Consider the following 43188-nt stretch of genomic DNA (forward strand, 5'->3'; position numbering starts at 1 on the left):
TTATATCATACACAAAAGAAAGGGGGGAACGCGCATTCCTCTCCCACTTACTCCCTTTGGTCGTTGAAGTGGGAGTCTCCTGCGCGAAATAGGATGAAAGTCGATTTGTTTGATTTTCATTTGCCGGAAGAGTTGATTGCGCAAACGCCGCTTCCGGACCGGGCGGCGTCAAGGCTTATGGTGCTCGATAAACGAACGGGCGCCATCCGCCATGAAACATTTCGCAACATTATTTCGTACTTGAATCCGGGCGATTGCCTCGTGTTAAACGATACGCGCGTCATGCCGGCGCGTCTTTACGGCGAAAAAGCGGAAACGGGCGGGACGGTGGAAGTGCTGCTTTTAAAGCAGCTTGACGGCGACCGTTGGGAGACGCTCGTTAAGCCGGGCAAACGGGTCAAGCCGGGGACGAAGCTCACCTTTGGCGGTGGGAAGCTTCAAGCCGTCTGCCTCGATACGCTGGAACACGGCGGGCGAGTGCTTGAGTTTTCGTATGACGGCTTGTTTTATGAAGTGTTGGCCGAGCTTGGCGAGATGCCGCTGCCGCCGTACATTAAAGAAAAGCTCGACGACCCGGAGCGGTATCAGACCGTTTATGCCCGTGAAATCGGCTCGGCGGCAGCGCCGACCGCCGGCTTGCATTTCACCGAAGAGCTGCTTGAGGACATTCGCCAAAAAGGGGTGCATATCGTCTTCATCACCCTTCATGTCGGGCTTGGCACGTTTCGGCCAGTGCAAGTGGACGAAGTCGAGAAGCACGATATGCACGCCGAGTTTTACCAAATGAGCGAGGAAACGGCTGAAACGTTAAACCGTGTCCGGAATCAAGGCGGCCGCATCATCGCCGTCGGCACGACGTCGACACGGACGCTCGAGACGATCGCCGGCAAACATAACGGCCGATTTGTCGCCGAAAGCGGCTGGACCGACATTTTCATCTATCCCGGCTATGAGTTCAAAGGGATTGATGGGCTGGTCACGAATTTCCATTTACCGAAGTCGACGCTCATTATGCTCGTGAGTGCGCTGGCCGGACGCGAGCACATTTTGCATGCCTATGAGGTAGCGGTGAAGGAACGGTATCGCTTTTTCAGCTTCGGTGATGCCATGCTCATCATTTGAGAAAGGAGAACAGCACGTTGACGACACCGATTCGCTTTGAACTGATCAAAACGTGCCGGCAGACTGGGGCGCGCCTTGGCATTCTCCATACGCCGCACGGGTCGTTTGAAACGCCGATGTTTATGCCGGTCGGGACGCTCGCGACGGTCAAGACGCTGTCGCCGGAAGAGTTGAAGGAAATGGGTGCAGGCGTCATTTTGAGCAACACGTACCATTTATGGCTTCGGCCGGGCCATGACATCGTCGAGGAGGCGGGCGGCCTGCACGCGTTTATGAACTGGGACCGCGGCATTTTGACCGATTCCGGAGGCTTCCAGGTGTTTAGTTTGAGCGAATTCCGCCGCATCGAGGAAGAAGGCGTCCATTTCCGCAACCATTTAAACGGCGATAAGCTGTTTTTATCGCCGGAAAAAGCGATGGAAATTCAAAATGCGCTCGGTGCGGACATTATCATGGCGTTTGACGAATGTCCGCCGTATCCCGCGACGTACGACTATATGAAACGGTCGGTTGAGCGGACGAGCCGCTGGGCCGAGCGCTGCCTGAAAGCGCACCGCCGGCCGGACGAGCAAGGGCTGTTTGGCATCGTCCAGGGCGGCGAGTATGAGGAATTGCGCCGCCAAAGCGCCCGCGATTTAGTGTCGCTCGATTTTCCCGGCTATGCGGTCGGCGGATTGTCGGTCGGCGAGCCGAAAGACGTGATGAATCGGGTGCTTGAGTTTACGACGCCGCTTTTGCCAGCGGACAAGCCCCGCTATTTAATGGGCGTCGGGTCGCCCGATTCGCTGATTGACGGGGCGATCCGCGGCATCGACATGTTTGATTGCGTGCTGCCGACGCGCATCGGCCGCAACGGCACCGTGATGACGAGCGAAGGTCGGGTCGTCATTAAAAATGCCCAGTACGCCCGCGACTTTTCGCCGCTTGATCCGAACTGCGACTGCTACACGTGCCGGAACTATACGCGCGCCTACATTCGCCATCTCATCAAATGCGATGAAACATTTGGCATCCGCCTCACGTCTTACCATAACGTCTATTTTTTGATAAAATTAATGGAGCAGGTGAGACAAGCGATCCGTGAAGATCGGCTTGCCGATTTTCGTGAGGAATTTTTCGAACGCTACGGCTTCAACAAGCCGAACGCGAAAAACTTTTAGCTGCCCAGAAAGGAGGGGATCGCATGAACGCGGCGATTGCCAACATCTTGCCGATCGTGCTGTTTTTCGTCATTTTTTATTTCCTGCTCATCCGTCCGCAGCAAAAGCGGCAGCGCGCCATCCAGCAAATGCAGGCGAACTTGAAAAAAGGTGACAAAATCGTCACGATTGGCGGCTTGCATGGCATTATCGACTCGGTCGATGAAGACAAAATCATCGTCCGCGCCGGCGACGGCACGCGGTTGACGTTCGACCGCTCTGCGGTAAGAGAAGTGGTGGCGGAAAGCAAGGCATAGTGGAAGCTCAGAGGGCGGCGCCTAAGCCAGGCTGCCGTCAAAAAAAAGCGGCTGTTTCCCAATGAAACAGCCGCTTTCGCATCGATGCGCCCGCTTACGCCCGCTCGCGGCGCGCCGGCGACAAGTTGACGCCGACGATGCCGCCGAGGGAGGCGGCAATCAAAAAGCCGAGATGGTATAGCCATTGTTCGACCGTAAACGGTTTTTCGATGCCGAGAAACTGAAACAAAAAGATAATCACCGTAAACGAAAGGCCGGTCAACCCGCCGGCAAGCCACCCTTTTTCCTGGCTTTTCCCGCCGGCGACGATCCCTCCGATGAACATCGAGATGACTGAGACGGCAAAAATGATCCATGTGAGCGACGATTCATGAATATCCGTCCATTTGAGCAGCAACGAAAAAACGAAGCTGACGAATGCCGCCAAAACGAAAATGGTGGCGACGCCGTAGACGAGTGCGCTGCCAAGCCGTGACACCGTGCTCCCCCCCTTGCCCACAATCGTTTTACCACAATATATTCGCCGTTGGACACGTTTAGAAGTTCATTTTCTTCCGTTTTTCCCGGCCAGCCAGTGCAGTCCGGGCAGGTAGACGAGTTCCTCCCGTTTGATCAGCCGGAAGACGAGAAGGGAAGCGGTATACAAAGCGATGGTTGCCGTCATCGCAAACAGCGTCCATGACGATGAAGGCGCTGCCGCCGGCGGATGATGGTAGAGCGCGTAGCCGGCCGCGCCGGCTATGGTGATGGCGATGAGCGCTTTCCCATACTCGCGCACATGAATGGAAAACGACACCGCTTTGGCGACGGTGGCAAAATGGAGAAGCGTCACAAGCACCGTGCCGACCGATGTCGCCAGCGCTGCCCCCATAATGCCTAAACCCGGCCGCGAGGCAAGAACGAAAATGCAGGCGAGCTTCACCACCGCGCCGATCAAGCTGTTCGTCATGGCGGCGTTCGCCAAATCAAGCCCTTGCAGCACGGCTTGCAGCGGGCCTTGGAAATAGTAAAACAAGAAAAATGGCGCCATCACCTGAATAAAGATGGCCGCTTCGCTTGTGCCATACATCCACCGCATTAACGGTTCGGCAAAAATGTACAGGACGACGGCGGAAAGGCCGCCGGTGACGAGCGACAGCCGCATCGCCTGGGCGATCCGGTATTCGACCAACACCGGCTTGTTTTGCGCCATCGCCTCGCTGATGGCAGGAACGAGCGCGGTTGAGAGCGCGTACGTAATGAATGACGGCAGCGTGAGCAACGGGATCGCATAGCCGACCAGCTGGCCGTATTGCCTGGTGGCCATCGATGTGGCTACACCGGCTAACGCCAAGCTATTGGCGACGACAATCGGCTCGAAAAACCAGGAAAGCGAGCCGATCAGGCGGCCGCCGGTCGTTGGCAGGGCGATCCGCATGAGGCGGACGAACGTTTCTTTACCGGCATGTACGTAGCGAAAAAAGTTCGTCCGCAGGCGGATGGACTTTTTGAACTTAAATAAAAACAACAAGTACAGTAAGGCGGCCAGTTCGCCAAGGACGGAAGATGCCATGGCGCCGGCGGCGGCGTATTCGACGCCGTACGGCAAAAGAGGCCTTGTGCATAAGGCGATCAAGCTGATGCGGACGATTTGTTCAATCAAAAGCGAGTAGGCGTATGGCTTCATTTGCTGGCGCCCTTGAAAATAGCCGCGCAACACCGAAGAAATCGCCACGATTGGCACGACTGGGGCGATGGCCATTAACGGGTAGTACGTGCGCGGGTCGGTGAACATCGTCCGCGAAAGCCACGGCGCTGCAACAATGAGCGCCGGCAGGAATACGAGACTCATCACCCCGGTCGTCGTGAGCGACACGACAAGAATTTTTTTCACCCGTTGCCGGTCGCCGGCCGCTTCCGCCTCAGCGACAAGCTTCGCGATGGCGACCGGCAGCCCGATTTGCGTCGCGGTGATCGCCAGCACGAGCGTCGGCACCGCCATCATGTACAGCCCGACCCCTTCATCGCCGATCATCCGGGCGACGACGATGCGGTTGATGAAGCCAAGAATTTTTGTAATAAAGCCGGCGGCGATTAAAATGACCGTCCCTTGCAAAAATTTGGACATTTTCGTTCCCTGCCTTCTCAAATGCCTTAATCTTTTATACAATATATGCGAGACATATGGCCAAGCATGACAAGGATCATGGCTGGCATGGCGCGGGAGGGTGGGGAATGGATCACGAGCAAAAGCTGCGCGAACAGCTTATGCCGGCGCTCGAGTGCAAATATGATGAATTTCGCCTGCTCGGCTATACGCAAGTGACGCTTGACGGGCTGTGGGAATGTTTGCGGACGCGCAGGTGGAAACATGGAGCGGCGGAAAAAAAGCTGCATGAACTAGTGAGCGACATTTTGTCGCTTTCGCCGGGGGAATATATGGCCTTTTTGACGATGCGGTCGTACGAGCAGCAGCGGTTGACTGGAGGGGATGAGCTGGAGCGCATTCTTCACGATTTGTTATAGCGGAAAAATTGACACTAGCCGTCCGCTGTCCCATAATGAAAGTCGAAGCGGATCCGTTTCACGATGACGCTGCGGCGGCTAGGCCGACAAGATGAGCCAAAGGAGGATTTCAAAACGGATGGTAAAGCGAAGCCGCATCGTCGCCTTTTTTCTCCTCTTGTTGTTGTTTGCAGGAGTGATGGGGCCGACGATTCAAGGAATTGTACATAACATAAAGCTGGGCCTTGATTTGCAAGGCGGATTTGAAGTGCTGTATGAAGTGAAGCCGGCGAAAAAAGGCGACAAAATTGACCATGAAACGCTCCAAAGCACGGTCAGCGCCTTAAACCGGCGGATCAACGTCCTCGGCGTCAGCGAGCCGCGCGTCGACATTGAAGGGAACGATCGCATCCGCGTCCAGCTCGCCGGAGTGAAAGATCAAAACGAAGCGCGCCAAATTTTGGCGACGCAGGCGAAGCTCACGTTCCGCGATGTGAATGACAACGTGCTGATGGACGGAAGCGACCTCGTCCAAGGCGGGGCAAAACTGTCGTTTGATGAAAACGGCCGGCCGAGCGTGGCGATTAAACTAAAAGATGCTGACAAGTTCCGCCAGGTGACGGAAAAAGTGTATAAGATGGGGCCGCCGAACAACATTTTGGTCATCTGGCTCGATTTTCAAGAAGGAGTCGATTCGTACCGAAAAGAAGCAGGCAAGGCGGATCCAAAATTTATTTCTGCCGCGTCTGTCAACCAAGTGTTCAACCAGACCGACGTGTCGATCGTCGGCAACTTTACGGTGAAAGAAGCGCAGCAGCTCGCCGATTTGTTGAACGCGGGCGCGCTTCCTGTCGAGTTGCATGAAATTTACTCGACGTCTGTCGGCGCCCAATTCGGGAAAAACGCCTTGCAAAAAACGATGTTGGCCGGCATCATCGGTATCGCTGCCATCTTCGTGTTTATGATTTGGTTTTACCGGCTGCCGGGAGTCATTGCCGTCATTACGTTGTCCGTCTATATTTATTTGATTTTGCTGTTGTTTGATTGGATGAACGGCGTCTTGACGCTGCCGGGCATCGCCGCTCTCATTTTAGGGGTCGGGATGGCGGTCGATGCCAACATTATTACGTACGAGCGAATCAAGGAAGAAATTAAGCTCGGCAAGTCGATGCTGTCGGCGTTTCGCGCCGGCAACCGCGGCTCGTTTGCGACGATTTTTGATGCCAACCTTACCACGATCATCGCCGGCGCGGTCTTGTTCATTTACGGGACAAGCTCGGTCAAAGGGTTTGCGACGATGCTCATCATCAGCATTGTCGTCACCTTCGTCACGGCGGTTTACGGCACGCGTCTGCTGCTCGGACTGCTTGTCTCGAGCCGCTGGTTGGATAAAAAGCCGGAATGGTTCGGGGTGAAACGGTCGGAGATCTTAAACATCGCTGAAACGACCGATGAAACGGAAGTGCCGACGAAGTTTGACCGCTGGGATTTTGTCAAACATAGCAAAAAGTTTTTCCTGTTCTCCGGCGCCTTGACGCTTGCCGGCGTCATTTCGCTGGCAGCGCTCGGGTTGAATCTCGGCATTGATTTTACAAGCGGGACGCGCATTGAGGTGGCGAGTAGCCGCCCGATCGATGCCGATGAGCTGCGCGGCTATTTCAAGGAGCTCGGTCATGAACCCAAGGAGGTCATCCTTTCCGGCGCGGATGGGAAAACAGGCGTCGTTCGCTTAATTGGCGTGCTTGATAAAAACGAAATTGCGAAGCTGAAAAGCGAGTTGAAAGAAGCGTATGGATTTGAGCCGAACGTAAGCACCGTCTCGCCGATCGTCGGCAAGCAGCTCGCCCGCAATGCGCTCATCGCTGTGCTCATTTCGTCGATCGGGATCATCCTTTATGTGACCGTCCGTTTTGAATGGCGGATGGCGCTGGCGGCGATTATCGCCTTATTGCATGATGCGTTCTTCATCGTGACCGTGTTCAGCTTAACGCGTCTGGAAGTCGACTTGACGTTTATCGCCGCCGTGTTGACCATCATCGGCTACTCGATCAACGATACGATCGTCACATTTGACCGCATCCGCGATCTTATGAAAAGGCGGAAGCCGAAAACGGTCAGCGACTTGCAGCATATCGTCAACCGGGCGTTGCAGCAAACGTTTACGCGTTCGATCAACACCGTCTTGACCGTCTTGTTTACCGTCGTCGCCTTGCTTTTGGTCGGCAGCGAAGCAATCCGCAACTTCAACCTCGCCTTGCTTGTCGGGCTTGTTTGCGGCGTATACTCATCGCTTTGCATCGCCTCGCAGCTCTGGGTCGTCTGGAAAGGCCGGGAGCTCAAAAAAGGCAAAGGGGCAAAAAAAGCGGCGCCGGAAGCCGAACCGAACTTATAATGACCGCACCGGAAACAGCGCTTGCTTTTTCCGGTGCTTTTTCTTTCGCAACGATGAGGGAAAAATGGGTTACACTAATGGCCAGATGCAAAGCAGGCGAAACGCAAAAGATGGGGGACAAAGGATATGGAAAACGAACAGCGATTCAAGCAGGCGAAAACAGCAGCGGCTGTCGGCATCGTCGGCAACATGGCGCTCGCTGTCGTCAAGGCGGCCGTCGGCATATGGAGCCAAAGCCAGGCGTTAATTGCTGACGCCGCTCATTCGGCGTCCGATGTCGCCGGCTCGTTTGCTGTTTGGGTCGGGCTGCGCGCCGCGGCGTGCCCGCCGGATGAAGACCATCCGTACGGGCACGGAAAGGCGGAATCCATCGCCGCCATTATTGTGGCGGTTCTTCTGTTTCTCGTCGGGCTCGAGATCGGGCGTTCCGCGCTTGAATCCTTTTTTGCCCCACTGTCGCCGCCGGGGGTCGCGGCCATTTATGTTCTGTTGTTGTCGATTGCTGTCAAAGAAGCGATGTTCCGCTACAAATACCGGCTCGGAAAAAAACTGCAAAGCGATGCATTAATCGTCAACGCTTACGAGCACCGCTCCGACGTTTTCTCTTCACTCGCCGCGCTCGCCGGCGTCGGCGCCGCCATTCTCGGCGGAAAATGGGGGATCGGCTGGCTTGTGTACGCTGATCCGCTTGCCGGGCTGTTCGTGGCGATTCTTGTGTTGAAAATGGCATGGGAGCTTGGACGCCATTCGATCCATACGGCGATTGACCATGTGCTGCACGAGGAAGAGGCCGGCTATTTGCGCGAGGCGGTCTTGTCCATTCCCGATGTGCGGCAAATTAACGAGTTGTATGCACGCGAGCATGGCCACTATGTCATTGTGGATTTAAAGATTGCAGTTGATCCACGGTTGACCGTTGAGGAGGGGCACCGGATCGGGAAAAAAGTGAAAGAAAAGCTGCTCACTTTGCCGCGCGTCCGCGACGTGATGGTGCATATCAATCCGTACGACCCGGAAAAAAACACGTAACGTCGTTGCCTGCCCTTTTCTTCTTTTTGTATAATAAGAAGAGTTGAGGTGGGGGACATGTTGCAAGCGAAAACGCGTTGGGAAGTGGGTCGCCCCGACGAACAGATTGTACAGCGGCTGGCTGAAGAAGCCAGCCTTGCGCCGCTGTTGGCGCGGTTGCTCGTCTGCCGCGGCGTGCGAACGGCGGCGGAAGCAGCTGCGTTTCTTCATCCGCTTCGGCAGCCGTTTCATGATCCGTTTCTGCTTGATGGGATGGAGCGGGCCATCCAGCGCCTCAGGCGGGCGATTGAGGCGGGCGAGCGCATTCTTGTGTACGGCGATTACGATGCCGATGGCGTCTGCAGCACGTCCGTCATGATGAGCGCGCTCAAGGAGGCGGGAGCGTCAGTCGAGTTCTACATTCCCAATCGCTTTACGGAAGGATACGGCCCGAATATGGCGGCATTCCGCGCCGCCAAAGAGCGGGGCGTTTCCGTGATTGTGACCGTCGACAACGGAATTGCGGCGGTCAATGAAATCGCCGCCGCTAACGAGTGGGGGCTTGACGTCATTGTGACCGACCATCACGAACCAGGGCCGGTGCTGCCGAAGGCGTATGCGATCATTCATCCGAAAAAGCAAGGAAGTACATACCCGTTTCGCGACTTGGCTGGTGTCGGCGTCGCCTTCAAAGTCGCGCATGCTCTGCTTGGGCGAGTGCCGCACCATTTGCTTGATTTGGTGGCGATTGGAACGATTGCCGATTTAGTGCCGCTCGTTGGGGAAAACCGGATTCTCGCCGCCCAAGGACTTGAAGCGCTGCGAGAAACGAAGCGCGCCGGTCTGCGCGCCCTTTGGCGGCAATGCCGCATTGATGCCGCCGCTTTAAATGAACAAACGGTCGGCTTTGTCATTGCGCCGCGGTTGAATGCGGCCGGGCGCCTCGGCGGCGCCGACCCGGCGGTGGCGCTCTTAATGACGGACGATGAGGACGAAGCGGCGCAACTGGCGGCGGAGATGGACGAGTTAAACCGCGAACGCCAGCAGTTGGTGGCGCAAATTGCGGACGAGGCAGCCGAGATGGTGCGCCGTCAGTTTCCCCCTGAAGAACACCGCGTGCTTGTTGTCGCCGGCGAAGGGTGGAATGCCGGGGTCGTCGGCATTGTCGCCTCCAAGCTCGTCGAGCAGTTTTACCGCCCGGCGGTGGTGCTGGCGGTTGACCGGGAAAAAGGGATCGCCAAAGGGTCGGCACGCAGCATCCACGGGTTCGACTTGTTCGCCAGTTTGTCGCGGTGCCGCGACCTGTTGCCGCATTTCGGCGGCCATCCGATGGCCGCAGGAATGACGTTGGCGCTTGACGATGTAGAACCATTGCGGCGGCGGCTGAACGCCATCGCCGCGGAAACGCTGTCCGATGACGACTTGACGCCGCTGACGTTTATTGACGCCTCTTGTTCGGTCGCTGAGCTGACGCTCGACGCCGCCCGCGGGCTCGAACGGCTCGCTCCGTTTGGCGTCGGCAATCCGCGGCCGCTTGTTCTCATTGAAGGGGCGTCCGTTGAAACGATGCGGCGCGTCGGAGCGAACGGCGCCCATATGAAGGCGGTGTTTGCGCAGGAGGGCGCCTCAGTCGACGCCATTGGTTTTGGCCTCGGACCGCTGTGTGAGGAAATCGCCCCGGGGGCGCGCGTTTCGGCAGTCGGGGAGCTTTCCGTGAATGAATGGAACGGGCTGGCGAAGGCGCAGCTGTCGCTGTGTGATCTGGCGGTCAGCCACTGCCAGCTGTTTGACATCCGCGGCTGCCGCGACGTCCGTCCCTTTCTTGAGCGGTTGCCAAAAGAAAAGCGGCTGCTTGTCATGTTTCGCCAAGGAACGGGCGCGCGCCCTGATTTAGCCTCGTTTCGCGGGGAACTTCGCTGCGTGCTGACGGACGAAGAGGCGGGTGCGCTGGAGATTAGCGGCCGTTACGTTGTTCTGCTTGATTTGCCGCCGACGCTCGGAAGGCTTGCCGCCTTGCTTGGGGGCAAGGAGCCGGCGCGCATTTATGCGCTGTTCGCCCAGCCGGAAGCCCGATTTTTCCGTACGTTCCCGACGCGCGATCATTTTAAATGGTTTTATGCGCTGTTGCACAAATACCGTTCGTTCCCGCTTGCCGAGCGGGGCGGGCAATTGGCGCGCGCCCGCGGTTGGACGGAAGAGACCGTTCATTTTATGGCGAAAGTGTTTTTGGAGTTGGAGTTTATTACGGAGCAAAACGGCGTCATTTCGCTCGTCCGCGCGCCGGCGAAGCGCGATTTGCACGAATCGCCGACGTACCGCCGCTGGCGGGACGAGCTTGAGGTGGAGCAACAGTTATTATATTCTACTTATGAGCAGCTTAACCGCTGTTTGTTGGACATGACACGTTCGCAAACGCACGAGGAGGCAAACGTACAATGGATTTAAAACAATATATTACGATCGTGCCGGACTTTCCGAAACCGGGCATTTTGTTTAAAGATATTACGACGTTGATGGATAATGGAAAAGCGTATAAATACGCGACCGATCAAATCGTTCAATATGCGCGCGAAAAGCAGATCGATATCGTCGTCGGTCCGGAAGCGCGCGGCTTTATTATCGGCTGCCCGGTCGCCTACGCGCTCGGCGTCGGGTTTGCCCCGGTGCGCAAGGAAGGAAAATTGCCGCGCGAAGTCGTCCGCGTCGAGTACGGGCTCGAGTATGGGACAGACGTGCTGACAATGCATAAAGACGCCATTAAACCAGGCCAACGTGTGTTGATTACGGATGACTTGCTGGCGACGGGCGGCACGATGCGGGCGACGATCGATTTGGTCGAGCAGCTCGGCGGAGTGGTGGCTGGCTTGGCGTTTTTGATTGAACTCACGGAGCTTGGCGGCCGCAAAAAATTGGAAGGCTACGATATTTTGGCGCTCATGCAGTTTTAAATGGTCGACATGATTCGCTTCTTCGGATACAATAGTAAAAAAGGGGCACTCGCACGAGTGCTCTTTCTTATTAACGTGACGGTGCTTTTGTCTTATCGCATGGATTTTATTTTACGGAAATCAAAGGTGATCCAACCATATGGCGAATGAACAAGTGTTGACAGCGGAGCAAGTGTTTGAACAGGCGAGCTGTTATTTGTCGGAACAGGACGTTGCCTTTTTGAAAAAGGCGTATGAGTTTGCCAAGCACGCCCATCGCGACCAATTCCGGAAATCGGGCGAACCATACATCATCCACCCCATTCAAGTCGCGGGCATTTTGGTGGACTTAAAGATGGATGCCACAACAGTCGCCGCCGGGTTTTTGCATGATGTCATCGAAGACACCGAGGCGACAAAAGAAGACCTTGAGCGCGAGTTCGGCGCGGAAGTGGCGATGCTTGTCGACGGGGTGACGAAGCTCGGCAAAATTAAATATAAGTCGCAGGAAGAGCAGCAGGCGGAAAACCATCGAAAAATGTTTTTGGCCATGGCGCAAGATATCCGCGTCATTTTAATCAAGCTGGCCGACCGTCTGCACAACATGCGGACATTGAAACATTTGCCGGCCGAAAAACAGCGGCGCATTGCCAATGAGACGCTTGAAATTTTCGCCCCGCTTGCCCATCGGCTCGGCATTTCGAAAATTAAGTGGGAGCTTGAGGATACGGCGCTTCGCTATTTAAATCCGCAGCAGTACTACCGCATCGTCAATTTGATGAAGAAAAAGCGCGCCGAGCGCGAGCAATATTTGGAAGAGGTCATTCAAGAGGTGCGCGAACGACTTAATGAAGTGCACATCCCGTGCGAAATTTCCGGACGCCCGAAGCATATTTACAGCATTTACCGAAAAATGGTAATGCAAAACAAACAGTTTAATGAAATTTACGATTTGCTTGCCGTCCGCATCATTGTCAACAGCATTAAAGACTGCTACGCGGTGCTCGGCATCATCCATACATGCTGGAAGCCGATGCCAGGACGCTTCAAAGACTACATCGCCATGCCGAAGCCGAACATGTACCAGTCGCTCCACACGACGGTGATCGGCCCCAAGGGCGAGCCGCTCGAGGTGCAAATCCGCACATTCGAAATGCATCAAATCGCCGAGTTCGGAATTGCCGCCCATTGGGCGTACAAAGAAGGAAAGACGATCAAACCTAATTCATTTGAAGAAAAGCTGTCTTGGTTTCGGGAAATTTTGGAGTGGCAAAACGACGCGAGCAATGCCGAAGAGTTCATGGAATCGCTCAAGATGGACTTGTTTTCCGATATGGTGTTCGTTTTCACGCCAAAGGGCGACGTCATCGAGCTGCCAGCCGGGTCGGTGCCGATCGATTTCGCCTATCGCATCCATTCGGAAATCGGCAATAAAACGATCGGCGCCAAAGTGAACGGCAAAATGGTGCCGCTTGACTATAAGCTTCAGACGGGCGACATCGTGGAAATTTTGACGTCGAAACATTCGTACGGTCCAAGCCAGGACTGGCTGAAGCTCGCCAAGACGTCGCAGGCGCGCAACAAAATCCGACAGTTTTTCAAAAAACAGCGGCGTGAAGAAAATATCGAAAAAGGAAAAGAAATGGTCGAAAAAGAAGTGCGCAGCCTCGGTTTTGAACCGAAAGAAGTGATGACGGCGGACAACGTCAAGCGCGTTGCGGAAAAATTTAATTTTTCGAATGAAGACGATATGTATGCGGCAGTCGGCTACCACGGGATTACGGCGGCGCAAATCGCCCATCGGTTGACGGAAAAATGGCGGAAGCAGCGCGATTTGGAAGAGCAGGAGCGGAAGCTGGCCGAAGCCGTTTTTGAAGCGAAGCTGCCGACTGGAAAAAAGCGCGACTGCGGCATTCGCGTCCAGGGGGTCGACAACTTGCTCATCCGCCTGTCGCGTTGCTGCAACCCGGTGCCGGGCGATGAGATTATCGGCTTTATCACCCGCGGCCGCGGCATTTCCGTCCACCGCGCCGACTGCCCGAACGTCAAGACCGAAGAAGCGGCCGACCGGCTCATTGCGGTCGAATGGGAAAGCGGCACAGGCGGCGAGCGCGAGTATAACGTCGACATTGAAATCACCGGGTTTGACCGCCGCGGCTTGCTCAATGAAGTGCTGCAGGCGGTGAACGAAACGCGCACCGATATTTCCGCCGTCTCCGGCCGCTCGGATCATCGCCATAAAATTGCGACGATCCATATGACGATCGCCATTCATAATATCAGCCATTTGCAAAAAGTGGTGGAACGCATTAAGCAAATTCCCGACATTTATTCGGTTCAGCGCCTCATGAACAATTAGAGGCGGCGAAAGGAGGAAGACGATGAGAGCGGTCATTCAGCGGGCAAAGCAGGCCAAAGTCACCGTCGACGGCGAGGTCGTCGGGGCGATCGCCGCCGGGCTTGTGGTGCTTCTTGGCGTCACGCACGACGACACGGAAGCCGACGCCGCCTATTTGGCAGAGAAAATCGCCCATTTGCGCATTTTTGAAGACGAACAGGGGAAAATGAACCGCTCGCTGCTTGAGGTCGGCGGGGCAGTGTTGTCCGTGTCGCAGTTCACCCTTTATGGCGACTGCCGGAAAGGGCGGCGGCCGAACTTTATGGCGGCGGCCAAGCCTGATCATGCCCTGCCGCTGTATGAGGCGTTCAACACTTTCTTGCGCGAAAAAGGCGTCCGCGTGGAAACCGGCGTGTTCGGTGCGATGATGGACGTCTCGCTGACGAACGATGGGCCGGTCACGCTGATCATCGATAGTGCGGACAAACCGGGAAACGGATGACGTTTCCCGGTTTCTTTTTTATTTTCGGCGAAAAATGGGAAAGATGAAAACAGTGGCATAGCAGAGAAAGGAGGAGGGCGATGCGGCAGACGAGAAAAAGTGAACAGGTGCACCAGGCAAGCGATGTGCTTTCTGCCGATTTCCATGAATGGATGCGTGTGGAAGCTGACTATAGCGCCTTTGAGCTGGCTTCGGAGTTCGGCGTGACGCTGCGGGATGTGCAAATGTTGAAGCAGCAGCGCTTCCGCCCGTAAACAAAAGCCGGCCGGGAATTTGTTGTGCGTTTTTACAGGCGCGCGCCGTGGTGTGTGAAAATGACAGAGGGGAATGGAAAGAAATTTAAGCATATGTGTTGACAAATGCGGACGCCCATATGATAATGAATATCGTATTAAAATTATTATAATCTAATCAGCAGTCACAGGAGGTAGATGAAGAATGTCACTCGTAGGAAAAAAAGTGCAACCATTCCGAGCACAAGCGTATCACAACGGCGAATTCATCGAAGTGACAGAGCAAGACTTCATGGGGAAATGGAGCATCGTTTGCTTCTATCCAGCGGACTTTACGTTCGTCTGCCCGACGGAGCTCGAAGACTTGCAAGATCATTACGCAACGTTTAAAGAACTTGGCGTGGAAGTGTACTCGGTTTCGACCGACACCCACTTTACTCATAAAGCATGGCACGATACATCGCCAGCTATCGGCAAAATCGAATACGTGATGATCGGCGACCCGTCGCATCAACTGTCGCGCATGTTTGATGTGCTCGATGAAGAACAAGGATTGGCGCAACGCGGCACGTTCATCATTGACCCAGACGGCGTCATTCAAGCGGTGGAAATCAATGCGGACGGCATCGGCCGCAACGCCAGCACGCTGATTGATAAAATTAAAGCGGCCCAATACGTGCGCAACCACCCGGGTGAAGTCTGCCCGGCGAAATGGAAAGAAGGAGCGGAAACGCTGAAGCCAAGCCTAGACCTCGTCGGCAAAATTTAAGGGGGGCTTAGGCGATGCTGCTGGATGCTGACATCAAGGCGCAACTAGCCCAGTATTTGCAATTGCTTGAAAATGATATTGTCTTGACGGTAAGCGCGGGAGACGATCCAGTTTCCCGCGATCTCCTTGCCTTGATCGATGAACTGACGGCCATGTCGCCAAAAATCAAGGTGGAGAAAGCAAAACTGGAACGAACACCGAGCTTCAGCGTCAACCGGGTCGGCGAAAACACCGGCATCACCTTCGCCGGCGTGCCGCTCGGCCATGAATTTACGTCCCTCGTTTTGGCGCTGCTTCAAGCGAGCGGGCGGCCGCCGAAAGTCAGCCAAGACGTCGTGGACCGCATTCAACAAATCAGAGGCAAACATCATTTTGAAACGTACGTCAGCTTGACCTGCCACAACTGCCCGGACGTCGTCCAAGCGCTCAACATTATGAGCGTGTTGAACCCAGACATTTCGCATACGATGATCGACGGGGCGGCGTTTAAAGAAGAAGCGGAGCAAAAAGGGATCATGGCTGTGCCGACGGTCTTTTTAAATGGCAAACTGTTCGCGAGCGGCCGCATGTCGATTGAAGATATTCTTGCCAAATTAGGAAGCGCACCAGATGCTTCCGATTTTGCCAATAAGGATCCGTTTGATGTACTCGTTGTCGGCGGTGGACCGGCTGGAGCGGCAGCGGCGATTTATGCAGCGCGCAAAGGCATCCGCACCGGCATTGTCGCGGAGCGTTTCGGCGGGCAAATTTTGGACACGCTCGCTATCGAGAACTTTATTAGCGTCAAATATACGGAAGGGCCGAAACTGGCGGCCAGCCTAGAAGAGCATGTAAAGCAGTACGACGTCGACGTCATGAGTTCACAGCGCGCAAAACGGCTCGAGAAAAAAGACTTGATTGAAGTCGAGCTAGAAAACGGCGCTGTGCTGAAAAGCAAGACGGTCATTATCGCCACCGGCGCTCGCTGGCGTAATCTCGGTGTGCCGGGCGAGGACGAGTTCAAAAACAAAGGCGTCGCCTACTGCCCGCACTGCGACGGTCCGCTGTTTGAAGGCAAGCATGTGGCGGTCATCGGCGGCGGCAACTCCGGCGTCGAAGCGGCGATTGACCTCGCCGGCATTGCCAGCCATGTGACGCTGCTGGAGTTCGCCCCTGAACTCAAGGCGGATGCTGTGCTGCAAAACCGGTTGTACAGCCTGCCGAACGTAACGGTGATAAAAAACGCGCAAACGACGGAAATCACCGGCACGGACAAAGTCAACGGCTTGACGTACATTGACCGGGAAACAGGAGAAGAACATCATATCGAATTGCAAGGCGTGTTCGTGCAAATCGGCCTTGTGCCGAACACCGAATGGTTGGAAGGAACGGTGGAACGGAATCGCTTCGGTGAAATCATCGTCGACAAACGCGGCGCGACGAGCCTTGAAGGTGTCTTTGCCGCCGGCGACTGCACGGACAGCGCCTATAAGCAAATCATTATCTCGATGGGCTCGGGTGCAACCGCGGCGTTAAGCGCGTTTGATTATTTGATTCGCCATTAAAGAGGGCCGAAGGTGGACCGCCTCTTCGATCCCATGGAGGGGCGGTTCAACGAATTGGCTCTCTTTTTTTAAACTAAGATCAAAAATACGATGAGACATCAAGGTTTTTCTCTTTGCGAAAAACCATGGATCACAGCCGCTAGGACAACTTGACAAACGGCCGAGATTATCCGTAATATAAAATTACATCTTTCTCATACGGAACAACCGATGATGGAGAAAAGTAGTTAAGGCCCACATGGCCAGAGAGGAAGCGCCCAAGGCTGCGAGCGCTTCTCCATGATGGCTTAACGAAAGACACTCCGTAGGTTTCTCTTTGAACGCGCTTTGCGCCAGTAAAGGGGAACGTGTGCCATGCGTTAATGGCGACAAGCGGAAGCCGATCGGCTTCAATTAGGGTGGCACCGCGGGAATGACGCTCTCGTCCCTATGGTCATGGGGACAAGGGCGTTTTTATTTTGGGCAAAGGAGGATTGAACATGCCGTTTCAAATTCCAAGAGGGACGCAGGATGTGCTGCCGGGTGAAACGGAAAAATGGCAGCATGTCGAGCAAGTCGTCCGCAACCTTTGCGGACGGTATGGCTATGAGGAAATCCGCACACCGATTTTTGAACATACGGAGCTGTTTTTGCGCGGGGTCGGCGATACGACCGACATCGTGCAAAAAGAAATGTACACGTTTGAAGACAAAGGCGGCCGCGCGTTGACGCTCCGCCCGGAAGGAACAGCGCCGGTTGCCAGAGCGTTTGTCGAGCATAAGCTGTACGGCAGCCCGAACCAGCCGGTCAAGCTCTATTACACTGGACCGATGTTCCGCTATGAACGGCCTGAATCGGGGCGGTTCCGCCAGTTTGTGCAGTTTGGCGTCGAAGTGCTTGGCAGCAGCGATCCAGCGGTCGATGCGGAAGTGATCGCACTGGCGATGCACATTTATAACGAACTCGGGCTGCAGCATATCCGGCTGGTGATCAACAGCCTAGGCGACCTTGACAGCCGCCGGGCGCACCGCGAGGCGCTTGTTCGCCATTTTGAAAGCCGCATTCATGAGCTGTGCGAAGATTGCCAAGCACGTCTTCAGACGAATCCGCTTCGCATTCTCGACTGCAAAAAGGACCGCGGCCATGAACTGATGGCGACGGCGCCGTCGATTTTGGACTATTTGAACGATGAATCGCGCGCTTACTTTGAAAAAGTGAAGCACTATTTGGCGGTGCTCGACATTCCGTTTGTCATCGACTCCCGGCTCGTGCGCGGGCTCGACTACTACAACCATACGACATTTGAAATTATGAGCGATCTCGAAGGATTCGGGGCGGGGGCGACGCTGTGCGGCGGCGGTCGTTACAACGGGCTCGTCCAAGAAATCGGCGGTCCGGAAACGCCGGGCATCGGCTTTGCGCTCAGCATTGAGCGCCTCCTGGCGGCTCTCGAGGCGGAAGGGGGAGAGCTGCCGGTCCGCCGCGGGCTCGATTGCTACGTCGTCGCCGTCGGCGAGCAGGCGAAAACGGAAGCGGTCCGCCTCGTCTATGAATTGCGCCGCGCCGGACTGCGCGTTGATCAAGACTATTTGGGGCGGAAAATGAAAGCCCAGCTGAAAGCGGCCGACCGGCTTGGTGCGTCGTTTGTCGCCATGATCGGCGACGAAGAGCTGGAAAGCGGGGCGGCAACCGTTAAAGACATGGCCAGCGGCGAGCAGATGAAAGTGCCGTTTGGCGAACTGGCGCATGTTTTGGCAAAACGGACAGGACGGGAGGAGTAACACGATGCAGCGGACGTATTATTGTGGGGAAGTGCCGGAAACAGCGGTTGGCGAGCGCGTCATATTGAAAGGGTGGGTGCAAAAACGCCGCGACTTAGGCGGGCTCATTTTCATTGATTTGCGCGACCGGACCGGCATTGTCCAAGTCGTCGCCAGCCCCGACGTCTCGGCCGAGGCGTTGGCGGCAGCGGAACGCGTGCGGAGCGAATACGTTTTAAGCGTCGAAGGAACGGTCGTCGCCCGCGCACCGGAGACGGTCAATCCGAACATTGCGACCGGCCGCATTGAAATCCAAGCCGAGCGAATTGACATTATCAACGAAGCGAAAACGCCGCCGTTTGCCATTTCCGACGATACGGACGCGGCGGAAGATGTGCGCTTAAAGTATCGGTATTTGGATTTGCGCCGCCCGGTCATGTTTCAGACGCTTGCGCTTCGCCATAAAGTGACGAAAGCGGTGCGCGACTTTTTGGATGGCGAGCGCTTTTTGGAAATCGAGACGCCGATGTTGACGAAAAGCACGCCGGAGGGGGCGCGCGACTATTTAGTGCCAAGCCGCGTCCACCCTGGCGAGTTTTACGCTTTGCCGCAGTCGCCGCAAATTTTTAAGCAGCTGCTGATGGTCGGCGGCTTTGAGCGCTATTACCAGATCGCCCGCTGCTTCCGCGATGAAGACTTGCGCGCCGACCGCCAGCCGGAGTTTACGCAAATCGATATTGAAATGTCGTTTATCAGCCAGGAAGATATTATCGATTTAACGGAGCGGATGATGGCGGCGGTCGTCAAAGCGGCCAAAGGCATCGATATCCCGCGCCCGTTCCCGCGCATGACGTATGCCGAAGCGATGAACCGCTACGGTTCCGATAAACCGGATGTGCGCTTTGGCCTTGAGCTCGTCGATGTATCTGAAGCCGTCCGGGATTCGGCGTTTCAAGTGTTCGCCCGCACGGTCAAGGAAGGCGGGCAAGTGAAGGCGATCAACGTCAAAGGCGCTGCAAGCCGCTATTCGCGCAAAGACATCGACGCGTTAGGCGAATTTGCGGCCCGCTACGGGGCGAAAGGGCTCGCCTGGCTGAAAGCGGAAGGAGATGAGCTGAAAGGGCCGATCGCCAAATTTTTCACCGCCGACGAACAGACGGCATTGCGGCAGCTGCTCGCTGTCGACGACGGAGACTTGCTTCTGTTTGTCGCTGACCGGCCTGCGGTCGTCGCCGCTGCGCTTGGGGCGCTCCGGCTGAAGCTTGGCAAAGAGCTCGGTTTGATCGATGAAACGAGACTGGCGTTTTTATGGGTCACCGACTGGCCGCTGTTGGAGTACGACGAAGAAGAAGGACGCTACTACGCCGCCCACCATCCGTTTACGATGCCGGTGCGCGACGACATTCCGCTGCTTGAGACAAACCCGGGCGCCGTTCGCGCACAGGCGTACGATTTAGTGTTAAACGGGTACGAGCTCGGCGGCGGTTCGCTCCGCATTTTCGAGCGCGACGTGCAAGAAAAAATGTTCCAGGCTTTAGGGTTCAGCAAAGAAGAAGCGCGCCGCCAATTCGGCTTCCTGCTTGAGGCGTTTGAATACGGCACCCCGCCGCATGGCGGCATCGCCCTCGGCCTCGACCGGCTCGTCATGCTGCTTGCGGGGCGCACGAACTTGCGCGACACGATCGCCTTCCCGAAAACGGCGAGTGCGAGCTGCCTATTGACGGAAGCGCCGGGCCCGGTCAGCGAAAAGCAGCTCGAGGAGCTGCATTTGGCCGTTGTGCTTCCTCGTGAGGAATAATGGCGCCGTTGGAAGGAGAAACATTGGCGGCAGAGGTTCACAAACGCGAAAAAATATGATACAATCAAAGCAACACACCGTCCTAATGTGTTCGTCGAGTCACCCATCGTTTTGACCGAACAGTAGATGATCCGGGAGCCCGGGGTTTCCAAGCGGCGTGCACGCCCCTTCGTCACAGGGGAAGCGCAAACCTTGGAACAGGGCACCCACCTATGGGAGAGCGGGTTCAAAACGAAGGCATCGACGGCACGATTGGGACTGGCGACATTAAGGAATCAACAGCATTTCCCCTATGCGGATGGCCGCATAGGGGTTTTGTTTTGCCAGCAAAATGCCGTTGCCTCTTTTGCTGTCTTGATGGTAGGATAAAAAGCGGCATAAACATCAATTTTGAAGCAAACGGAGAGGAGAACGATGCTGCACCAATTTTCCCGCAATGAACTCGCGATTGGCAAAGAAGGGCTGGAACGCTTAAAAAACGCCACCGTGGCGGTGCTTGGCGTCGGCGGTGTCGGGTCGTTTGCCGTCGAGGCACTTGCCCGCTCCGGCGTCGGCCGGTTGGTGCTGGTGGACCGCGACAATGTTGATATTACGAACATTAACCGGCAAATCCACGCCTTATTGTCAACGATCGGCCGCCCGAAAGTCGAGCTGATGAAAGAACGCATCGCCGACATTAACCCGGAGTGCGAGGTCATCGCTTTGCAAATGTTTTATACGGAAGAGACGTATGAGCAGTTTTTTGCCTATGACTTGGATTTTGTCATCGATGCGTCCGACACGATCGTGTATAAAGTGCATTTAATGAAACAATGCCTTAAGCGCGGCATTCCGATCATCTCGAGCATGGGGGCGGCAAACAAAATGGATCCGACCCGCTTTCGCATTGTCGACATTTCAAAAACGCACACCGATCCGATTGCGAAAGTCATCCGCGCCAAGCTGCGCAAAGAAGGGATTCGCCGCGGCATACCGGTCGTCTTTTCCGACGAAAAACCGGTGAAAATCCGCGAAGACGTCCGCCAAGTCGTCGGCAACGATGCTTCGCCGATCCGCAAAGCGAAAATGCCGCCGTCATCGAATGCGTTTGTTCCGTCGGTTGCCGGGCTCATTATGGCGTCTTACGTCATCAATGAATTGTTAAAAGACATCCCCATCGCCCGCGTCGGCGAATGAGGAAACGATGGGCAGACAAGGGGCGATGCATGCCATTGCCTCTTGTTTCGTTATGAATGGGCCATCGGTTCGACTTGTCCGCCCGTTTCGGAGAGAAGAAGCTGGGCGAGGGAAAAGCGGTCGCCTTCTTCGGAGGCAAGCTGACGGGCGCGGGCCATAATTTTGACGAGCGCCTCGTAATCTTCGCGCACCGTCGTCTGGCGCGCTTCCAAGCGTTCGGCCTTTTTGGCCAACTGTTCATTGCGAGCCTGCCACTCCGCCCGTTCCCGTTTCAGTCGCTCGTTTTCCCGGCGGGCGGCTTCCAGCTGCTCAACGTCGTTCCGCAGCCTTTGCAAAAAGGAAATGCACTCGTCAAGCGTCAACGTGGTAGCCGGGAGAAACGGGGACGATCCCTCGGCAAGCTTCGGATTGTCAGGGGCGCCGAACGATACGGCGGCCGCCTCCTTTTGCCATTTTTTCATCATTTCCAATGCCCGTTTCCGTTCTTTTCGCTGTTTTTTTGCCTGTTCAATGGCTTCAAGGTGCCGTTTCCGCACCTCGGCGTTCCAGCGAAACCCGCATGCCGCCGCCGTCCGCCGCAACTGTTTTCCGACCTTTTCGAAGGCGGCGAGCTGCGTTTTGCCTTCGCGTATGTATTGCAGTACCGTTTCTGCAAGCAGTACATCCTCTTCATGCGACCATGCATCTTGTCTCGTCTTCATGCTGTCCACCCCGCAAATGTAATGTTGATATGATAATAGTTTTTCCGTCCTTTTTCCACTTTAAACTCCAGGTTGTCGATTTTCGGCATATCCTTTCCGCCGGCGAGGCCGGTAAAGGCGCAAAGCGGAAGATTCGATTTGGCGAAACCGCCGCCGCCGCTGTACAATGAAACGCAGGAGGGATTCGCATGCGAAATACGACAGAGCCGCTGGCGGTGCGGATGCGCCCGCGGACGATCGATGAGATTGTCGGACAAGCGCATTTGATCGGGCCGGGGACGCCGCTTTATAAAATGGTAAAAAAAGGATGGGTGCCGTCGCTTTTGCTGTATGGGGAACCGGGAACGGGAAAGACGTCGCTCGCTTATGCCATCGCCCGCACGGCCGGACGGGAGCTGGTGGCTTTAAACGCAACGGCCGCCGGAAAAAAGGAGATCGAAGAGGCGGCTGAGGCGGCGCGTTGGTCGGGCAATGTCCTTTTGTTTATCGATGAAATCCACCGGCTAAATAAAGCCCAGCAAGATGTGCTTCTCCCCCATATGGAATCAGGGCTCATCACGCTCATTGGGGCGACGACGGAAAACCCGTTTCACGAAGTGAACCCAGCCATTCGCAGCCGGTGCGGGCAAATTCAGCAGTTGAAACGGCTTGAGCCCGAGGATTTAATCGTAATTTTGAAACGGGCGCTCGCCGATTCGGAACGCGGTTTTGGAGAGATGTCGATCATGATCGAGGAGGCGCTTCTATGGCGCTTGGCCGCGGCGGCCGGCGGGGATGCGCGCGCCGCGCTTTCGCTTCTTGAGGCGGCGGTGGCGGCGGCTGATGAGCGCGACGGCCGCCTGTATATCGATGAAACGGTTGTCGCTTCATGCACGGCGAATCGCGGCTTTGTCCATGACAAATATGGCGATCACTATTACTCGCTGCTGTCGGCTTTTCAAAAAAGCGTGCGCGGCAGCGATGTCGATGCCGCCCTTCATTACTTGGCACGCTTGCTTGAAGGCGGTGACTTGGCGGCCGTTTGCCGGCGGCTGCTTGTGATCGCCTATGAGGATATTGGGCTTGCCAATCCGATGATGGGCGTGAAGGTGCAGGCGGCGGTGGCGGCAGCGGAGCGGATCGGGCTGCCGGAAGCGCGCATCCCGCTTTCGGTTGTGACGATCGAACTTTGCTTGAGCCCGAAATCCAACAGCGCCTACAAGGCGCTCGATGCCGCGCTGGCCGATGTGCGCGCCGGCAAACTTGGCGACATTCCCGATCATTTGAAAGATGCCCATTACAAAGGAGCGGCTTTGCTTGGGCACGGACAAGGCTATTTATATCCGCACGATTATCCGAACGGCTGGGTGGCGCAAGCGTATTTGCCCTCCGCTCTAGAAGGCGTCCGCTATTATGAACCGAAAGAGCATGGCGAGGAAAAACATTACGCCAAGGTGTACCGGCGGCTTGAGCAGTTAAAGCATGGCGGCAAGGCTAGTCCGTGAACGTGCGGGGCATTTATGGTATAATAACACAGGCGATTTTCCAAGAGGGGGAACATGACGATCATGGTTCATCGATATATGCCATGGCTGCGCGGAAGTTTGTATTTTGCCGGCCTCTTCATGATGTCGTTTCTTTAGGGGGGATATGATGAAAATTTCAACGAAAGGCCGGTATGGGCTGACGATTATGATTGAATTGGCGAAAAAATATGGCGACCGTCCGATTTCGCTTCGTTCGATTGCCAAAGCCAACAATTTATCAGAACATTACCTCGAGCAGCTTGTGACGCCGCTGCGCAACGCCGGGCTTGTCAAAAGCATCCGCGGGGCGTATGGCGGCTATGTGCTTGCCGAGCATCCGGCGAAAATTACCGCCGGCGACATTTTGCGCGTGCTGGAAGGACCGTTGACCCCGGTTGAGGAGCTGGAAGAGGAGGAGCCGGCGAAGCGCGAGCTATGGATTCGCATCCGCGATGCGGTCGAGGAAGTGCTTGACAGCACGACGCTTGAAGATTTGGCGAAGTATAGCGATGGAGACGAAGGGGCATATATGTTTTATATTTAAGCAACAGAAAGGGGAATGACCGGTGCAACGGATTTACTTGGATCATGCCGCCACCTCTCCCGTTCACCCGGAAGTGGCAGCCGGCATGGTCCATTGGATGACCGAACAGTTCGGCAACCCGTCTAGCATCCATTACTTTGGCCGGCAAAGCCGCCGGGGCGTTGATGAGGCGCGGGCTGTCATCGCCCGCTCGATCGGGGCGAAAGAGACGGAAATCGTGTTCACAAGCGGGGGAACGGAAGCCGACAACTTCGCGCTCATCGGGACGGCGATGGCCAACCGCAGCCGCGGCCGTCATATTATTACGACTGCCATTGAGCACCACGCCGTGCTGCGCGCCTGTGAATATTTAGAGACGCAAGGGTTTGAGGTGACGTATTTGCCGGTCAATGAACAAGGGATGGTCTCGGCGGATGACGTGAAAGCCGCGCTGCGCGACGAGACGATTGTCGTATCGGTCATGTTCGCCAACAATGAAGTGGGCACGATTCAGCCGATCCGCGAAATTGGCGCGCTTTTGCGCGACCATCCGGCTTATTTCCATACCGATGCCGTCCAAGCATACGGCCTCATTCCGATCGATGTCAATGAGTACGGGATTGATTTGCTGTCGCTCTCAAGCCATAAAATTAACGGTCCAAAAGGAATTGGGGCGCTTTATGTGCGCGAAACGGTGAAAATCGCTCCGCTCCTTTTCGGCGGGGAGCAAGAGCGGAAGCGGCGCGCCGGAACGGAAAATGTGCCGGGCATTATCGGTTTGGCGCAGGCGGCGGAGATCGCCGAGCGGACGAGGGGCGACAAACGCAAGCAATATGCGGCTTGGCGTGAAGCGATGATCGATATTTTCCGCTCTTCGGGCATCGACTATGTGGTCAACGGCAGTCCGGACGGCTTGCCGCACATTTTAAATGTCGCCTTCCCGGGAACGAACGTGGAATCGCTGCTTGTCAATCTCGATTTGGCGGGCATTGCCGCCTCAAGCGGCTCAGCATGCACGGCCGGGTCGATCGATCCGTCGCATGTGCTCGTGGCCATGTGCGGAAAAGAATCGGAGCGCATTCGCTCGTCCGTCCGCTTCAGCTTTGGGCTCGGCAATACAAAGGAACAAATTGAGCAAGCCGCGGAAGAAACGGTCAACATCGTCAAGCGGCTGACCAATCGGTAAGGAGGCGAAGCATCATGAACAAAGCCCCGCACGAAACGCGCGTCGTCGTCGGCATGTCAGGCGGGGTCGACTCGTCGGTTGCTGCTTTGTTGCTGAAAGAACAAGGGTACGATGTGATCGGCATTTTCATGAAAAACTGGGACGACACCGATGAAAACGGCGTTTGCACGGCGACCGAAGATTATGAAGATGTCGTGCGCGTCTGCAATCAAATCGGCATTCCGTATTATGCGGTCAATTTTGAAAAACAGTATTGGGACAAAGTGTTTACGTACTTTTTGAATGAATACAAAGCCGGTCGCACCCCGAACCCGGACGTGATGTGCAACAAAGAGATCAAATTCAAGGCGTTTTTGGACCACGCCATGTCGATCGGCGCCGACTACGTGGCGACCGGCCATTACGCCCGCGTCGAATTTCGCGATGGCGAGTATAAAATGCTGCGCGGCGCTGATCCGAACAAAGATCAGACGTACTTTTTGAACCAGCTCGGCCAAGCCCAGCTGTCAAAAGTGATGTTCCCAATCGGCCATTTGCACAAGGCGGACGTCCGCCGCCTTGCGAAAGAAGCAGGGCTTGCCACCGCCGGGAAAAAGGACAGCACCGGCATTTGCTTTATCGGCGAGCGGGACTTCAAAGAATTTTTAAGCCAGTATTTGCCGGCTCAGCCAGGGGTAATGAAAACGCTTGACGGCGAAGTGAAAGGGCGGCATGACGGGGTGATGTATTACACGATCGGCCAGCGCCACGGCCTTGGCATCGGCGGCGGCGGCGAGCCGTGGTTTGTCGTCGGCAAGGATGTGCGCGAAAACGTGTTGTATGTCGCCCAAGGGTTTGAAAACGATTATTTGTACTCCACATCATTAAAAGCGATCGATGTCAACTGGGTGTCTGACCGCAAACCGGAAGCGCCGTTCCGCTGTACGGCGAAATTCCGCTATCGCCAGCCGGATGTCGGCGTCGAAGTTCGACCGCTTCCAGACGGCAAAGCCGAAGTCGTGTTCGATGAGCCGGCGCGGGCGGTGACGCCGGGGCAGGCGGTTGTGTTCTACAACGGCGAGGAGTGTCTTGGCGGCGGCATCATCGATGAAGTGTTCCGCAACGGCGAAAAGCTTTGGTATGTCGGCTGATCTCTGTTTTGTGCGCCGCTGCAGCGCGGATCAGACATGCAGGCAAAACGAACGGCAGGAAATGGGGGATGAGCGGTGGCCAATTGGAACGAACAAGGGCTTTTGCATATGCGCGCCGGGGAGCATGAAGAGGCGCTCCGTTGCTTTTCAAAAGCGGTCCAGGAACAGCCCGAAGACCCGGCCGGCTACATTAACATCGGCACCGTTTTGGCTGCGGCCGGCGAGGAAGAGAAAGCGCTCGACTGCTTCCGACAGGCGCTGGCGCTCGATGAGCGGGCGGCGGCCGCGTATTACGGCATCGGCACAGTGCATTACAAACGCGAGCAGTTCGCCCAGGCGAAAGACATGTTTGAGCGGGCGCTTCAGCTCGGGCTGAATGATGCGGATACACATTTTATGCTCGGCATGTCGCTGTTGCGGCTGGAGATGCCGCGCCTGGCGCTGCCGTATTTGCAACGGGCGGCCGAACTGAATGAAACGGATGCTGAAGCGCTCTTTCAACTTGGTCTTTGCCTTGCCCACCTCGAATATGTGGAAGAGGCGAAACGGTATTTTGAAAAAACGATTGCGCTCCAGCCGGGCCACGCTGATGCGTATTACAATTTAGGCGTCATTTATGCGTATCAAGACGACTGGGCAGCCGCCCGCGATTGGTTTGCGGCCGCGCTGGACGCCAAGCCGGATCATCTGCTCGCCGGGTACGGGAAAAAACTGATGGAAAAGCGGCTTGCGCCGTAAAAAGGCGGGGGATCGTTCTTGCAAGAGCAGCAAACGCTTGCCTTGGACGGACGCACGTTCATTAAGGGAGCATGTTTGTCAGTCATCTTCCACAATGAGGAAACGCTTTATACCGTCGCCCGCATTCGCGTTGAAGAGACGAATGAGGAGCCGGTCGAGGAGGAAGTCATCGTCACCGGCTATTTTCCACGCTTGCATGAAGGAGACGTATATGTCTTTTACGGCCAGTTCCGCCAACACCCGCGCTTTGGCCGACAGTATGCGGCCGAACAGTTCCGCAAACAGCTTCCCAACACGAAAGAAGGGGTCATCCATTATTTGTCGAGCGGCTTGTTTAAAGGGATCGGCAAAAAAACAGCGGCGGCGATTGTCGAGGCGCTTGGCGAAAACGCGATCGCTGCGATTTTGCGCGACCCGGATGCGCTTTTGAAAGTGCCGAAGCTGACGAAGCAAAAAGCGAAACGATTGTACGAATCGCTCCGCGCTCACGAAGGATTGGAACAAACGATGATTGCCCTTGCCCAGTTTGGGTTCGGCCCGCAGCTGGCCATGAAAATTTACCAAGCGTATGGCGAAGAGGCGATTGACATCATCCACGAGAACCCGTATCAACTCGTCGAGGACATTGAAGGAATCGGTTTTGGACGCGCCGATGAGCTCGGCCGCCAGCTCGGCATTTCCGGCAGCCATCCGGCCCGGCTGCGCGCTGCTTCGCTGTTTGTTCTCGAACAGGCGTGCTTGCAGGAAGGGCACGTGTATTTGCGCGAGGAAGAGCTGATGGAGCGCATCGGGGAGCTGCTTGATGGAAGGCAAAGCGGTGCGGTGGATGAACAAGCGATCGGCCAAACGCTTCTGATGTTAAGCGAGGAAGGGAAGCTGATCGCCGAGCAAGGGCGTTATTATCTCCCCTCCCTTTACTTCGCCGAGAAAGGGATCGTCTCCAACATTAAGCGGCTGCTCGGGCAGCCGCCTCCGGCCGCGTTTGCCGAGTCGGAGTTTTTATTGGCGCTCGGGGCGCTTGAGGAGCGGCTTGGCATGCAATACGCCCCCCAGCAAAAAGAGGCCATCGAGCGCGCCCTTTCCTCGCCGCTTTTTATTTTGACCGGCGGTCCGGGCACGGGGAAGACGACGGTCATTCGAGGCATTGTCGAGCTGTTTGCCGCGCTCAACGGCATCTCGCTTGATCCCGCTGATTATAAACATGACGAGCCGTTTCCCGTGCTGCTTGCCGCACCGACCGGCCGGGCGGCGAAACGGATGAGCGAGGCGACCGGGCTGCCAGCCGCGACGATTCACCGGCTGCTCGGCTGGAACGGGGCGGAAGGGTTCAGCCGCGATGAAGATGAGCCGATCGCCGGCCGGCTGCTGATTGTGGACGAAATGTCAATGGTCGACACATGGCTGGCCAATCAGCTGCTCAAAGCGGTGCCAAACGGCATGCAAGTCGTTTTCGTCGGCGACGAAGACCAATTGCCTTCTGTGGGGCCTGGACAAGTGCTGAAAGATTTGCTTCAATCAGGCGTTATTCCGTCCGTGCGGCTGACTGACGTGTACCGCCAGGCGGAAGGGTCGTCGATCATTGAGCTCGCCCATGAGATGAAGCGCGGGATGGTGCCGGCCGACTTGACCGCTCCCAAGGCGGATCGTTCCTTCATCCGCTGCCGCGCCGGACAAGTGGCGGACGTCGTCCGGCAAATCGCCGACAACGCCCGCAAAAAAGGGTTTTCCGTCAAAGATATTCAAGTGCTCGCCCCGATGTACCGCGGCCCGGCCGGCATCGACCAGTTGAACAAAGTGCTGCAGGAGCTGTTCAACCCTCCGGCTGCCGGAAAGCGGGAGCTGGCGGTCGGCGAGGTCGTATACCGGGTCGGCGACAAAGTGCTGCAGCTTGTCAATCAACCGGAAGACAATGTATTTAACGGCGACATCGGCGAAATCGTTGCCATTTTTTACGCCAAGGAAAATATTGAAAAGCAAGATTTGCTCGTTGTCTCATTCGATGGCATTGAGGTCACATACACAAGGCAAGACTTGGCGCAAATTACGCATGCGTATTGCTGCTCGGTCCATAAAGCACAAGGGAGCGAATTTCCGATTGTCATCTTGCCCGTCGTAAAAAGCTACTACCGGATGTTGAAACGAAACTTGCTCTATACGGCGGTGACGCGAAGCAAACAATTTCTCATCTTGTGCGGCGAAGAGGAAGCGTTTCGGCTTGGCGTCGCCCAGCGGAGCGACAGCGGCCGCCAGACGGCGCTCGCCGAAAAGCTGACGGCCGCGGCGGCGCCGTTGGGTGAAAGGGAGCTGCCGTTTGAGGATGCGAACATCGGGATGGAAAACGTTACGCCGTATGACTTTATGGATGATGAGACAAGCTAAAGGTGGCTGGAAAGGTGGGAGAATGATGCGGACGTTTTCCGACGTCAAAGGGCTTCCCATTTATGAGCAAACGACAGGGAAAGCGGTCGGGACGATCGCGGACATTTGGTTTACCAGCCACGGCACGGTCAAAGGGTTGGTAGCGGAACGGGGCGGTTTGTTTGGCCGCCGCCGCTACTTGCCGCTTTCCGCCGTGCAGTCGTTGCAAAACGATAAAGTCATCATCCATGATGCTGACAGCTTCCAGCCATTTCCCTCTGCCGAGAGCGGCCACTCTCTTTACGGTGAACGCGGCCTTGCCGGCAGCATGGTCGTTGCTGCGAACGGAAAAGCGATCGGACTGCTGGATGATGTATACTTTGACGGGCAATTGGGCAAGATTGATGGATACGAGATCAGCGAGGGATTTTTTTCTGATTTGACCGAAGGAAAGAAACGGATGGAGGCAGTTCCGTTCACCGCCAGGGAAGGCGTCATCACCGTGGAAACTATGATGTAAGGAGAGTGGCTGTCGATGCTCATTTGCCCCAATTGCAAGCGAAAAAATCTGGGGAAAATTGGTGTCAACCAGTATTATTGCTGGGATTGCTTCATTGAGCTGTCCGTCTCGAAAGGGATGATCCACGCCCATCAAGTCGAGGAAGACGGGACGTTAAGCTCCTTGGATGACTTGTTTGACGACCATGAGCGCACGATCCCATATTAGGGGGGACAAGCATGAACCGGACGATGACGTCGCTGTTGGCTGTCGGGTTGGGTGTCGCTGCATACCAGCTCGCCCAGCGCAACGGTTGGACGAACGGCCGCACGATGCGGAGAATGCGCCGCCGCTTGATGCAGGCGATCCGTTAAAGCCGTTGCCGCTTCCCGCCCGCGCGGCGGGGGCGGCTTGCTTTTTTGTGAAATAGTGGAAGAGATAACGGAAGCATATTTCCAACTTCATCTCCTACACTAAACGGTAGGAGGTGTGGCGATGGGCGAGCAGCAATGGCTGTCATTTTTGCGCATTGGAAAGTGGCTGTTAGTTACCGCAATCGTGTATTTAATCGTCCGGATGAAAGACGTATGGTGGCCGGTCGTCGATTTTGTCGCCACCGCCTTAGCCCCGTTTTTGCTGGCGGCGTTTATTACGTACCTGCTTCATCCGCTCGTGGAGTTCATCCATCGCAAAGGGGTGCCGCGCGCGCTGGCCATTTTGCTCATTTACGTTTTGTTTTTCGGAGCTGTCGGCTACGGGCTTTACCGCGGCGTGCCGCTATTCATCGCCCAGCTGCGGGAATTGGACGAGCAGCTGCCGTCATTAATGGATACATACCGCCGGTGGGCGCGCCATGTTCATGATGAAACATCGACATGGCCGATGGAAGTGCATACGCGCATTGAAGCGATGTTTGTCCAACTCGAAGAGGCGGCGGCGGGAGCGGTGACGATGGCGATCGACGCCGCCAAATCATTCATCGGTTCGGCGGCGACGCTTTTGCTCATCCCATTTATCGTGTTTTATATGCTAAAAGACATTGAGGTGTTGAAAAGAGCGGTTTGGTACATGACGCCAAAGCGATGGCGCGAACCGGGGATGGCGTTTTTAAAAGATGTCGACGAGTCGCTTGGCGGCTATATTCGCGGCCAGCTGTTCGTCTGCGCGGCGATCGGCCTCGCGGCGGCGCTCGGCCTTTGGCTCGCCGGCATGGACTATCCGCTTTTGCTTGGATTTATCATCGGGCTGACGAACATCATTCCGTACTTCGGCCCGTTGCTCGGCGCGATTCCGGCTGTGATTTTGGCGGCGACCATCTCGCTCAAAATGGTGATCATCGTGCTGATCATCATTTTTGCCTTGCAGTTTCTTGAAGGGAACGTTTTATCACCGCTCATTGTCGGCAAAAGCGTGCATATGCATCCGCTTGCCATCATGCTGGCACTGTTTGCCGGCGGCGAGCTGGCCGGCGTGCCCGGCCTCATCCTCGCCGTCCCCACTGCAGCGGTGCTGAAAGTGGCCGTATCGCACTGGAAAGAACATTACGCCCCGCATTGACAAACGCCTGTTGCTTGTCTATAATCTTTCAATGAACAAAGCGAATACATAACGCGATGACGGATCGAGTATGTTGCAGTCCATCTTAACGCGCAACCGGCGCACAGAGAGGAATTTCCGCGGCTGAAAGAAATTCCAGATGAAGGGCAACAGAAGGCTAATCCGGAGCGCAGGCAAAACCTGACGCAAGGCTGCGTTACGGCCGAAGAGGTGATGGGCGTTTTGTGCCCATAAACAGGGTGGTACCGCGAGCGCAACTCTCGTCCCTGCCAAGGGATGGGAGTTTTTTTATAGAAAAAACAAAGGGGAGGATCATCATGAAGAAACTGACATCTGCCGAAGTGCGGCGCATGTTTTTGCAGTTTTTCCAGGAAAAAGGCCATGCGGTGGAGCCGAGCGCGTCGCTCATTCCGGTTGACGACCCGTCGCTGCTGTGGATCAACAGCGGCGTCGCGACGTTGAAAAAGTATTTTGACGGCCGCATCATTCCCGAAAATCCGCGCATTTGCAATGCGCAAAAATCGATCCGCACGAACGACATCGAAAATGTCGGGAAAACGGCGCGCCACCATACGTTTTTTGAAATGCTCGGCAACTTTTCGATCGGCGATTATTTCAAGCGTGAAGCGATTCATTGGGCATGGGAGTTTTTAACGAGCGACAAATGGATTGGCTTTGATCCGGAACGGCTGTCCGTCACGGTCCATCCGGAAGACGAGGAAGCGTACAACATTTGGCGCAACGAAATCGGCCTGCCGGAAGAACGGATCATCCGCCTCGAAGGAAACTTCTGGGATATCGGGGAAGGCCCGAGCGGCCCGAATACGGAAATTTTTTACGACCGCGGTGAAGCGTTCGGCAACGATCCGAACGACCCAGAGCTGTACCCGGGCGGGGAAAACGAGCGCTACTTGGAAGTATGGAACCTTGTCTTTTCGCAGTTCAACCATAACCCGGACGGCACGTACACGCCGCTGCCGAAGAAAAACATCGACACCGGCATGGGCTTGGAGCGGATGTGCTCGATTTTGCAAGATGTGCCGACAAACTTTGAAACCGACTTGTTTATGCCGATCATCCGCGCCACCGAGCAAATTTCCGGCGAACGGTATGGCGAAGACCGGGAGAAAGACGTCGCGTTTAAAGTGATCGCCGACCATATTCGCGCGGTGACGTTTGCGATCGGCGATGGGGCGCTGCCGTCAAACGAGGGCCGCGGCTATGTATTGCGCCGCCTGCTCCGCCGCGCCGTGCGCTACGCGAAACACATCGGCATTGAGCGTCCGTTTATGTACGAGCTCGTCCCGGTTGTCGGCGAAATTATGCATGACTATTATCCGGAAGTGAAAGAAAAAGCCGATTTTATCGCCCGCGTCATCCGCAGTGAGGAGGAGCGGTTCCATGAGACGCTTCACGAAGGGCTCGCCATTTTAAGCAACGTGATCGAGAAGGCCAAATCCGAAGGAAGCGACGTCATCCCCGGCGAGGACGTGTTCCGCCTGTACGATACGTACGGCTTCCCGATCGAGCTGACGGAGGAATACGCGGCAGAAGCGGGAATGAAAGTCGACCATGACGGGTTTGAACGAGAAATGGAACGGCAGCGCGAACGGGCACGCGCCGCCCGCCAAGACGTGGATTCGATGCAGGTGCAAGGCGGCGTCCTTGGCGACATTAAAGACGAAAGCCGCTTCGTCGGCTACGATGAGCTCGTCGCTTCTTCCACCGTTCTCGCCATCGTCAAAGACGGACAGCTTGTCGAGGAAGTCCGCGCCGGCGAAGAGGCGCAAATCATCGTCGATGTGACGCCGTTTTACGCTGAAAGCGGCGGCCAAATCGCCGACCAAGGAACGTTTGCCGGCGAGACGGGAACGGCGGTCGTCAAAGATGTGCAAAAAGCGCCAAACGGACAGCATCTTCATTCGATCGTCGTCGAGAGCGGTACGGTGAAAAAAGGTGCGGTGTATACGGCGCGCGTTGATGAAGCGAAACGGGCCCGCATTATCAAAAACCATACGGCAACCCATTTGCTCCATCAGGCGCTGAAAGACGTGCTCGGCCGCCATGTCAACCAGGCGGGCTCGCTCGTCGCTCCAGACCGGCTCCGTTTTGACTTTACCCACTTCGGGCAAGTGAAGCCGGAGGAGCTTGAGCGCATTGAAGCGATCGTCAACGAGCAAATTTGGAAAAGCCTTCCGGTCGACATTTTCTACAAACCGCTTGAAGAAGCGAAAGCGATGGGCGCGATGGCGCTGTTTGGCGAAAAGTACGGCGACATCGTCCGCGTCGTGAAGGTGGGCGACTACAGCTTGGAGCTGTGCGGCGGCTGCCATGTGCCAAACACGTCAGCCATCGGCCTGTTTAAAATCGTCTCCGAATCGGGCATCGGCGCCGGCACGCGCCGCATTGAGGCGGTGACCGGGGAAGCGGCGTACCGCTTTATGAGCGAACAGCTGGCTATTTTGCAAGAGGCGGCGCAAAAGCTGAAAACAAGCCCGAAAGAATTGAATGCGCGTCTTGACGGACTGTTTGCCGAGCTGAAAGAGCTCGAGCGCGAAAACGAATCGCTGTCAGCCCGCCTCGCGCATATGGAGGCAGAGCACCTCACCCGCCAGGTGAAAGACGTAAACGGCGTGCCGGTGTTGGCCGCGAAAGTGCAGGCGAACGACATGAACCAGCTGCGGGCGATGGCCGATGACTTGAAGCAAAAACTAGGCACTGCAGTCATTGTCTTGGCGGCGGTGCAAGGCGGAAAAGTGCAGCTGATTGCTGCGGTGACCGACGACTTGGTGAAACAAGGATTCCACGCCGGCAAACTGGTGAAAGAAGTGGCGTCACGCTGCGGTGGAGGAGGCGGCGGACGGCCGGATTTGGCGCAGGCAGGCGGCAAAGATGCGCAGAAAGTCGCCGAGGCGCTCAACTATGTCGAAACGTGGGTGAAATCCATTTCCTAAATGGGCGCGGATCGTGTACAATGGATGTAAGAGAAGGGGATGGCCCGAACAAAGAGCGAGGTGGAAACGGTGAGCTCGTTTGATCAAACGATGCAGTTTCATTTTTCCGAAGAGCCGGCGGAAACGAATGTCCGCGAAGTGTTGTTGACGGTGTATGACGCCTTGCAAGAAAAAGGCTACAACCCGATCAACCAAATTGTCGGCTACCTGCTGTCCGGCGACCCGGCTTACATCCCGCGCCATAAAGATGCGCGCGCGCTCATCCGCAAAATCGAACGTGACGAATTAATCGAGGAATTGGTGAAATTCTATTTACAGGGGCAACGAAAGGATTGACCGATGCGGATATTGGGGCTTGATCTCGGAACGAAAACGCTCGGCGTCGCGGTGAGCGATGAGCTTGGCTGGACGGCGCAAGGACTCGAGACGATCGCCATCGATGAGGAGCGCGGCGATTATGGTTTAGAGCGGCTGCGCGCCCTTATCGATGAGTACGGCGTCGATGCGATCGTCGTCGGATGGCCGAAAAACATGAACGGCACGCTCGGACCGCGCGCTGAGGCAAGTGAGCGGTTCGCCGCCAAACTGCGCAAGGAGTTTTCTTTGCCGGTTGTGCTCTGGGATGAACGGCTGTCGACGATGGCCGCCGAGCGGATGCTGATTGCCGCCGATGTCAGCCGGAAAAAGCGGCGGAAAGTCATTGACAAAATGGCGGCGGCCGTCATTTTGCAGTCATATTTGGACAGTAAACGATAAATTGGAGGAGAAAACATGGAACACGGAGACCGTCACATTACCGTTGTCGACGAACATGGCAACGAGCAGCTGTGCGAAATTTTGTTTACGTTTGAATCGGACGATTTTGGCAAATCGTACGTGTTTTACTATCCGGTCGGCGCCGAAGCCGAAGACGAGGACGGCGAGACAGAGGTGCACGTCTCAGCCTTTGTCCCAGGCAATGAAAACGAAGAGGGCGAGCTGCTCCCGATCGAAACGGAAGAAGAATGGGATATGATTGAAGAAGTGTGGAATACGTTTTGCGCCGAGCAAGAAGGAGAAGACGAGGCGTAACGGACAAAACGGCTGCCTGCGGGCGGCCGTTTTTTAGCGTCCAAAGGCGAAAAATGCCGAAAGTTGTAGTATAATATGGCCGATGAAAGGAGGCTGGAAATGAACCAGAATGGTTTCAAGGCGCCCAAGGCGCGGCTTGGACGGAAAACCGTCTTGATCGTCTGCGCCGTCCTGCTGGCTGCAATCGTCATCGCCGGCGCCGGCAGTTTTTTCTACATCCGTTCGGCGTTCCAGCCGGTTGCTCCGAACGACCGCACTCCTGTCCATGTGTCGATTCCGGTCGGCTCATCGGCGGCGGATATTGCCGAACAGCTTGAACGAAAGCGGCTCATTAAAAGCGCGGCCGTCTTTCGCTTCTATGTTCGCTGGAAAAACGAGTCAGGCTTTCAAGCGGGGGAGTATGAGCTGACGCGGGCGATGCCGATGGCGCGCATCATCGAGCTATTGCAAACCGGCCGGTCGCTAAAAATCGGATTGAAGCTCACCATTCCAGAAGGGTCGCAGCTTGTGCAAATCGCTGCCATCATCGCCGCCAAAACCGGGTACAAGCAGGAAGACGTGATGAAGCTGTTGAACGATCGCGCGTATATTGAACAGCTTCGCCGCACGTACCCTGAGTTGTTGACAGCGGACATTTTTCAGCGCGGCATTCGTTATCCGCTTGAAGGCTACCTGTTTCCGGCCACTTACGTGTTTGCCGACCAAAAGCCGCCGCTTCCGGAGATCATTGAGGCGATGGTCGCGAAAACGGCGGAGGTGCTCGGTCAATACAAAGAGACGATGAAAGAAAAACAATTGTCGCCGCATCGATTGTTGACCCTGTCGTCGTTAATCGAAGAAGAGGCGACCGAGAAAGCCGACCGCGAAAAAATCGCCAGCGTCTTTTACAACCGGCTGCGCATCGGCATGCCGCTGCAAACCGATCCGACCGTCCTGTACGCGCTCGGCAAACATAAAGATCGGGTGCTGTATAAAGACTTGCAAGTTGATTCGCCGTATAATACCTACATTCATCAAGGGCTGCCGCCCGGTCCGATCGCCAACGCCGGCGAGATGTCGATCGAAGCGGCGCTTCAGCCGGCTGCGACCGACTATTTATACTTTCTGGCCACTCCGGCGGGCGACGTCATTTTCACGAAAACGCTCGCCGAGCATAACCGCGAAAAAGCGAAATACATTGGGAAACAATAGCGCAAACTGGAAGTTGCTTGCTCAATGGGCAAAACGGCTTCGCTTTTTTGCCCGTTTATGATACTATAATAAAGTTGAACAGCGCCGCCGCCTGAATCGGGCGGCGGCCAACGATAAGAGTCGGTTGGCGGCTCTTATTTTTCATGCTGATGACATGATCGACGGAGGAGGAGGAGTCCTCTTGCTTTCAGAACATATCGTCCGTTATTTGCGGCAGCTGCGCCCGGCGCCGGATGCAGAAATCGCGGAAATGGAGCGGTACGCCCGCGAACAGCGCGTGCCGATCATCGATCCGGTGAGCATGGAGGTGCTGCTGTTTGTGTTGAACTTGGCTGCGCCGCGCCGCATTTTGGAAATCGGCACCGCGATCGGCTATTCGGCGATCCGGATGGCGAAGGCGCTGCCGGATGTGCGCATTGTGACGATTGAAAAAGACCGGGAGCGGTACGAGCGCGCCCGTTTTTATATCGAGAAAATGAACATAGCCGGACGGATTGAGGTGATTTTGGGCGATGCGCTTGACGCTGTGGCGGATGCGGCAGCGGCGGCGCCGTTTGATGTGCTGTTTATCGACGCGGCCAAAGGGCAATATGAGCGCTTTTTTACGCTGTATGAGCCGCTTCTGGCCGAGGGCGGCCTTGTCATTAGCGACAACGTGCTGTTTAAAGGGCTTGTCGCGGCTGAAGAGCCTGCGGGCAATAAGCGGCTGTGGAACATCGCGCAAAAAATCCGGCGCTACAATGAATGGCTGATGGCCCGGAGCGATTACGACACGGTCATCATTCCCGTTGGCGACGGGCTGGCTATATCGAAAAAACGAGGTGAACGAGAATGAAAAAACCGGAATTGCTCGTCACGCCGACGAGCGTTTCCCATATTGAGGAATTGGCTGAAGCGGGAGCGGACGCTGTAATGATCGGCGAACAGCGCTATGGCTTGCGGCTTGCCGGCGAATTTTCCCGCGCCGACGTTGCTGCGGCCATCGAAGCGGCTCATCGGCACGGCATGAACGTGTATGTGGCGATGAACGCCATTTTTCATAATGACAAAGTCGATGAACTGGGCGATTATATCGCTTTTGTCGCCGCCGCCGGCGCTGACGCCATCGTGTTTGGCGACCCGGCCGTGCTGTTGACGGTTCGCGAGGCCGCCCCTCATATGAAGCTCCACTGGAGCACGGAAACGACGGCGACGAACTGGTATACGTGCAACTATTGGGGGCGAAAAGGAGCGAAGCGCGCTGTGCTCGCCCGCGAGTTGAACATGGACGCCATTTTGGAAATCAAAGCCCATGCCGAAGTGGAAATCGAAGTGCAAGTGCATGGGGCGACGTGCATGTACCAATCGAAGCGTTCGCTCATCGGCAACTACTTCGAGTATCAAGGAAAAGTGATGGAAATTGAACGAAAAAAATATGAAAAAGGGATGTTTTTATACGACAAGGAGCGCGACAACAAATATCCGATTTTTGAAGATGAAAACGGCACGCATATTATGAGCCCAAACGATGTTTGCATCATCGACGAGCTTGGCGACATGATCGAAGCCGGCATTGACAGCTTCAAAATCGATGGCATTTTGCATGAGTCTCGCTACATTACGGAAGTGACAAAGCTGTACCGCCGCGCCATTGATATGTGCGCCAAAGACCGCGAGCAGTATGAGCGGGAAAAAGAGGGGCTGCTTGCCGCCGTTGAGGCGCTCCAACCGCCGCACCGCCGATTGGACACCGGATTTTTCTTCAAAGAGACGATTTATTGACAAAGGAGGGAGAACGAATGCTGCTGAAAAACGACCGCATTTCCGAAATCGTTGACGGCAAGCGCGTCATTGTGAAAAAACCGGAATTGCTTGCGCCGGCCGGCAACCTGGAAAAGCTGAAAATTGCCGTCCATTACGGGGCGGATGCCGTCTTTATCGGCGGCCAAGAGTACAGCCTGCGCGCCAACGCCGACAACTTCACGATTGACGAAATTCGCGAAGGAGTTGAATTTGCCAACCGATACGGAGCAAAAGTATACGTCACGGCCAACATTTATGCGCATAATGAAAACATTCCCGGCCTTGACGACTATTTGCGGGCGCTCGAAGATGCCGGCGTCCATGGCATTATCGTCGCCGACCCGCTCATTATTGAGACGGCGCGCCGGGTGGCGCCGAAGCTTGAAGTGCATTTAAGCACCCAGCAATCGCTTTCGAACTGGAAAGCGGTCCAGTTTTGGAAAGAGGAAGGGCTCGAGCGGGTCGTGCTCGCCCGCGAGGTGAGCGCCGAGGAAATTCGGCAAATCAAAGAAAAAGTCGATATCGAAATCGAGGCGTTCATCCACGGAGCGATGTGTTCCGCCTACTCGGGCCGCTGCGTGTTGAGCAACCATATGACGGCGCGCGACTCGAACCGCGGCGGGTGCTGCCAGTCGTGCCGCTGGGACTATGACTTGTACCAGCTGGCTGACGGACGGGAAATCCCGCTGTTTGCTGAGGGCGATGCTCCGTTTGCCATGAGCGCGAAAGATTTAAACCTCATCCGCGCCATTCCGGCGATGATTGAGCTTGGCGTTGACAGCTTGAAAATTGAAGGGCGGATGAAGTCGATCCATTATGTGGCGACGGTTGTGAGCGTCTACCGGAAAGTGATTGACGCCTACTGTGCCGACCCGGATCATTTCACGATTCGCGAAGAGTGGGTGCGGGAGCTTGACAAGTGCGCCAACCGCGAAACAGCGCCGTCGTTTTTTGACGGGTTTCCGGATTATACGAACCATATGTACGGCACGCACAGCCGGAAGACGACACATGAGTTTGCCGGCCTTGTGCTTGGCTACGATCCGGAGACCGGCATCGCCACCATCCAGCAGCGCAACCATTTTAAACCGGGTGATGAGGTCGAATTTTTCGGCCCGGAAATCGAAAACTTTACCCAAGTGATCGACACTATTTGGGATGAAGACGGCAACGAGCTCGATGCGGCCCGCCACCCGCTGCAAATCGTCAAGGTGCGAGTCAAACGCCCTCTCTTCCCGTACAACATGATGAGAAAGGAGAATTGAGATGGCGGACAAGCCCGTTGTCATCGGCGTCGCCGGCGGCTCCGGCTCGGGAAAGACGAGCGTCGCCCGCGCAATTTATGACCATTTCGGCGATCACTCGATTCTTGTGCTCGAGCAAGATTTTTATTACAAGGACCAAAGCCATCTCCCGTTTGAAGAGCGGCTGAAGACGAACTACGACCATCCGTTGGCGTTTGACAACGACTTGTTGATCGAGCACGTTCATCGGCTGCTTCGCTATGAGCCGATCGACAAGCCGGTGTATGACTATAAGCTGCATACCCGTTCGAACGAAGTCGTCCGCGTCGAGCCGAAGGATGTCATTATTTTGGAAGGCATTCTCGTTTTGGAGGATGAGCGGCTCCGCAATTTGATGGACATCAAAGTGTACGTCGACACCGACCCGGACATTCGCATCATCCGCCGCCTCATCCGCGATATGAAAGAGCGCGGCCGCACGTTTGATTCGGTCATTGAGCAGTATTTGTCCGTCGTGCGGCCGATGCACAACCAGTTTGTCGAACCGACGAAACGCTACGCGGACGTGATCATTCCAGAAGGCGGGCAAAACGCAGTCGCCATCGATTTAATGGTGGCAAAAATTCGCACAGTTCTTGAACAAAAAGCGTTTTTATAATAACATAACAGAGACAAAACAATATATTATATACCAAGTAAGCGTACGAACAGTTGTTTTTCTGTTCGTACGTTTTACATAATGCAGAACATAGAGGAGTGAGACAAATGGCGAATGAAAAGCAGTATCCAATGACGAAAGAGGGAAAAGAGAAACTGGAACAAGAGCTTGAGTACTTAAAAACGGTCAAGCGGAAAGAAGTCGTTGAACGAATCAAAATCGCCCGCGGGTTCGGGGATCTGTCGGAAAACTCGGAATATGACGCCGCGAAAGACGAGCAAGCGTTTGTGGAATCGCGCATTCAAATGCTTGAAAACATGATCCGCAACGCCGTCATCATTGAAGAAGACAAAGAAAACCCGGATGTCGTCTCGCTTGGCAAGTCGGTGACGTTCATCGAGCTTCCGGACGGCGAAGAAGAGACGTACACGATCGTCGGCAGCGCCGAGGCCGACCCGTTCGAAGGGAAAATTTCCAACGACTCGCCGATTGCCAAATCGCTTCTCGGCCGCCGCGTCGGCGATGAGGTGACGGTGCAAACGCCGGGCGGGGAAATGCTGGTCAAAATCGTGGCGGTCAAATAAACAGGCGGACCGCCGCGTCCGGGCCGCTCCGAATGAAGGCTGCAGCAAATCGCCGCCGACGGCACGTTTGAAAGGAAAACACCTCGTCGAAACTGATGATGAGGTGTTTTCATTATGTGGAAAAAACGGACAATCGTCACCATCGCGCTCATCCAGGCTGCCTTGCTGCTGCTGATCGGCCGGTTAGCGCAAATCCAGCTCATTGATCCGGAATCGTTTGCCGGCCGCAATTTAATCGCGGAAAGCGTCGCCCAGCGTACGCAGGAGCTGACGATTGACGACGGGCGCGGCTCGTTCGTCGACCGGAATGGCCGCCCGCTGACAAAGCGGTACGTGCCGTCGCTTGTGCTGTTTCCGTTTTTGGCGACGATGAAATGGCCGATTGAGCAAGTCGCCCGCATCGCCGGCGTTACGGTGGAAGACATCCGCCGCCAGCTTGAGGAGGCAAACGGCCCGTTCATCCTGCAGCAAGACGGCGAGCCGCTCGCCTTAAGCGCCAGCCAAATGAAGCAAATTAACGACTTGCGCATCCCCGGGGTTTTTGCTGTCAAGAAACAATATCCGCTTGAGACGGTGTATGCGCCGCATTTGCTTGGCTTTACCCGGAAGGATGAGAAGCTTCTGCGCACGCGCTATCCGAAGCGTTCGCTCCCGCCGCAGGCTGAAGTTGGCATTCAAGGGCTTGAGAAGGCGTTCGACGAGTTTTTGCTCACAGATGGCGAAACGAAGCTGTTGTACCACGTTGACGCTGAAGGAAGGCCGCTGTTTGGGCTTGATGTGAAATACAGCGACCCGGGCAATCCGTTTTACCCGGCGACTGTCCAAACGACGCTCGATCGTGATATCCAGCAAGAAATGGAGCAAATCGTGGACCGGTACGGGTTGAAAAAAGGCGGGCTCGTCCTGCTCGAGGTGGACGACAGCAGCGTGCTCGCCATGGTCAGCCGCCCCAATATGAATCCGCGCGACCCGTATAAAAACCGCGGGGCGGAAAATCAAATGGTGCTGCCGCAAATTCCCGGCTCCGTCTTTAAAACGGTTGTCGCCGCCGCGGCGCTTGAGGAAGGGCTGGCTTCGCCTGCTGCGATGTTTGATTGCAGCAAAAAAATTGACGGCACGACGCTGGATGAGGAGCACGACTACGGCATGCTCAACTTGGCCGACAGCTTTGCCGTCAGCTGCAACAACGCGTTTGCCGCGCTCGGCAAACAGCTTGTTCGCCATGACCCGGATGCATTGGAAACGTATGCGGAAAAGCTCGGGTTGTATCCGACAGCCGGCTGGGAAGGAGCCGTGTACCATGAGGAACATTTCCGTCAATTTCCAGAAGAGCAGAAAGGAACGATTTGGCACGACAAGCGCGATAAGCGGGTGCCGCTTGCCGTGGCGCAAACGGCCATTGGGCAAAAAGATGTGCGCGTCTCCCCGCTTGGCGTCGCCAACATGATGGCGACGATCGCCCGCGGCGGCGAGGCCTTGAAGGTGCGGGTCGTGGACAAAGTGCTGTATAAAAACGGGACGACGTTGTTTTCTTTTTCACCCGAGCCGGCGACGGACAAGGAGCCGCTTGCGCCGCAAACGGCAAGGCAGCTCCAGCAGCTGCTGCGCGGCGTCGTCATCAATGAAGACGGCACCGGCCGCCGCTTTCGCTCGCTTCCGTACGAAGTGGCCGGCAAATCCGGGACGGCGGAGACAGGAAAAACGAAGGGCGGCAGCGAATTAATCAATAAATGGTTTGCCGGCTATTTCCCAGCTGACCGCCCGAAATACGCCCTCGCCGTCGTCGAGCTCGACTGCCCGAGCGGACAGGCGGCCACGAATGATGTGTTTGCCGCGGCGGTTGAGGCGCTTTATGCGTATGACCGAAACAAAAACGACCAGGAGTGACGAATCGATATAATGAATTCGTTGCGGCCACATAAAGGAGCATTCCCGTTAGGAGCTTTTCCGGGGACTTGATCAAAAAAAGCCCTCTTGGTATGATGCAGGGGTGTCAAACAATACCTACCATCATGCCAA

General features: G+C 55.7%; 40 protein-coding genes, 1 other RNA gene and 1 other annotated feature. Of the genes, 38 read left to right on the top strand and 3 right to left on the bottom strand.

Going from position 1 to position 43188, the window contains the following annotated elements; genetic code table 11:
- Positions 1-93: 93 nt before the first annotated feature.
- The 3 genes from queA to yajC are packed head-to-tail and all read left to right on the top strand — an operon-like array spanning position 94 to position 2578.
- On the top strand, positions 94-1122 hold the full coding sequence (queA, locus tag CV944_RS08565) for a tRNA preQ1(34) S-adenosylmethionine ribosyltransferase-isomerase QueA (RefSeq protein WP_100664073.1): 1029 nt from the start codon (positions 94-96) through the stop codon (positions 1120-1122).
- 17 nt (positions 1123-1139) lie between these two features.
- Complete coding sequence (gene tgt, locus CV944_RS08570; RefSeq protein WP_100664074.1) at positions 1140-2282, top strand: tRNA guanosine(34) transglycosylase Tgt; 1143 nt, start codon at positions 1140-1142, stop codon at positions 2280-2282.
- A 23-nt stretch (positions 2283-2305) separates the two neighbouring features.
- Positions 2306-2578, top strand: a complete 273-nt coding sequence (yajC, locus tag CV944_RS08575) for a preprotein translocase subunit YajC (RefSeq protein WP_044743340.1) — start codon at positions 2306-2308, stop codon at positions 2576-2578.
- 94 nt (positions 2579-2672) lie between these two features.
- Here the strand turns inward: yajC and CV944_RS08580 are convergent, their stop codons facing one another.
- Both CV944_RS08580 and spoVB read right to left on the bottom strand, forming a co-directional pair.
- Positions 2673-3056 (bottom strand): TIGR04086 family membrane protein, encoded by a 384-nt coding sequence (locus CV944_RS08580; RefSeq protein WP_100664075.1) that lies wholly within the window; start codon positions 3054-3056, stop codon positions 2673-2675.
- Positions 3057-3122: 66 nt separating this feature from the next.
- Entirely contained in the window at positions 3123-4685 is a 1563-nt protein-coding gene (spoVB, locus tag CV944_RS08585; protein WP_100664076.1) for a stage V sporulation protein B, read from the bottom strand.
- Between the two features lie 107 nt (positions 4686-4792).
- Between spoVB and CV944_RS08590 the strand changes: the two genes are divergently transcribed.
- From CV944_RS08590 to CV944_RS08650, 14 genes are all read left to right on the top strand, one after another.
- Positions 4793-5083: a post-transcriptional regulator gene (locus CV944_RS08590; protein ID WP_044743337.1), complete on the top strand. Its 291-nt coding sequence runs from the start codon at positions 4793-4795 to the stop codon at positions 5081-5083.
- Between the two features lie 118 nt (positions 5084-5201).
- A complete protein-coding gene (secDF, locus tag CV944_RS08595; protein ID WP_100664077.1) occupies positions 5202-7454 on the top strand; it encodes a protein translocase subunit SecDF in 2253 nt (750 codons plus the stop codon).
- A gap of 126 nt (positions 7455-7580) precedes the next feature.
- Positions 7581-8483 carry a cation diffusion facilitator family transporter gene (locus CV944_RS08600; RefSeq protein ID WP_100659851.1) on the top strand — a complete coding sequence of 301 codons (903 nt, stop codon included), beginning with the start codon at positions 7581-7583 and terminating at the stop codon, positions 8481-8483.
- Between the two features lie 57 nt (positions 8484-8540).
- Entirely contained in the window at positions 8541-10907 is a 2367-nt protein-coding gene (recJ, locus tag CV944_RS08605; RefSeq protein ID WP_063330506.1) for a single-stranded-DNA-specific exonuclease RecJ, read from the top strand.
- The gene (locus tag CV944_RS08610; protein WP_033011913.1) at positions 10898-11410 is read left to right on the top strand and encodes an adenine phosphoribosyltransferase; all 513 of its coding nucleotides are present in this window, start codon (positions 10898-10900) and stop codon (positions 11408-11410) included. The genes recJ and CV944_RS08610 overlap by 10 nt, the downstream gene beginning before the upstream one ends.
- 139 nt (positions 11411-11549) lie before the next feature.
- A complete protein-coding gene (locus tag CV944_RS08615; protein ID WP_100659852.1) occupies positions 11550-13748 on the top strand; it encodes a RelA/SpoT family protein in 2199 nt (732 codons plus the stop codon).
- Between the two features lie 22 nt (positions 13749-13770).
- Entirely contained in the window at positions 13771-14229 is a 459-nt protein-coding gene (gene dtd, locus CV944_RS08620; protein ID WP_047818787.1) for a D-aminoacyl-tRNA deacylase, read from the top strand.
- Between the two features lie 80 nt (positions 14230-14309).
- Complete coding sequence (locus CV944_RS17455) at positions 14310-14483, top strand: hypothetical protein (protein WP_033011916.1); 174 nt, start codon at positions 14310-14312, stop codon at positions 14481-14483.
- Positions 14484-14667: 184 nt separating this feature from the next.
- A complete protein-coding gene (gene ahpC, locus CV944_RS08625) occupies positions 14668-15231 on the top strand; it encodes an alkyl hydroperoxide reductase subunit C (RefSeq protein WP_013144645.1) in 564 nt (187 codons plus the stop codon).
- A gap of 14 nt (positions 15232-15245) precedes the next feature.
- Positions 15246-16775, top strand: coding sequence for an alkyl hydroperoxide reductase subunit F (gene ahpF, locus CV944_RS08630; protein WP_100659853.1), 1530 nt, complete (start codon positions 15246-15248; stop codon positions 16773-16775).
- Between the two features lie 201 nt (positions 16776-16976).
- Positions 16977-17207: a binding site (T-box leader), on the top strand.
- 47 nt (positions 17208-17254) lie between these two features.
- Positions 17255-18535, top strand: a complete 1281-nt coding sequence (hisS, locus tag CV944_RS08635) for a histidine--tRNA ligase (protein ID WP_063330509.1) — start codon at positions 17255-17257, stop codon at positions 18533-18535.
- Between the two features lie 4 nt (positions 18536-18539).
- Positions 18540-20312: an aspartate--tRNA ligase gene (gene aspS, locus CV944_RS08640; RefSeq protein ID WP_094239010.1), complete on the top strand. Its 1773-nt coding sequence runs from the start codon at positions 18540-18542 to the stop codon at positions 20310-20312.
- 76 nt (positions 20313-20388) lie between these two features.
- Positions 20389-20575: non-coding RNA, 6S RNA (ssrS, locus tag CV944_RS08645), on the top strand.
- 151 nt (positions 20576-20726) lie between these two features.
- Positions 20727-21488: a tRNA threonylcarbamoyladenosine dehydratase gene (locus CV944_RS08650; protein ID WP_033011922.1), complete on the top strand. Its 762-nt coding sequence runs from the start codon at positions 20727-20729 to the stop codon at positions 21486-21488.
- Between the two features lie 50 nt (positions 21489-21538).
- On the opposite strand, the gene CV944_RS08655 is transcribed toward CV944_RS08650, so the two are convergent.
- On the bottom strand, positions 21539-22189 hold the full coding sequence (locus tag CV944_RS08655) for an RsfA family transcriptional regulator (protein WP_100660181.1): 651 nt from the start codon (positions 22187-22189) through the stop codon (positions 21539-21541).
- A gap of 188 nt (positions 22190-22377) precedes the next feature.
- On the opposite strand from CV944_RS08655, the gene CV944_RS08660 reads away from it, so the two are divergent.
- The 21 genes from CV944_RS08660 to CV944_RS08760 all read left to right on the top strand — a co-directional run bounded on the left by CV944_RS08660 (position 22378) and on the right by CV944_RS08760 (position 43056).
- Positions 22378-23673, top strand: coding sequence for a replication-associated recombination protein A (locus tag CV944_RS08660; protein ID WP_033011924.1), 1296 nt, complete (start codon positions 22378-22380; stop codon positions 23671-23673).
- A 148-nt stretch (positions 23674-23821) separates the two neighbouring features.
- The gene (cymR, locus tag CV944_RS08665) at positions 23822-24238 is read left to right on the top strand and encodes a cysteine metabolism transcriptional regulator CymR (protein WP_011232042.1); all 417 of its coding nucleotides are present in this window, start codon (positions 23822-23824) and stop codon (positions 24236-24238) included.
- Between the two features lie 22 nt (positions 24239-24260).
- Positions 24261-25403, top strand: a complete 1143-nt coding sequence (locus tag CV944_RS08670) for a cysteine desulfurase family protein (protein WP_044743327.1) — start codon at positions 24261-24263, stop codon at positions 25401-25403.
- A 14-nt stretch (positions 25404-25417) separates the two neighbouring features.
- Positions 25418-26533 carry a tRNA 2-thiouridine(34) synthase MnmA gene (gene mnmA, locus CV944_RS08675; protein ID WP_100664078.1) on the top strand — a complete coding sequence of 372 codons (1116 nt, stop codon included), beginning with the start codon at positions 25418-25420 and terminating at the stop codon, positions 26531-26533.
- A 75-nt stretch (positions 26534-26608) separates the two neighbouring features.
- A complete protein-coding gene (locus CV944_RS08680) occupies positions 26609-27271 on the top strand; it encodes a tetratricopeptide repeat protein (protein WP_080729660.1) in 663 nt (220 codons plus the stop codon).
- Between the two features lie 18 nt (positions 27272-27289).
- Positions 27290-29650, top strand: a complete 2361-nt coding sequence (gene recD2 / locus CV944_RS08685) for an SF1B family DNA helicase RecD2 (protein ID WP_100664079.1) — start codon at positions 27290-27292, stop codon at positions 29648-29650.
- 25 nt (positions 29651-29675) lie between these two features.
- Positions 29676-30149 carry a PRC-barrel domain-containing protein gene (locus tag CV944_RS08690; RefSeq protein ID WP_033011931.1) on the top strand — a complete coding sequence of 158 codons (474 nt, stop codon included), beginning with the start codon at positions 29676-29678 and terminating at the stop codon, positions 30147-30149.
- A gap of 15 nt (positions 30150-30164) precedes the next feature.
- Positions 30165-30356, top strand: coding sequence for a hypothetical protein (locus CV944_RS08695; protein ID WP_033011933.1), 192 nt, complete (start codon positions 30165-30167; stop codon positions 30354-30356).
- Positions 30357-30367: 11 nt separating this feature from the next.
- The gene (locus tag CV944_RS08700) at positions 30368-30502 is read left to right on the top strand and encodes a YrzQ family protein (RefSeq protein WP_080729662.1); all 135 of its coding nucleotides are present in this window, start codon (positions 30368-30370) and stop codon (positions 30500-30502) included.
- A 121-nt stretch (positions 30503-30623) separates the two neighbouring features.
- Positions 30624-31685: an AI-2E family transporter gene (locus tag CV944_RS08705; RefSeq protein ID WP_100664080.1), complete on the top strand. Its 1062-nt coding sequence runs from the start codon at positions 30624-30626 to the stop codon at positions 31683-31685.
- A gap of 317 nt (positions 31686-32002) precedes the next feature.
- Positions 32003-34639, top strand: coding sequence for an alanine--tRNA ligase (alaS, locus tag CV944_RS08710; RefSeq protein WP_100664081.1), 2637 nt, complete (start codon positions 32003-32005; stop codon positions 34637-34639).
- 69 nt (positions 34640-34708) lie between these two features.
- Entirely contained in the window at positions 34709-34975 is a 267-nt protein-coding gene (locus CV944_RS08715) for an IreB family regulatory phosphoprotein (protein WP_015375467.1), read from the top strand.
- Between the two features lie 3 nt (positions 34976-34978).
- Complete coding sequence (ruvX, locus tag CV944_RS08720; RefSeq protein WP_100664082.1) at positions 34979-35395, top strand: Holliday junction resolvase RuvX; 417 nt, start codon at positions 34979-34981, stop codon at positions 35393-35395.
- 15 nt (positions 35396-35410) lie between these two features.
- Positions 35411-35710 carry a DUF1292 domain-containing protein gene (locus tag CV944_RS08725; protein ID WP_044743322.1) on the top strand — a complete coding sequence of 100 codons (300 nt, stop codon included), beginning with the start codon at positions 35411-35413 and terminating at the stop codon, positions 35708-35710.
- Between the two features lie 99 nt (positions 35711-35809).
- Entirely contained in the window at positions 35810-36901 is a 1092-nt protein-coding gene (gene mltG, locus CV944_RS08730; RefSeq protein WP_094239003.1) for an endolytic transglycosylase MltG, read from the top strand.
- A gap of 181 nt (positions 36902-37082) precedes the next feature.
- Positions 37083-37736 carry an O-methyltransferase gene (locus CV944_RS08735; protein WP_033014754.1) on the top strand — a complete coding sequence of 218 codons (654 nt, stop codon included), beginning with the start codon at positions 37083-37085 and terminating at the stop codon, positions 37734-37736.
- Entirely contained in the window at positions 37733-38662 is a 930-nt protein-coding gene (locus tag CV944_RS08740; RefSeq protein ID WP_100664083.1) for a peptidase U32 family protein, read from the top strand. The genes CV944_RS08735 and CV944_RS08740 overlap by 4 nt, the downstream gene beginning before the upstream one ends.
- A 17-nt stretch (positions 38663-38679) precedes the next feature.
- On the top strand, positions 38680-39948 hold the full coding sequence (locus tag CV944_RS08745) for a peptidase U32 family protein (protein WP_033011943.1): 1269 nt from the start codon (positions 38680-38682) through the stop codon (positions 39946-39948).
- A 1-nt stretch (position 39949) separates the two neighbouring features.
- Positions 39950-40585, top strand: a complete 636-nt coding sequence (gene udk, locus CV944_RS08750) for a uridine kinase (protein WP_033014751.1) — start codon at positions 39950-39952, stop codon at positions 40583-40585.
- Between the two features lie 107 nt (positions 40586-40692).
- Positions 40693-41169, top strand: a complete 477-nt coding sequence (gene greA, locus CV944_RS08755; protein ID WP_011232025.1) for a transcription elongation factor GreA — start codon at positions 40693-40695, stop codon at positions 41167-41169.
- Between the two features lie 114 nt (positions 41170-41283).
- Positions 41284-43056, top strand: coding sequence for a peptidoglycan D,D-transpeptidase FtsI family protein (locus tag CV944_RS08760; protein ID WP_100664084.1), 1773 nt, complete (start codon positions 41284-41286; stop codon positions 43054-43056).
- Positions 43057-43188: the final 132 nt, after the last annotated feature.

It is taken from the genome of Geobacillus sp. WSUCF-018B, assembly GCF_002809985.1.
GTDB classification, from domain to species: domain Bacteria; phylum Bacillota; class Bacilli; order Bacillales; family Anoxybacillaceae; genus Geobacillus; species Geobacillus thermophilus.

Coding starts and splice junctions, on each gene's coding strand:
- dtd (WP_047818787.1), top strand. CDS start 13,771: ATGAGAGCGGTCATTCAGCGGGCAAAGCAGGCCAAAGTCACCGTCGAC.
- CV944_RS17455 (WP_033011916.1), top strand. CDS start 14,310: ATGCGGCAGACGAGAAAAAGTGAACAGGTGCACCAGGCAAGCGATGTG.
- CV944_RS08615 (WP_100659852.1), top strand. CDS start 11,550: ATGGCGAATGAACAAGTGTTGACAGCGGAGCAAGTGTTTGAACAGGCG.
- CV944_RS08705 (WP_100664080.1), top strand. CDS start 30,624: ATGGGCGAGCAGCAATGGCTGTCATTTTTGCGCATTGGAAAGTGGCTG.
- recJ (WP_063330506.1), top strand. CDS start 8,541: ATGTTGCAAGCGAAAACGCGTTGGGAAGTGGGTCGCCCCGACGAACAG.
- ahpF (WP_100659853.1), top strand. CDS start 15,246: ATGCTGCTGGATGCTGACATCAAGGCGCAACTAGCCCAGTATTTGCAA.
- alaS (WP_100664081.1), top strand. CDS start 32,003: ATGAAGAAACTGACATCTGCCGAAGTGCGGCGCATGTTTTTGCAGTTT.
- CV944_RS08650 (WP_033011922.1), top strand. CDS start 20,727: ATGCTGCACCAATTTTCCCGCAATGAACTCGCGATTGGCAAAGAAGGG.
- ahpC (WP_013144645.1), top strand. CDS start 14,668: ATGTCACTCGTAGGAAAAAAAGTGCAACCATTCCGAGCACAAGCGTAT.
- yajC (WP_044743340.1), top strand. CDS start 2,306: ATGAACGCGGCGATTGCCAACATCTTGCCGATCGTGCTGTTTTTCGTC.
- CV944_RS08610 (WP_033011913.1), top strand. CDS start 10,898: ATGGATTTAAAACAATATATTACGATCGTGCCGGACTTTCCGAAACCG.
- hisS (WP_063330509.1), top strand. CDS start 17,255: ATGCCGTTTCAAATTCCAAGAGGGACGCAGGATGTGCTGCCGGGTGAA.
- greA (WP_011232025.1), top strand. CDS start 40,693: ATGGCGAATGAAAAGCAGTATCCAATGACGAAAGAGGGAAAAGAGAAA.
- CV944_RS08590 (WP_044743337.1), top strand. CDS start 4,793: ATGGATCACGAGCAAAAGCTGCGCGAACAGCTTATGCCGGCGCTCGAG.
- mltG (WP_094239003.1), top strand. CDS start 35,810: ATGAACCAGAATGGTTTCAAGGCGCCCAAGGCGCGGCTTGGACGGAAA.
- CV944_RS08740 (WP_100664083.1), top strand. CDS start 37,733: ATGAAAAAACCGGAATTGCTCGTCACGCCGACGAGCGTTTCCCATATT.
- spoVB (WP_100664076.1), bottom strand. CDS start 4,685: ATGTCCAAATTTTTGCAAGGGACGGTCATTTTAATCGCCGCCGGCTTT.
- queA (WP_100664073.1), top strand. CDS start 94: ATGAAAGTCGATTTGTTTGATTTTCATTTGCCGGAAGAGTTGATTGCG.
- ruvX (WP_100664082.1), top strand. CDS start 34,979: ATGCGGATATTGGGGCTTGATCTCGGAACGAAAACGCTCGGCGTCGCG.
- mnmA (WP_100664078.1), top strand. CDS start 25,418: ATGAACAAAGCCCCGCACGAAACGCGCGTCGTCGTCGGCATGTCAGGC.
- CV944_RS08660 (WP_033011924.1), top strand. CDS start 22,378: ATGCGAAATACGACAGAGCCGCTGGCGGTGCGGATGCGCCCGCGGACG.
- secDF (WP_100664077.1), top strand. CDS start 5,202: ATGGTAAAGCGAAGCCGCATCGTCGCCTTTTTTCTCCTCTTGTTGTTG.
- CV944_RS08760 (WP_100664084.1), top strand. CDS start 41,284: ATGTGGAAAAAACGGACAATCGTCACCATCGCGCTCATCCAGGCTGCC.
- CV944_RS08725 (WP_044743322.1), top strand. CDS start 35,411: ATGGAACACGGAGACCGTCACATTACCGTTGTCGACGAACATGGCAAC.
- CV944_RS08695 (WP_033011933.1), top strand. CDS start 30,165: ATGCTCATTTGCCCCAATTGCAAGCGAAAAAATCTGGGGAAAATTGGT.
- CV944_RS08600 (WP_100659851.1), top strand. CDS start 7,581: ATGGAAAACGAACAGCGATTCAAGCAGGCGAAAACAGCAGCGGCTGTC.
- CV944_RS08700 (WP_080729662.1), top strand. CDS start 30,368: ATGAACCGGACGATGACGTCGCTGTTGGCTGTCGGGTTGGGTGTCGCT.
- CV944_RS08745 (WP_033011943.1), top strand. CDS start 38,680: ATGCTGCTGAAAAACGACCGCATTTCCGAAATCGTTGACGGCAAGCGC.
- aspS (WP_094239010.1), top strand. CDS start 18,540: ATGCAGCGGACGTATTATTGTGGGGAAGTGCCGGAAACAGCGGTTGGC.
- cymR (WP_011232042.1), top strand. CDS start 23,822: ATGAAAATTTCAACGAAAGGCCGGTATGGGCTGACGATTATGATTGAA.
- CV944_RS08655 (WP_100660181.1), bottom strand. CDS start 22,189: ATGAAGACGAGACAAGATGCATGGTCGCATGAAGAGGATGTACTGCTT.
- CV944_RS08690 (WP_033011931.1), top strand. CDS start 29,676: ATGCGGACGTTTTCCGACGTCAAAGGGCTTCCCATTTATGAGCAAACG.
- udk (WP_033014751.1), top strand. CDS start 39,950: ATGGCGGACAAGCCCGTTGTCATCGGCGTCGCCGGCGGCTCCGGCTCG.